The organism is Trueperaceae bacterium, from assembly GCA_036381595.1.
Taxonomy (GTDB): Bacteria; Deinococcota; Deinococci; order Deinococcales; family Trueperaceae; genus DASVCN01.
Window position 1 is genome coordinate 1 of the sequence record DASVCN010000013.1, and the last position, 48748, is coordinate 48748.

A 48748-nucleotide genomic window follows, 5' to 3' on the forward strand; every position below is an offset into this window, starting at 1 on the left:
GTTGTCGAGTCGTTCCGCCGGCTTGACCGCTCAGATCGGCTGCCGGCCCGTTCGACACCCTTGTAACCACTCCTTTGCTAACCTCTAGACTTCGGAAGTGACCGCAGCGGAGGAGCAGGTCCTCGAAGTCGTACAGTCGTGGGGCGCGGTACGGATACTCGGTCCGCTCGAAGGTGGCAACCGTAATACCGCACTCCTCGTCGAGCTGAACGGAGAGTCGGTAGTTGCCAAGACCACGCGCCGGAGCGAGGCGTCCCTGCGCTGGCTGCATCCCGTACTGGAACGGGCCGAACGTGCTGGCTTCGTCGTGCCCCGTTTGCTGCCGGATCTGTCTGGCCGGTTCGTCGTCAACGGCGTTACCGTCGAAACGTTCCTCCAGGGGGAGCGCTTCCCGCGGGCGGAACTCGGAATCGTCGGGCCCATCATCAGACGGTTCCACCTATCGACCCGCGGCCTGACGCAACGCCCGGGCTTCCGGTCGACCCTCGAGCTGGTGGCCCACGACCGTGGCGGCGACGTCGATTTGAACGAGATGCCGGAAGGCCTGGCTCAAGCGTGCCGCGAAGCCTGGCGACAGCTTCGCGGCTCGCCCGTATCCGTTGTCCACGGCGACCTGAACCCGGACAACCTCTTGCTCGTGAACGGAGACGACGTTGGCCTCGTCGACTGGGACGAGGCGCGAGTGGACGTTTCGCTGCTCGATGAGGCCGCACTCGCCTGGGCCGGTGCAAGCGGCAACGGAGCGCATTCTCCAGCGCAACGCGCCCTGCTGGCGTGGGAGCTTGCCGCCTCATGGCGCATCGAGCCGGAGTATTCTCGGAAGCTGTCGGAAGAGTTCATGAAGTCGATTGGAGACGCCCGATGAGTAGTGCGATTCCTTTGCCGGAGTTCGACCAGGAGATGGCGACGACTCGCCGCCTGCTGGAGAGGGTACCGAGCGAGAAGGGCGAGTGGAGGCCGCACCAGAAGTCTTTCCCGCTCGCCCATCTGGCTCAGCTGATCTCGATCATGCCGGGTTGGATCACGGTCTCGCTCACCACCACGGAACTCGATCTGCAGGAGGGGAGCGGCTACTCGATCGAGACCACCGAGGTGCTGCTCCGCCAGTTCGACCGGAACGTGGCCGAGGCGCGCTCGGCGCTGGAGCAGGTCACCGGGGCCGATCTCGACGTCGGCTGGTCCCTCATGATGGGCGATCGGTTGCTCGACACGACGCCCCGCGGCAAAGTCGTTCGCCAGCACCTCAATCACCTCATCCATCACCGCGGTCAGCTGAGCGTCTACCTCCGGCTGCTGGACGTGCCCATCCCGAGCATCTACGGCCCTACCGCCGACGAAGGGTGGTCGGGGTGAGTGATGACGAGCGGGCGATCCGGGCGTTGGTCGACAGGTGGATGGAGTTGACCGTCGAAGGTGACGTCGATGGTGTCCTCGACCTGATGAGCGACGACGTGGTCTTCAGCGTGAGTGGCCAGGAGCCGTTCGGCAAGGAGGAGTTCGCTGCCACGGCCAGGCAGATGCAGGGCCTCAGGATCGAGGGGAGTAACGAGATCCGCGAGCTCCAGATCCTCGGTGACTGGGCCTTCATCAGGAACTTCATCGACATACGCATGTCGCCACCCGGAGCCGAAGCGCCTGTTCACCGCAACGGCTACACCCTCACTCTGCTGCGCAAGGAGGCCGACGGGCGCTGGCGCCTGGCGCGGGACGCGAACATGGTGAGCAGAGTCGATCACGGGCCCGCGTAGGCAGCTCGAACCGGATTCCGGCGCTCACTGATTGCTCGCACACACCGGATCACGAACATTGCTCCCGGACGACCCTGCGATCGAGCGAGAAGACAACGTCTCCCCTGTCACGACGGCCGGTGCGTGCGGATGGGCCGGGCTGAACGGTTGGTCGTGCTCGACGGCGACGACAGGGTTCGTGGGCCCGCAACAGTATGAAACTTGCCATTGACGCTCGGCTCACCAGCCACGTACGCTTCGGCCCTGAGGAGGCAAGCGTGAACCGTCTCGCCCTAGTTGCCATCGGGCTCTTCTTGCTCGCACTTACTGCCTGTGCCCCTCAGGCCCAGGTAGAGGACAACGTCATACCTACGCTCGTCTCGGCCACTGTCGAAGGAGACACGGTGGTTCTGCAGGGCCGCTACTTCGGGGATGGACAGGGCGGTCAGGCCAACGGCTCCTACGTCATCCTCGGCGCGAACGCTAACGGCAACGGTGGTGTGCGTGCTCCGGTAGTCTCCTGGGCGCCCAGCCGTATCGAAGTGAGCATTCCTGAGGGCACCGGCTACGGCTACGCCTTCGTATACGTCGATCGGATCCGCTCTACCGGCCTCCCTGTCAACATCTTCTGATCCGAGTCCGCATCCTCGTGCCTGGCCGCCTAGCGCGGCCTTTTTTCATGCGCCGGATGAGCTTTCGCCACGCCTAAAGTGCGTTCTCAGCGGTTGTACGGGCATCGACGTGCCAGTGTAGACTCGGACGTTATGAGGCTTCAGGCCGTCAAGGGCACTCACGACATCCTCCCTGAACAGATACCCGCCTGGCGGAACCTGCGTCGAGCCGTCGAGAACACGCTCGAGCGCGCCGGAGTGCGAGAGATCGCCACCCCGGTCTTCGAGTACAGCGAGGTTTTCACCAAGTCGGTGGGCGAGTCGGCCGACCTCGTGGTCCAGAAGGAGATGTACACCTTCGAGGACCGTGGCGGTCGTTCCCTCACCCTTCGTCCCGAGTTCACCGCCGGCGTCCTGCGCGCCTACATCGAGCACGGCATGCACACCCGGCCTACACCGGTGAAGCTCTGGAGTTTCGGCCCCGTCTTCAGGGCCGAGAACGTCCAACGAGGCCGCTTCCGCCAGTTCCATCAGGTGAACTGCGAACTGCTGGGGCTCACCTCGCCACTCATAGACGCCGAGGCGATCGCGCTGCTCTTCCGCACCCTGGAGGCGTGTGGGCTCACTCGGATGACGGTGAAGCTCGGGACCGTCGGTGACCCCGAGCACCGCGCTGCCTACAACGCCTATCTTCGCGACCAACTTGAGCCACGGGCGAGTGAGCTCAGCGAGACGAGCCGCACCAGGCTGGCCATAAATCCCATGCGCATACTGGACGCCAAGGACGAGCGAGACCAGTCGCTGGTGCGGGAATTGAAGCGGCCCCTCGATTTCGTGGACGGCGCCGCCCGGGAGCATTTCGAAGAGCTGCAGTCGCACCTGCGCGCCTGGAGCATACCCTTCGAGATCGATCCGGCCATCGTGCGCGGCCTCGACTACTACCGGCGCACCGCTTTCGAGATCCATCATGGGAGCATCGGCGCTCAGTCGGCGATCTGCGGCGGCGGACGCTACGACGGGCTGGTCGAAAGCCTGGGAGGGCCGCCCACTCCCGGCATCGGTTGGGCGTTCGGCGTCGAGCGGGTACTAGATGCCCTGCAGCAGGAGGGCGTAAAGACCTCCGCCCCCCGGACTGCGGACCTCTTCCTGGTGCCGCTCGACGACCAGGCGGTAGCCGAGGTTGCCAGAACCGCCGAGCGGCTCAGGGACCGTTTCCAGGTGGAGCACGCGTACTCGAAGCGCAACGTTGGCAAGGGCCTTCGCGACGCCGACCGGTCGGGAGCGACGTACGCCGCGCTGCGAGGACCGGACGAGCGCTCCCGCGGCATCTACACGGTCAAGCAGCTGGCTTCGGGTGAGCAGCAGGATGTGCCCGAGGAGGAGCTCGAGAGGCTGCTGCTCGCCGAACCCGCGACTAGATGAGAGGGTACGCCCGGGATCCGCGGGCAACCTCGAGATGAACGACAAGTCACCAGGAGTCTGAAGATGGAACGAACGCATCAGTGCGGCGCATTGCGGGCCGAGCATCAGGGAAGTGCCGTCGTGCTGCAAGGTTGGGTGAACCGGCGCCGAGACCTGGGTGGTCTGATTTTCCTCGACCTGCGCGACCGCACCGGTCTGGTACAGGTGGTCGTCGAACCCGACAACTCGGACGCCTTCGAAGTCGCTGAGACGGTGCGCAGCGAGTACGTGCTCACCGTGCGCGGCACCGTTCGGCTTAGGCCCGAGGGACAACGGAGCGAGAAGCTCGAAACCGGCGATGTCGAGGTGCTGGTGCGGGAGCTGGAAGTGCTGGCCGAGTCCAGGACGCCGCCCTTCCAGGTGGACGGCAGCATCGCCGACCAGGAGGTGAACGAGGAGTTACGGCTGCGCCACCGCTACCTCGACCTGCGGCGTCGCGAGGCCGCCCGGCCGCTGCTGGTGAGGCACCGGGTTTCGAAGGCGATATGGGATTACCTGGACGAGCAGGGCTTCGTGCAGGTCGAGACGCCGCTGCTGACCCTGTCGACCCCGGAAGGAGCCCGAGACTACCTGGTCCCTTCACGTGTCGAGCCGGGCAGCGTCTACGCCCTGCCGCAGTCACCTCAGCTGTTCAAACAGATGCTCATGATCGGGGGCTTCGACCGCTACTTCCAGATCGCCCGTTGCTTCCGCGACGAGGATCTTCGGGCCGACAGGCAACCCGACTTCACCCAGCTCGACATCGAGATGAGCTTCGTCGATCAGGAAGACGTCCTCACGCTCAACGAGGGGCTGATGGCCCACGTGGTGCGGGCCGCCACCGGACGGGAGATCGTTACTCCTTTCGCCCGCCTCCCCTACCGGGAAGCGATGGACCGTTACGGCTCCGACAAGCCCGACCTGCGGTTCGGCCTCCCGATCGAGGATGCCTCCGAGATCTTCCGGGGGGGCGAGTTCAAGGCTTTCGCTGCTGCTGTCGATTCGGGGGGCAGCGTGAAGGTGTTGGCCGTGCCCGCGACCCAGGCGGGGGAGCTCAGCCGCAAGGCCCTGAGCGAGCTCGAGGAGCACGCCAAGCGCTACGGCGCCCGAGGTCTCGGCTGGCTCAGGAGGTCCGGTGACGGCTTCAGCGGGCCGATCGCTAAGTTCGTGGAACGGGAGAGGGAGCGACTCGCCGACCTCGCGCCGCACGAGGGCGACCTACTCCTCTTCGTGGGCGCGCCGTGGCGCACGGCGTGCACGTCCTTGGGCGCCGTGCGGCTGGAACTGGGCCGGCGGCTAGGCCTCCTCGACGACGAGGCTCTCAACTTCCTCTGGGTGGTGGACTTCCCGCTCCTCGAGCAGGACGAGGAAACTGGCGACTGGACTTACATGCACCATCCGTTCACGCGGCCCAGGGCGGAGGACCTGGAGCGACTGGAGAGCGATCCGGGTTCGGTGCGGGCCTGGGCCTACGACCTCGTCCTTAACGGCAACGAGGTGGGAGGAGGTTCTCTGCGCATCCACAGGTTGGACGTGCAGGAGCGGATGTTCGCCGCCCTGGGGTTCAGCCGGGAGGAGGCGCAGCGACGGTTCGGGTTCTTCCTGGAGGCGCTCTCCTACGGCGCCCCGCCGCACGGCGGCATCGCCTGGGGCCTCGACCGGCTGGTGATGCTCCTCGCCGGCGAGGAGAGCATCCGTGACGTCATCGCCTTCCCCAAGAACCAGCGAGGCGTCGACCCGCTCACGGGAGCGCCCGCTCCGGCCGACCCGCAGCAGCTCCACGAGCTGGGGCTCGAACTGATCGGGGAGAGAAAGTGATCCCGCTCGTGGTTCTCGACCTCGACGGAACCCTGATCGACTCCAGCGGTCAGGTCGACGAGTGCGTCTGGGACGCGGTGGAGGAGCTGCGCTCGGTGGGGGTGAAGATGTCGGTGTGCACCGGCCGGCCCAGCGCCGGCGTGGCGCTTCGGGTGGCGAAGCGGCTGGGCCACCGCAATCCCCACATCTTCCAGACAGGAGCGCTCATCTCGGATCCGGCCGGCGATACCCTGCACGTGGCGGCCCTGCGCGAGTCGGTCGCCCTCCAGCTCGTCGAGTACGCCCGGGAGCTCGGGTACACGCTCGAGCTCTACACCCCGACAACCCTCTACGTCGAACGGAAGACGCAGATAAGCGAGGCGCACGCGAAGATGATCGGGGTCACGGCTCTGGTGCGGGACCTGGCGGAGGTCGCCCGCATCGAGCCGGTGGTGAGGGCGCAGTGGGTGGTGACCTCGGACCAGCGGGCGCAGGTCGAAGGGTTGCCTCTTCCCGGCGCACAGCTATCCTCTGCCAACTCCCCCGCTCTGCCCAACACCGCGTTCGTGAGCGTCACCCGCGAAGGGGTTTCCAAGGGGAGCGCGGTGAAGCTGCTGGCCGAGATGCAGGGGGTACCGCTCAGAGACGTTATGGCGATCGGCGACAGCGAAGGGGACGTTCCGATGCTCGAAGCCGTCGGCCACCCGCTGGTGATGCCCAGCGCCCCACTGGCCGTACGGGAGCGCTTCCCCGTCCTGGCGAAGAGCGTCGAGGAGTGCGGGGTCGTGGAGGCCCTGGAGAAGGCGCTGACGCTCGAACGCGCCTGACCCCCGACGGTCCCGGAAAGCGTGACCGAGGGCCACAATCCGGTCCCCGCGATAGACTACCGCTCATGCAACGTGCGACCATCAGCGAACTCAGCCGCTTCGAAGGGTCCGAGGTCCAGATCTCCGGCTGGCTCACCGGACTGCGCTCCAGCGGCAAGATAGCCTTCCTGCAGCTACGCGACGGCACCGGCTTCGTGCAGGGCGTCGTCGTCAAGAATGAGGTAGGGGACGACACGTTCGAACTCGCCCGCGGACTGACGCAGGAGAGCAGCGTCCGCGTGACGGGCGAAGTGAGGGCCGACCCCCGGTCTCCAGGCGGAGTCGAGCTGGGCGTGAGCGCAGTGGAGCTGGTCTCCCCTGCCGTGGACTACCCGATAACGCCGAAGGAGCACGGCGTCGACTTCCTGATGGAGCGGCGGCACCTCTACCTGCGGCACAAGGGTCCCTGGGCGATCATGCGCGTGCGGGACGAACTGGAGCGGGCGATACACGACTTCTTCGCGGAACGTGAGTTCGTTCGCTTCGACGCCCCCTTCTTCATGCCAACCGCGGTCGAGGGCACCACCAACCTCTTCGAGATCGATCTGTTCGGTGATGACAAAGCCTACCTGTCGCAGTCGGGGCAACTGTACGGGGAGGCGGGGGCGATGGCGCTCGGCGCCATCTACACGTTCGGTCCGGCCTTCAGGGCAGAGAAGAGCAAGACCCGGCGGCACCTGCTCGAGTTCTGGATGATCGAGCCAGAGGTCGCCTATCTGGAGCACGAGGGCAACGTGAAGCTGCAGATAGACCTGATCAGCTACCTCGTGGGCCGGGTCCTCGAACGGCGCCGTAACGAGCTCGAGGTGCTGGGCCGCGACGTGAGCAAGCTTGAGCCCACGGCCAACGGCGACTTCCCGCGTATCAGCTACGACGAGGCGCTCGAACTGCTGCGTTCGAAGGGCGAGGAGATCGAGTGGGGCGATGATTTCGGTGCGCCGCACGAGACCATGCTTGGCGATCAGTTCGATCGACCGGTCGTCATCGAAGCCTGGCCCACGGAGGCGAAGGCGTTCTACATGGAGCCGCTCGACGGGGACCCGACGAGGGTGAAGAACAACGACATGATCGCACCCGAGGGGTACGGGGAGATCATCGGCGGGTCACAGAGGATCCACGACCTGGATCTGCTGAAACAGCGGATCGCCCAGCACGGACTGCCGGCCGAGGCGTTCGAGTGGTACCTAGACTTGCGCCGCTACGGCAGCGTTCCCCACTCCGGGTTCGGCATGGGCCTCGAGAGGGTGCTCGCCTGGATCACCGGAGCTCATCACCTGCGTGAGGTGATCCCGTTCCCGAGGATGCTCACCCGTCTCTACCCCTGATGACCGGAAGCCGCTAGAGCGCGGCCGGCACGGCCAGGTGCTCGAGGAAGAAGCCGGCCGCCTCGCCCCTCAGGAGGTAGCGGATGGTGTCGGCGCCGTTGGCTAGAACGGTCGCCTCGACCGAGCGGAAGAGGCGCATCTCCTGGGCCACGGTGAGCGACACCGGCTCCTCGGGCCGGAAGTCGAGAACGGCGACGCTCTGCCGGCCAACGGTTTCGACGAACACGTTGGGTACCGGGACCTCCTCAGGCCAGTAACTCCCGCGGGTCGACTCGCGCAGTGCGGCCAGTATCGCCTCGAGCCTGTCGCCCGGCGCCTCGGGCAGAGCCACGCTCGCGAAGGTGGGGTTCTCAAGGCCCGACTCGTCGTAACGGACCAGTTTGACCTCCTGTGTCTCGAGAACCCGTTCCTCCGGTTGGCTGATCTCGATCTGGGGGAGGGGCGTACCGCCCTCTCTCCCCGAGAGCAGGAAGTAGACGACCGAGACGAGGAGGATGAGCAGCGCGAAGAGGGGCTCGGGTCGCAGCAGTGCCCGCCGTAGCAGGGGACGCGGAAGCCTGAACCTCAGCACCTTCCACCCGACCCTTCGCCCTGGCTCACGACGATCAACGCCCGGCCTCGTCGCTCATAAGCAGGGTCGCAACGGCACCGGCGAGCGTATCAACGAGCTCCTGGCGGCTGGCGTCCTGGCTGGTCAGCTCGGCGGGGAGTTCGATGAGGAGTCCTCTGCCGGCTGCGCCGGCGAGGATGGCCAGCGGGGCCGGCTCGGGCTCCGCAACCAGAAACCCTCCGCTGGCGAAGAGCTCGCCGCGAAGACCCTCGGCGTAACGCCTGCCCACTTCGACGTCGGGCACCAGGTTCAGAAGCAGGCGGCGCCTGAGCTCGTCGGTGCTCCCCTGTAGCTCCTCCTCGGCGTTCTGCCGCACAGCCATGTCGAGACCGGCAGCGCCGTCGGCCTCCTCGAGGTAGTAGAGCGAGATCACCCCATCGGGAGTCGGGTGAACGTGAAGGGAGAGGAAGAGGTCGGCGCCCACCCCGCTGCCCGACCGGCTCGCAAGCGGCAGGTCGTGGTCCTCCCGGCGGGTGAGCTCCACAGCCAATCCGCGCCGGCGCAGTTCCTCTGCCAGTTCACTACTCAGGGCCAGAGTCTGTCCGCTCTCGCTCCCCCTCGCTACCGCCATGCCGCGGTCGTCGCCGCCATGCGCAGCGTTGATCACGACGCGGGGCGGAGGCTCCTGAGCGACCTCCTCCTCCTGGGCCGGGAAGAGGTCCACGACCAGTTGATAACCGCGGCCATCGGGCACGGTGTAGACGCTGTAGTCGACATCCTCCTCGAGAACGACCCGCAACTCGGCATCTCCTCGAGCGTCCAGCACGGTCGCGCGCCTGAAGTAGCGGCCGTCGTCGAGGGCGGTGATCCCGCTGCTCTCGGTTCGGTCGAAACGGAGCTCGAGGGAGCTGACCGGCTCGTTGTAGAAGAGCGCGTAGGGCACGTTGGAGGAGAGCGTGAGAACGATCCTGTCCGAGTCGCCGCGGCGGCGGGCGTCGAGCGACTCGACCCGGCCGCGCGGAAGCACTACCATCACGCTGTCGCTCTCGGGGACGTAGGTGGTGTAGCCCAGCAGGGCGTTCGCTACCGCCGCCACCGGCAGGAAGAGGACGCCGTCGTCGAATACCGCTGCCCGAGCGCGCCGCGGTTCGCCGTTCACCTGCCAGAAGCCGTAGGCGCCCTCCTCCGGTATCTCGGTGAAGGTCGGCAGGAGGACGAGCCGTCCGCCCAGCTCGAGCCCGACCAGCCCCGAACCGTAGTCCACCGTCATGCTTGCCCCCAGCGCCTCGGCGTAGGCGGTGGCCGGAGCGTAGGAGACGCCTTCGACGAGCGAGAGGTTCAGTCCCGGTACTTCGTAACCGTTGACGCTGAGCGACTGGGCCGACGCGACCGCGGCGAGGAGCAGCAGGAGCAGGGGGGCTAGTCGCTTCATCGCTCGGAGAGAGCCCTTTCAATCTGTCGCTTGGCGTCCTTCTCGGCCTGCTGTCGGCGCTTGTCGTGCAGCTTCTTGCCTCGCGCCAGGGCGACCGACACCTTCGCCCAGCCATCCTTGAAGTAGAGCTTGGTGGGCACGAGCGTGAGTCCCTTGCGCTCCAGGGCGCGGGTGATCTCCTCTATCTCGCGACGCTTGAGAAGCAGCTTGCGGCTGCGGACCGGGTCCTCGTTGTTGTAGGAGGCGTCCTTGTACGGCTGGATGTTCATCCCCTCGAGGTAGACTTCGCCGCCTCGAACCCGCGCGTACGCTTCGGCTATCGACCCTCCGCCGTTCCGGAGCGATTTCACCTCCGGACCGGTGAGGGCGATGCCGGCCTCGTACTTCTCGAGCAACTCGTAATCGAAACTCGCGCGGCGGTTCTGAAGCATCAGCCAGAAGTCTACCGCGGTCGAGCGGGGCGTTGGAGATGACATCTTCCATTGCCTCCGCGCGTCGATGAGCCCGCATCGGGCGCCCGTACCCGGTTCCATCGCTTCATGTGCCGCCGGTCACGACCTCGTGACATGTGCAACCTGTCACTAACGGGAGTCAGGTGCGGATCATCACGCTTCACCCACACTTTCCTGGATTTACTCGCCTCGACCCAGGTTGAACACGCGTGGCTCCTCCTGCACCGCTCCATCGGGCCGTGAGAGGAACGTACGGCAGCGGCCCCGTTGCCCTCGTCCCGATAGGATCACTCGAGGAACTCGGACACGTCGCGGGGGTCGACGTCGAGTCGCACCCGGACGCTCGACGAGGATCGCGAGACTCCTTGCAGGAGTTCGCCGAAGCGCTCTTCGCTGCCGCTGCGGAGGTAGATCAGGAACGAATACTGGCCCCGCACCCGGGTCACAGGAGCCGGGACCGGGCCCAGCACCTCCTCCTCGGTTGCCCCGGCGGAGCGGAGGCTGCCGGCCAGCCTCAGAGCCTCCCGCTCGGCAGCCGAGCGATCCCGGGCACTCACTTGCACCTTGGCGAGCTGTCCGAAGGGCGGGTAACTGAAACGCTTCCGCCGCTCCACCAGCCGCTCCAGATAGGCCTCCACCGCCGCTTCGGGCTCCTCGTCCGCGAGCGCATCGAGCGCCTCGTGCTCCGGTTGGAAGGTCTGCACCACCACGAGCGGCCGCCCCTCCGGGGCGAGTTCCGGCAGCTGCAGCAGCAGACGCATGCTCTCCTCCGCCGCCCGGAAGTCACTAAGGCTCAGGTGCGTATCGAAGAGGGTCACTCCGACGAGCGATACGCGTGGCAAGGGTGGGATGCGGAACACCGCCGTGGTGGCCACGAGCACCCCCGGCTCGCCGGCACGCAGTCCGCTGAGGTCATCCTGCCTGTCGCTGTCGAGGCGCAACACGGCCATGCCAGGAAGGAGCCGGGACACTGCTCCAGCCACCCACTCGGTGCCGGCGGCGCGACCCGGGGCCAGCTCGGAACCGCCGCAGTTCGGGCAGTGTGAGGGAACCTCGGCGTGATACCCGCACTGGTGGCATCGCAGCCGGCCGGATGAACGGTGGTAGCGCAACGCCAGATCGCAGTTGGGACACATGAGGGTATGGCCGCAGTCGCTGCAACTCATCGCCGCCGAGAAGCCTCGGCGCGGCGCGAGCAGTACGGCCTGGCGGCCGCGCTCCTGCACCTGGCGCAGAACCAGGGTGAGCTCGCTGCCTACCGGCCAACCGGACGCTCCGTTCAGGTCGCTCACATGCAGTCGTTGCCTGGGCGTGGGCAAGCGTACCCGTGATTCCTCACCATCCTGGGCCCACACCAGCATCTCCGGCGAAGGCAACGCGTCGGTGAGCACCAGTTGAACTTCCCGCCGGGCGGCGAGGCGCCGGGCGGCGTCGGGAATGAACAGGCGGGGACCGGCGGCGAGTTTGTAGGTTCCGCTGCCGGCCTCGATCACCACTATCCTTCCGACTCGCTGTAGTGGCGCCAGGAGCGCAGTGTAGGTGCCCACCAGCACCACCGGCGCGCCAGAAGCGGCCTCTTCCCAGATGCGGTTCCTCTGCTCGTCGCTCGCCTCGCCAGAGAGCTGCAGCACCGGCAGTCGACTCGCGAGCTGCGAGGCCGTGGCCGACAGGAAGGCGCCCTCGGGAGCGAGGACCAGAACGCTATGACCCGCCTCGATGTCGGCGAGGAGCGAGGGCAGAAGCGCCTCCAATCTCTGCCGGCGAACGCCCCCGCTGATGAGCACGACCGGGCATTCGGGAAGAGTGTCCCCGCGCTCCTCGAGCGCAGGCTGGGCGACCGGCGGCGGCGCCAGGGCGACGGGGGGAGCGGGGAGGTCGCGGTACTCGGCATACCCCTTCTTCACCAGCGCCCTCACCGCGCTCACGGGAACCTCGGCGTCGCGCGCGAGGTCGGCCGCGCTCGCGGCGCTCTCCAGGTCGAGGAGCCGCTCCAGGGCCGCGAGCTGGTTGGCTTGGGCTTTGCCGACCAGCCCCTCGTCGGGCTCTCGGGCGGCCACCAGCCGGCTCACGGTGCGCTCCCGTTGCCTGACCCGCTCACGCACCATCCCCTGGCGCCGGTAGAGGTCGAGCTCGGCGGCGTCGAGGATTCCTGCGGCTACCCACTCACCCGTCACCAGCCCCGGGCTCTGGGCCCCTTCGACCGCACTGACCTCGTGCACCAGCTCCTCTCGCAGGCCGAGGGGCAGTAGCGAGGCGAGTACGACGCCTGCCGGCGCGCCGCTCGACCGGGCGAGTTCGAGCAGGAGCCCTGGGGCGGCCTGGGCCACGAACGGTTCCCGGTCGAGCCAGGAGATGATCTCGCGGTAGTCGGTGAGTTGACCCGCCGACAACTCCTCGAGCCCGACCACCAGCCCGATCCTCACCCCGCCCTGCCACGGCGCGGCCACCCTGGCCCCAACGGGTCCAGGCTCCAGGTCGAGCGGCTGGAGGAAACGGAACGGAGGCAACGGCAGCGGGAAGAGGACGTCTACCGCTAGAGGCACGCTCAATACTATCGCCGGCCGCCGGGAGCCCGAGGAGCGTGACGGTAGAATCCGGCATGGACGAATCTTCGGCCTACCGAAGGGCGGGAGTAGACCTGGACGCCGCCTCCGAGAGCCTCTCCGCCATCGAGGAGGCCGTCACGTCGACCTACGACGAGAACGTGATGGCTGGACTGGGTGCATTCGGCGGCCTCTACGCGCTGCGCGATCTGCCGGAGGGGCCCATCCTGGTCGCCTCCACCGACGGAGTCGGCACGAAGACGAAGGTCGCCACCGCTACCGGTCGTCTCGACGGACTGGGTGAGGACCTGGTCAATCACTGCGTCAACGACATCCTCGTGCAGGGCGCCAGGCCGCTCTTCTTCCTCGACTACATTGCCTCCTCTCGCCTAGTGCCGGAACAGGTGGCGGCCGTGGTGGCGAGCGCGGCGCGCGCCTGCAGGGCAGCCGGGGTGCCGCTTCTGGGAGGCGAAACCGCCGAGATGCCGGGCGTCTACGAGGAAGGCGAGCTGGACCTGGTGGGCACGATAGTCGGGCTGGTGGCGAGGGACCGGCTGGTGGATGGCGAGAGCGTCCGCCCCGGCGACGCCATCCTCGCGCTCGCGTCGGACGGCCTCCACACCAACGGCTTCAGCCTGGCGAGGGCGGTTCTCACCGGGAGCTTCGGAGAACGTTTGGGCGACTCCACCGTAGCCGAGATCCTCCTGCGGCCGCACCGTTCCTACCTTGCTGCCGTGACGCCGCTACTCGAGCGGCCAGGGCTGGTGAAGGGCATGGTCCACGTAACCGGGGGCGGACTGCCGGGGAACCTGCCGCGCGTCCTGCCCAGCGGACAGGGCGCCCGGATCGAGACCGGAAGCTGGCCGGTACCGGAGATCTTCGAGTTGATAGCGAGCCGCGGGGAGGTGAGCCAGGCCGAGATGCACCGGGTCTTCAACATGGGCGCCGGCTATCTGCTGATCGTCGATCCTGACGAGGTACCGGCGGCCCGAGAGCTGTGCCCCGAGACCCTCTACCGGATCGGCGAGGTGACCGAAGGCTCGGGCGTCGTGCTGGCGCGCTGAAGCGCCTCCATCACTGCCTGCCGGCCTTCTGCGCGGTCCGGTTCTCGCTCCCCGACCGCGAAGCCGGCGGCGTTTCTGAGCTGTCCTTGCTGTCGAGCGCGGGCAGAGACACGGTGAACACGCTCCCTTCGCCAAGCCGCGACTCGACCTCGACCGTCCCGCCATGCTGGTGGATGATCCACCTGACGATCGCCAGGCCCAGACCGCTGCCGTTGCCTCGCGTCGAGCGCGCGCCATCCACCCGGTAGAAACGGTCGAAGAGGTGAGGCAACGCCTCTTCGGGGATCCCCGGGCCGTTGTCGAGGAACTCCATTCGCACCCTGTCCTTCTCCCGCATCAGCGAGATCGTCACCCGGGTCGCACCGGCGTTGAGCGCGTTCTGGACCAGATTGAGCACCACCTGCTTGAGGCGGGCGGCGTCGCCGTTCACCTGCAGCAGCGGCTGGGGGCTGGTGATGACGATCTCCGCGTTGCCCGCCACCGGAGCGACCTCCATGTGCACCGCCTCGACCACGTCGAGCAGGTTCATCGGCTCACGGTCGATCGAGAAGCCGGCGTCCGCACGGGCCAGTTCGAGCAAGTCGTTGACCAGCTTCGCCATCCGCTCGGCCTCGCGCCTGATCACGGTCAACGAGTCCTTCTGATCCGAGTCCGGGTTCGTTCGCCTGAGCAGGTAGTTGCTGTGACCGACGATCGCCGTAACGGGGGTGCGCAGCTCGTGAGAGGCGTCCGCGGTGAATCGCCGCTGGGTTTCGAACGACTCCTGGAGCCGGTCGAGCATCCTGTTGAGGGTGAGGGCCATCTCACGGATCTCGTCGTTGCTGCGCGGCACCGGCACCCGATGCGAGAGGTCGCGCCCGGTCACGCGGGCCGCCGCGTGGGTAACCCGCTGGAGAGGGGCGAGAACCTGTCGCGACAGCAGCCAGACACCGATGGCGAAGGCGATGAATGCGAGTACGACGGTGATGCCCAGGTCGCTGCTCAGCTTGTTGAGGGTGCTGTTCACCTCGCTGGTGGGAACCCCCACGAGCACAAGGGCGCGGTAACTGCTGTCACGCACTCCCTCGGTAACGGTGAAGATCCTGCCGGTGAGGAGGACGTTCTCGCCGTTCTCCAGGCGGGCCATGGTCGATACCGAGCCGCTCTCGACGAGGGCCTGCAGGTCGGCCTCGGAGAGGTGATCGGTGAGACGCGCATCGAGCGAGAAACGGTGGACCGGGTCCTGTGCGTAGGTGACGCCGTAGCGGATGTCGTTGACGCTGTTCACCGGCTCGTCGGGCGGAGAGACCAGCATCACGTGGTAGTAGATGTCCCCGGGCAGCTTGGCCAGACCCTCGTTGACGTAGCGCTCCCGCTGTATCTCGATCAGCGCCTGCCTGGCCCGCTCCTCGATGGTGGTCTGAAGCGAGCGCTCGGTCAGAGCGTAGACCGACAGCGCCACCGCCGAGAGGATCACGGCGATGAAAGCGCTGAAGAAGAGCGTCAGGCGTAGCCGCAAGGACATCGTCGCCTACTCTTCCCGCAGAACGTAACCGACTCCGCGAACCGTGTGGATCAGCCGCCTCTCCCCTTCACCCTCCAGCTTGCGCCGCAGGTAACCCACGTAGACGTCGACGACGTTGGAGCCGCCCGTGTACTCGGGCCACACCTTCTCCTCTATCTCGAAGCGGTTGAACACCTTGCCGGGGTTACGGGCGAACAACTCGAGGAGTTCGAACTCCTTCGCCGACAGCTCGATACGGCGTCCGTCCCGGAACACCTCGCGGCCGTCGAGGTTCATCACCAGGTCGGCAACCCTCACCTCGCCGGTCACCGCCGGATTGACCCGGCGCAGATGAGCCCTCACCCGCGCGAGCAACTCCTCTATGGAGAACGGCTTGACGAGATAGTCGTCGGCACCCGAGTCGAGCCCGGTCACCTTGTCGTCGACGCTGTCCTTGGCCGTGAGGATGATGATGGGCGTGTTCGAGGTCTTCCTTATCCGGCGGGCCACCTCGAGACCGTCGAGGACGGGCAGCATCAGGTCGAGCACCACCAGGTCCGGATTCAGTTCCCGGAACTTCGAGAGGCCGGTGACGCCGTCGAAGGTGACGACCGTCTCGTAGCTCTCTGCCTGCAGTTCGAGATCGATGAACTTGGCGATCTCTTTCTCGTCCTCGACGATGAGAATCAGTGGTTTGCGCTCCATGGGGCGATTATTGCGGACCGGAAGATGAGAGGTTTGATGAGAGGTAGCTGGCCTTTGACCTCTGTTTCTCAGGAATCGCTCATGGCGCGGTCTTCGCTCCGCCGCCTACCGTCGACCCCTGTCGATGGGAACGGTTGGCTGGATCACGATCTCCTGCTCCAGCACCCGCCGAGCCCAAGCCCTCGCGCCAGGCAGAGAGTGGTCCCGGTAGTTGCCGCATTCGAGCTCGCTGCAACCGGGTATCGCCCCCTCGTGAGCGGCAACCTTGGCCAGCGCTCCCGCGAACGCCCGCCTGGCCTCCTCCTCGCTGGTCTCGCCGAGCACGGTCAGGTAGAAGCCGGTCCGGCACCCCATCGGCGAGGCGTCCACCACCTTCTCGCCCAGTTCCTCCCTGAGGTAGCCCGCGAACAGGTGCTCGATGGTGTGGAGGGCGGCGGTGGGGATCTCCGCCTGGTTGGGTTGGACGAGTCGCAGGTCGAATTTCTCGATCCGGTCACCGCGCGGCCCCTGGTATCGCCCTGCCAGGCGCACGTAGGGCGCGCGTACCCGGGTGTGATCGAGGTCGAACGATTCCGATCGCTTTCCGGGAGCCATGGTCCGAGTATAGCGACGTCCGGCTCCAGCCCCGGTAGCGGCGCCGGCGCGAACTTTCCGACAACGAGTGGCCGCCGCCGCGACCTACACTTCGGGCATGAGAACTGTTCGCGTCCTCTCCCTCCTCGGGCTCCTCATCCTCCTGTCCGCCTGTTCGGTAACGGTCGCTCCCTCCGACTTCGATCTGCACGGCGTCGTCGGCGCCGGCGGCAGCACGATCGTCGACTCTCGACTGGGGCTGCGCGCCTACCCGGGTTCGACCGTCATCGACCAGCGGGAACGAGGGGAGCGCTCCACCACCACATTCGAAACCGGCGCCAATCTGGAAAGCGTGTTCGATCATTTCGACGGTCAACTCGCCAGGCAGGGCTGGCGGCGCAGCGACCTGGAGATGAGGCCGAACCGAGCCGAGGCGCGATACCGGAACGGCGGCGACGAACTCGAACTCGAACTCGTGCGGGAGGGAAACAGCGGCCGTTATCGGCTCAGCATCGAACTGGACGACTAACCGCATCGACGATTCCTGCCGCATGGATGGAAACAGGGGAGCATGCTCAACCGCACGCTCCCCTGTTTCCATCCATGCGGTTCGAAACGCTCCGCAGACCGGCTCGCCTTCCCGGCGGAGGGCGGCGCCGGTTACACTGTCGTCGTCTTGAAATTCTCTATCTGACTGGGGTGTATCCGACTTGCGCGAACGTCTGGCCATATTCATCGACGGCAGCAACCTGTACAACGGCATGCGGGAGAATCTCTCGAACACGAGGGTCAACCTTCCCGAACTGATGAAGCAGCTCCGCAAAGACCGGCCCCTGGTCCGCACCTACTACTACAACGCGCCGCTCACCGACGATTACGACGAGGAGTTACGCGACGGCCAGCACCGGTTCTTCGAGTCGTTGAGGCGGATACCGTACGTGACCGTGCGGCTGGGGAGGCTGCACCGGCGGAACGACGGGTCACTCGTCGAGAAGGGGATCGACGTCGCGATAGCGGTGGAGAGCCTGTCACTGGCATACCAGGATGCCTACGACTGCGCCCTCCTCGTCTCGGGCGACGGCGACTACGTCGAACTCGTCGAAGCCATCAAGCGCACCGGGAAGCACGTCGAATGCGCCATGTTCAAGAACCAGTCGGCGGGCATACTGATGGAGTACGTCGACATCTTCACGCCACTAGACGAACTCGATTGGTCCCGGATAGTGTTCTGAAAACATGGGAAATTCATACGTAAGGGGGCATCCGAAAGGCATAATGTCACCACCTTCTGAGAGAGATGGTTGGAAGAGGTGATTCCGTTGGCCCTGCCCCCAGTTCGCCCCCGTTCCGACGGCGAGCGTCGCTACCCGGTGATCCGAAAGGTCGCTGCACGCGTTCGCAGCCACCCGCGCGTCGGCAGTCCCAGCACCAGCGACTGATCGCCGGTGCTCAACCCCAAGACGCTCTTCTCCATGGGTACCACCCAGGGAGTAACGGCTCGCTTCGGTCTCCTGGCGAGCCTGCAGGAGTTCGCGATCTGGTTGCCCCTGCCGGTCGTGGTGCTCCACATGACCGACCGGGGTCTCGATCTGGCCCTCGTGGGTCTCGCCTTCGGGCTGAGGGCCCTCTTCGTGGTGCTGCTCGAGGTACCGACCGGCGGCCTCGCCGACGCGATCGGCCGGAAGCCTGTCGCGCTCCTGTCGCAGACGTTCACGCTCATCTCGTTCATCGTGCTGCTCTACGCCGGCGGACCGGCCACCGCAGTGCTCTACGCGATCTTCCAGGGTATCGGTGCCGCGCTGCATAGCGGCGCCCTCGACGCCTGGTACGTCGACGCGCTCAAGCGGATCGATCCGGAAGCCCCACTGCAGCGGTACCTGGCGATAATCGACGTCCTGCAGTCGGCCGGGATGCTGGTAGCGGCCGCGCTCGGCGGCTTGCTCCCCTCCCTCGCCAGCGGCTGGGGCCTCCCCTACCCGCTGACCGGCTACGGCGTAGCACTCTTCGCCGGCGTCGTCATGCGGGCGCTCGTCTGGCTACTGACCGCCACATTGGTGACCGAACCGCCGCGGCCGGCCACCGAAGGCGTTGCCGGGCTGCACGCCGTCCCCCAGATCCTTCGCGACGCGGCCCGCTTGTCGCGCGAGATCCCGGTCGTGCGCTACCTGCTCTTCTCGGCGGGAGCTTCGGGAGTCGCCCTGATCGCGCTGGAGACCTTCTGGCAACCGATCGCCGCACTCGAGTTCGGTGGCGTGGCCAGCGAAAGCCAGGTCTTCGGCGGCCTCGGCCTGCTGATGGGCGTCGCCGTCCTGCTCGGCAGCCTGGCGATCCTCCGCTACGGCGAGATCTTCCCCGGCGGCCCGGCCTTCCTGGCAGCCGCTACCCAGGCGGCGAAGGGCGTCTTCATGCTGCTCCTCGCCAGCCAGGCGGGGCCGCTGGGCATCGCAGCCGGGCTCGCCCTCTCCTACTTCGCCCTGTCGGCCAACAACGTGCCACACGAGGCGCTGCTCAACGAAGCCATCCCCTCCGAGAGGCGATCCGTGATGCTGAGCCTCAACTCGTTGTCACTCTTCCTGGGCATCGCAATCGGTTCGACCGTCCTTGGGCTGTTGGCCTCGCAGATGGGAGCCGGCGTCGCCCTGGCCATCGCGGCCATCTTCACGGTGGTGGCTGCTTTCGCCTACGTGTGGATGCACTTCATCTCGGCCGATGCGGCACGCCCGGCGCTGGGCACATCGCTGCTCGAGGGCGCCCCCGTCGAAGGCAGGGACGAGAAGCAGCCGCTGGCGGACACCGGCGACTGAGTAACGGCAGTGGGGCTAGCTGCGTTCCGCCAGGAGCGCCGCCAGCCCCTCCTCGTCGAGGACCTGCACGCCCAGTTCGCGGGCCCGGTCCAGCTTCGAACCGGCATCCTCGCCCGCCACCACGAAATCGGTCTTGGCGCTCACGCTGGAGGTCACCCGGCCCCCCAAGCTCTCCAGTTGACTCTGGACCTCCTTGCGTGGCCTCGAGAGACTGCCGGTGAGCACGAACGTGAGCCCCTCCAGCACCGGTTCTCCCGACCTGTCCGACAGCGGCCGCGGAGCGACGCCGCGCTCGAGCAGACCGTCTATCGCCCTGGCCATGAGCGGCTCGTGGAGAGCCTCGTGGATGGCTTGGGCAGAGAGTTCGCCGATGTCGCGCACGCTCGCCAACTCCTCGGTAGTTGCCGACCTGAATCGTTCGAAACTACCGAAGTGCCGGGCCAGGATCTCGGCCGTCCTCGGGCCCACGTGCGGCAGGCCCAGGGCCGTCAGGAAGCGATCGAGCGGCTTGTGCTTCGACGCCTCGATCTGCGCGACGAGTTTGGTGGCCGACACCTCTCCGAACCCTTCCAGGCCCGCGACCTGTTCGATCGTGACGTCGTAGAGGTCGGGCAACTCCTCGACCAGGCCCGCCTCCACCAGAGCTTCGACGGTCTTCTGCGCCAATCCCTCGATGTCGAGCGCGTTGCGCGAACCGTAGTAGCTGAGCCTCTGGAGGAGTTGCGCCGGGCAGCTCAGGTTGAAGCACTTGAGGTTGGCGCCGTCCTCCACCAGTTTGCTGCCGCATGCCGGGCACTCGTCAGGGAACTCGAAGGGCACCGTCCCGGCGGGCCGCTCGTCGATGAGTACCTTGGTGATCTCGGGGATTATCCCGCCGGACTTGTGGAGGATCACCCGGTCGCCCACGCGCAGGTCCATGTCGCGTATGAAGCCGGGGTTGTGGAGGGTGGCCCGGGAGACGGTCGTACCCTCCAGGAGTCTGGGTTCGAGTTCGGCGACAGGCGTTATCTTGCCGGTCCTCCCGACCTGGACCCCGATCGCGAGCAGCGTCGTGGCCGCTTCCTCGGCCGGGAACTTGTAGGCGATCGCCCAGCGGGGAGCCCGGCTGGTTGCGCCCAGCTCCTCCTGCAGGTCGAGTCGCTCGACCTTGAGGACGACCCCGTCGACCTGGTAGGAGAGCTCCGCTCGCATCTCGCGCCACCGCTCCATGAGCGTCTCGACCGCCTCCGCTCCGACCGCGACCTCGCGCAGCGGATTGGTGCTGAAGCCGTGAGCCTGGAGCCAGTCGAGAACTTCGCTCTGCCGCTCGACCCCCAAGTCGCGCGCGTTTCCCACCCCGTAGCAGTAGATCTGGAGCTTCCTGCTGGCGCTCACCTTGGGGTCTATCTGCCTCAACGTGCCGGATGCCGCGTTGCGCGGGTTCATGAAGAGAGGTTCGCCGTTCTCCTCCCGCTCGGCATTGATGCGGGCGAACTCGAGAACCGACAGGTAGATCTCGCCCCGCACCTCGAGCTGTTCCGGCGCCCCCTCGACCTCAGCCGGTATCCCCTCGATGTGCAGAACGTTGAGGGTGACGTCCTCGCCCTGCCGGCCGTTCCCTCTGGTAGCGGCCCATTCCAGGCGGCCGCTCCGGTAGAAGAGGTTGATCGACAACCCGTCGACCTTCGGCTCGGCCAGCAGTTCGAGATCCTCGTCGCTCGAGAGGGTGCGGCCGGCTCGAGCGAGGAACGATTCGACGTCCTCTACACTGAAGGCATTGTCGAGCGAGAGCATCTGGGTCGGATGGTCGATGGGCCGGAAACTCGCCTGCAAGGGAGCGCCGACGGTGGCCGTAGGTGAATCGGGCGAGGCGAGGTGCGGGTGCAGCTCCTCCAGTCGTTTGAGCTCGGCGAAGAGGGCATCCCATTCGGCGTCGCTGATCGACGGTTGCTGCAGGACGTAGTAGCGGTAGTTGGCATCGCGGAGCCTCGCCCGAAGTTCGTTGACCCGTTCCTGATCGTCGGCCACGCCGGAGTATATCCGGCCCGAAGGCCTTCATCGTCCCTTCAGAACGGGCCTTCGCCGCACCCAGCGGGCATGGTGGGAGCCGGCCCCCGTGATATACTCCGTGCGAAAAAGCTCACTTCATTCCCCTGGAGGCTGCATGAGAAAAGCTCTGCTACTGACCTGTGCCCTGCTGCTTGGAGGCGCTTTCGCCCAGGATTTCGTCTTCGGCCTGGTGTTCGACGCCGGCGGCAAGTTCGACGGCTCGTTCAACGAGGGCACCTGGCGGGGAATGGAACGGGCGATCGATGAACTCGAGCCCGAGTACGAGATCGAGCTCCTCGAGTTCGAAGGCACGCCCGATACCGCCGGCGAGGGCCAGCGCCGCATCGCCAGTCAGGGCGCCGAGCTGATCGTCGCCCCCGGCTTCGCTCAGGCAGATGCGCTCGCCGCGACCGCCCGGGAGTTCCCCGACACCAACTTCGTCCTCATCGACGCCGTCGCCGAGGTAGAGAACGTCCGCAGCGTGCTCTTCAAGGAGCACGAAGGCTCCTACCTGGTCGGCTACATCGCCGGCAAGCTCAGCCAGACCGGCGTCGTAGGCTTCGTCGGCGGCATGGACATCCCCCTCATCCGCGCCTTCGACCTCGGTTACCAGGAAGGCGTAGAGGCGGCCTGCCCCGATTGCGAGGTCATCAGCAACTACGTGGGCACCACGCCCGCGGCCTGGAACGACCCGACCCGCGCCAAGGAGCTGGCGACCAACCAGCATGCCCAGGGCGCCGACATCATCTATCACGCGGCCGGCGGTTCCGGCTTCGGCGTGATCGACTTCGTGAACGAGACGATGTGCTACCGCCCCCGCGGTGAATTGCGCAGCACGCCTCTCGCCGAGCAACTCGCCGACATACCTCGCAGCGAGGAGTACCAGGAGCGTTGCGGGCCCGACAGCCAGCCGCTCTTCTTCATCGGGGTGGACTCCAACCAGAACCCGTTGGGGGACACGGACGACGATCCCGAGACCCTGAATCACGGCCTCACCAGCATGCTCAAGCGGGTCGACATCGCCGCTTACAACGCGGTGATGGACGTGGTGAACGGTGAGTTCACCGGCGGCATACGAAACCTGGGTCTGGCCGAGGAGGGCGTCGGTTACGCTCTCGACGAGTACAACGAGGCGCTCATCCCCGACGCGCTGGTGGAGGAGCTCGAAGGCATCACCCAGCAGATCATCAACGGCGACATAGTCGTGACCGACTACCGCCAGCAGTAACCGTGAACACGCGGTAGGGGCCGGCGGCGTCGAAGGGCGCCGCCGAACCCTTTCCGTTCACTTCCGAGGGCCGAACCTGCCGATCCGACCGGCGGTCTTCGCGCCGAAGAACCTTGGCCCCAGCCGCCCTGGGACGTTCCGCCGGGACAGCGTCGGCCGACCTCGGCGTGCTAGAATCTCCCGTTGCGGTGTGGGCCGTCTGATCGCGGCCGCGGCCTTCGGGAAGCGGTCGAGGAAAGTCCGGGCACCGCAGGGCAGGGTGCCAGCTAACGGCTGGGCGCGTAAGGCGACGGCAAGTGCAACAGAAAGCAGACCGCCTCGGTTCGCCCTGCACGGATTCGGTCTCGCCGATTCCGACGCCAGGGCCGAGGTAAGGGTGAAACGGTGCGGTAAGAGCGCACCAGTGCCGGTGGCAACATCGGCAGCTAGGTAAACCCCACCCGGTGCAAGGTCCGATAGGGAGAAAGAGCCTGCCCGGCTCGCTACGATCTCCGGGTTGACCGCATGAGGCGCGCGGCGACGTGCGTCCCAGATAGATGATCAGACCCCGCAAGGGGACAGAACCCGGCTTACAGGCCCACCTGCGAGAGCGGACGCTTCGGCGTCCGCTCCTTCTTTCGTGGGCGGGCGCCAGCCTAGGACAGCCGCGCCCGCTCGAGTTTGACCGGCCGGAGGCTCGGATCGAAGGGTGCCAGCAGAGGGGCCGGTGGGAGAGAATCCCAGAAATGTGCCAGATCAACCACATGAGTGGGGAAATGTGGGAGATAGTGGTAAAAGTGTGATACACTCCTTTTGACGCCGATCGTCGTGAGCAACAGGCAGAACAGTTCGGACACGGACTCTTCCGGGCTCGCGGACAGGTGGCGAAAGGTGGGAGACCGCAAGCGATGCCGTTCGGTGAGTACCAGTATTCGGTCGACGACAAAGGCAGGGTGATCGTGCCCCCTGCCTTCCGTGAGTTCGTCGAGGACGGGATGGTCATTACCCGCGGCATGGAGGGCTGCCTCTACGTCTTCCCCCTCACCTCCTGGCAACGGATCGAGACCCGCCTCACCGAACTCCCTCTCACCGACCCTGACGCGCGCAACTTCGTGCGCTTCTTCTACTCGGGCGCCTCGAAGGCGAAGACCGACTCGGCCGGCAGGGTCACCCTCCCGGCCACCCTCCGGATGTTCGCTCAGGTCGACGGCAACGTGGTCGTCGCAGGAGCGCCCAACAGGCTGGAGATCTGGAACGAATCGCGCTGGCTCGAGAACCTGACGCAGGTCCAGACGCAGCCTCCGGCGCCGGAACTCCTGAGGGAGTTGGTGGGCTGATGAGCGCCGATCGCAGTACCGCACCACACCAGCCGGTGATGCTCGATCGGATCGTCGAGTACCTCCGCCCGGCCGCGGGGCGTACGCTCGTCGACGCGACCTTCGGGGCCGGTGGCCACAGCCGAGCCCTCCTCGCAGCCGGAGCGGACGTCATCGGCATAGACCAGGACGACGAGGCGCTGGGCCATGCCCGCGCCATCGACAGCGACCGGTTCCGCTTCGTGAAAGGGAACTTCCGGAACCTCCACGAACACCTCGCCTCGCTCGGGGTCGGGGCCGTCCACGGGATCCTCTGCGATCTCGGGGTCTCATCGATGCAGCTCGACCAGGGAGAGCGCGGCTTCGCGTTCCGCCAGGCGGGCCCCCTCGACATGCGGATGGGCTCCCAGCCCGAGAGCGCCGACCAGGTCGTCAACACGTATCCGCAGGAGGAGCTGGCCGCGCTCATCTTCCGTTACGGCGAGGAGCGCCACTCGCGCCGGATCGCCAGGGCGATAGTGGCGGCGCGCGAGGTGCAGCCGATCGAGACCACCGATCGACTGAGTCAGGTGATAGCTTCGGCCTACCCGCCGGGACAACGACGCGAGCACCCGGCCCGCCGCACCTTCCAGGCGCTCCGCATCTTCGTCAACGACGAGCTGGGCGCCCTCTCCGACCTCCTCGAGCAGGCCCCGGGCCTCCTCGTCGAGGGGGGCCGATTGGCGATCCTCTCCTACCACTCGCTCGAAGACCGGCTGGTGAAACACGCGTTCCGCGGCCAGGCCCGGCTCGAGCCACTGACCAGACGGCCACTCGTCGCAAGCGACGACGAGGTGGCGCGCAATCCACGGGCCCGCAGCGCCAAGCTGCGAGTTGCCGAGAAGAAGACGGTGGCAGCATGAGACTCTCCCGGCTCGTTCCCCTCTATCTGATCCTGGTCCTGGCGCTGGCCGCCGTCGGGGGGGTAAACCAGGGCCGCTACAGGTACGAAGCCCAACTGATCGAGCGGAAGAGCGAACTATACGCGCACATCACCGAGCTGCGGGCAGGAGCGGCTCAGGTGCGGGGACCACTGGCGGTGGGGGCCTGGGCGCGGGAGCAGGGCATGGTGCCCAGCCCCGAGATCGAGCTGGTCAGACACGTAGCACCCTATCCGGCGCCGCAGACCACCCCGCTGCCGACCGGCGTGGAAGTGAGGACGGTATGGCGGTGAAAGCGCAGCAGAACGAACTCATTCTCACAAGGCGTCATCTGATGCTGTTCCTCATCGTGATGCCGCTGTTGCTGGCCCTGGCCGGCTTCGCCGTGCAGGGGAGCCAGGTACCCGCCTGGCCCGGCGATCTCGTGGAACCGGAGCCGCGCGGACGCATCCTTGCCTCGGACGGCACCGTACTGGCCGAGGGGCAACCTGAGAACCGGCATTACCCCGAAGGCACCCTGGCGGCCCATCTCGTCGGATTCAGCGGCCGGATCCAACCCGACGGCCGCTACGGCCTCGAAGGGATCGAGTACATCTACGACGAGCTGCTCCAGTCGGGCCGGGACGTCCGGCTCACCATCGACCCGGCGTTGCAGGCGGCTGCTCAGACCGAACTGCGTCGCACCGTCGAGGGGGTCGAGGCGCAGAGCGGCGCGGTGGTCATGCTGGAGGCCAACACCGGACGCATCCTCGCCGCCGCCTCATACCCCACGTACGACCCCAATCGCCAGGAGGAGTACCCGCGCGACGCGCTCATCAACCGTGCTTTCCTCCACCAGTACGAGCCCGGTTCGGTGCTCAAACCGTTCACAGTGGCCGCGCTGATGGAGAGCGGGCGCCTCTCACCGCGCGAGCTGATCCCGGCCGAACCGTGCTTGCGGGTGGGCACCAACACCTTCTGTGACGTGAGCTCGCACGAGGACGAGCTCGCCGTCAGGGATGTCCTTCGCTACTCCAGCAACACCGGCATGATCCACCTCTCGGAACGGTTCACCGCCGAGGAACAGTACGGCTGGCTGCGGCGCTACGGCTTCGGCCAGAAGCCGCCGATCGACGCAGCCTTCGCGCGGAGCGGCCACCTCAACCCCTGGCAGAGCTGGGTCCCGCAGGACAAGGCCTCGGTCACCATCGGCCAGAGCATCTCGGTAACGGCCCTTCAACTCGCCGCGGCCTACAGCATCTTCGCCAACGATGGCCTCTACGTGCCGCCCTACCTCGTCGAGGGTGCGGAGGTACCGGAGCCCCATCACGTCATCTCCCCGGAGGTCGCCTACACCATCCGCTCGATGTTGCGCTACACGGTAGAAGAGAGCGGCATCAGCGCCTCGAAGATCCCGGACGTGACGATGGCCGGCAAGACCGGCACGGCCGACGTCTTCGACAACGAACTGGGGCGCTACGTGGAGGGCGACTACACCCTGTCGTTCGCGGGGATGTTCCCGGCGGAACGCCCGGAAGTGGTGATGGTCGTTTTCGTGAAGAAGCCCAAGACCTACACCAGCAGCACCTACGTGGCGGCACCGCTGTTCCAGGCGATAGGCACGAAGACGGTGGCGCACTGGGGGGTGGCGCCGCAGGCGAGGCCGGTCGCGCAGCAACGCTGAATTTTCGCAAACCTTAGCAATATTCTGAGTAAGATGTGTATGTGGCTCAAGTGCCGCCTGATTGGAGCGCCATGGTCACCTCTCAGCTGATCGCCAGCCTGGCCGGCGTCCCACCTCGTGACGACCTCCCATCTGGGACGGGTGCTGCCTTCCACAGCGGGCGGATCCGGCCGGGGGAGGTCTTCTTCGCGCTGCCGGGGGCCGTCGAGCACGGGATCGTTCATGCCGACGACGCCCTGGACAGAGGCGCGGCGTTCGTGGTCTCCGACGTCCCCCACCCGCGCGCGCTCAGCGTGCCCGATCCGGAAGCGGCCCTCATCGCCCTGGGAAGGCACGCCCGCAAGCAGCTCCAGGGCGCCGTCGTGGCGATCAGCGGGTCGGTCGGCAAGACCTCTACCCGAGCATTCGCTGCTGCCGCGCTCGACGCGATCGCCAGCGAGGGCAACTTCAACACCCCGAGAGCGCTCGCCTGCACGATGGTGCGGGCCTGGCAGACGGATCCGGGCCGCCCTCTGGTACTCGAACTGGGGATCGACCGGAGGGGCGAGATGGACGAGCTCGTCGACCTGGTGAGCCCCACCCACGGCCTGCTCACGGCGATAGCCGAGAGTCACCTGGAGGGCCTGGGCGACCTCGAGGGCGTCGCTCACGAGAAGGCCCGTCTCCTGGAGAGGTCGCCCGAGAGGTTCGCGTCCGAGTCGGCGGCCAGGCTCCTCCCCCGCCCGCTCCCCGGCCTCGTCCGCTACGGCCTCTCGGAAGGCGCCCCCGTCCGAGGCAGGCTCCGAGCCGGCGTTCTCGAGGCTTTCGGAGTGGAGGTAACGCTCCGGTATCCCGGCAATGCGATGGCCAGCAACGCGCTCGGGGCACTCGCCCTGGCTCACCGGCTGGGACTCGACCTCGAAGCAGCGGCTCGCCGCCTGGAGGCAGCGAAACTCGAAGCGGGCAGGCTACAGGTGAAGCGCCTGGGCGAACTGACCATCCTCGACGACACCTATAACTCCAATCCGACTTCGGCCCGCGAGGCGCTCGGGGTACTTTCGGGAATGGACCGGCCCCGCTGCGCGGTGCTGGGAGACATGCTCGAGTTGGGGCCCAGGGCCGAGGAGTTCCACCGGGAACTGGGGGCCGCCACGAGAGGACTGGACCTGGTGGTCGCGATCGGCCCGCTCGCCCGCTGTCTTCGCGACGGCAACCCGAACGTCATCCACCGTGAGAACATCGACGAAGCTCTCCCCCTGCTTACGCGGATTCCCAGACGCGGCACCATCCTCGTGAAGGCCTCTCGCGGCATGCGCCTCGAGCGGGTCGTCGAGCAGCTGATCGCGGGAGTGCCTGCATGACGGTCGCCTCAGCGGCAGCGTTGTCACTGCTCTTCACCGGCATCTACGTCCAGCTCGCCAAACGGTTCGGCTGGGGCAAGTCGGTGCGGCGCGACGGGCCCAGCGGCCACCTCACCAAGGAGGGCACTCCAACTATGGGAGGCCTCGCGTTCCTGCTCGCCGCTGCGCTCATCTCGCTCACCGGCGCGCGCGGCAGCGACTGGGAGGCGCTCTCCTTGCTGGTTCTGGGGAGCGCGACGCTCGGTTTCTGGGACGACGTCTCGGCGCTCGCAAGGAAGCGCCGCCGGGCGCAGGGTGAGGACGCCGCCACCGGCGCCCTGGCCCGTTGGCGGATCATGCTGCAGAGCGCGCTCGCCCTCGGTTTCGCGCTCTACGCGGTGGACAGCGGCCGGACCCTGTTCGGGAGCCCCTGGCTCGACGTGCTCGCCTTCGCTTTCGTAGTGGTCGGCTCGATAAACGCCTTCAACTTCTCCGACGGCCTCGACGGCCTCGCGGCGGGAGTAACGGGCATCATCCTGCTCCTCTTCCTGACCAATCCCCTGGCTCTGGCCCTCCTCGGTGCCCTCCTCGGATTCCTGTGGTACAACGCCAAGCCGGCCCGCGTCTTCATGGGCGGAGTCGGATCGGAAGCGCTGGGTGCAGCCGTCGCCGGACTCGCGATCACCTCCGAGGTGACCTGGTACCTGCCGCTGGTCGCCCTGGTGCCGGTCCTGGAGGTCGTCTCGGTGATAGTCCAGGTCTCCTACTTCCGGCTGACCGGCGGGAAGAGACTGTTGCGCATGAGCCCCCTCCATCACCACTTCGAACTCTCCGGCTGGAGCGAGGTGCAGGTCGTCACCCGTTTCTGGCTGGCGACCGCGGTCTGCGTCGCCCTCGCCTTCTTCCTCCTCGGAGGGTCGGTGTGAGAGTCCTCGTCTACGGACTCGGGCGCAGTGGCCTCGCCGTTGCCCGTCTAGGCCTCAGACAGGGACACGAGATCGTCTTCTTCGACAAGCGCGAGGAGGGGGAGGACATCGGAGCCGCGCTCGCTATGGGCGGCAGGCGACTCGCGGCGGCCGAGGTCGAGGAAGCCAACTCTTTCGACATCTGCATCGCCGCGCCCGGCGTGCCGATCGAGCACCCCCACCTGCGGGCCGTCCGCGACAGGGGGATCGAGACGATCGGCGAGGTCGAATGGGTGCACCGAACCGTTCCAGCTCCGATGATCGGAGTTACCGGTACCGCGGGCAAGGGCACCGTCACCCGCTGGATCGCCGACTCCCTCACCATGGCAGGACGGCGCGCCGTGGCAGGCGGCAACATCGATCCGGCCCTGAGCGAGGTGGCGGAGGCAGGAAGCACTCTCGTCGTCGAGCTCTCCTCCTTCCAGCTCGAACGTTGTCCTACCCTGAGACCGCGAATCGCCGCGGTCCTCAACCTAGGCTCCGACCACCTCGACCGTCACGGCACTGTGGAGCTCTATCACGCGGCCAAGCGCAACCTGCTCAAGAACTTGGGACCGGAGGAGCTCTTCATCTACAACCTGGACGACCCGCTCCTCTCCGGCTGGGCCAAGGAGACGGAAGCCCGGACGGCGGCGTTCTCGCTCGAGGGCAGGGCTCACGCCTGGCTCTCCCGGGACGGCACCCTCCACCTGGGCGACGAGCCGGTCATCTCCCGCGGAGAGCTTAAGGTCACCGGCCAGCATCACATCGCGAACGCCCTGGCGGTAGCACTCGCCTGCCGCGAGGAGGGTCTGTCGCTCGAGGAGATCCGCTCGGGTCTCGCCGAATTCGAAGGATTGCCCGGCCGCTACAGTGACGCCGGCCGGATCGGGACGGTGCGCTTCATAGAGGACTCGATAGCTACCAGATCACTCGCGGTCGAGGCCGCGCTTGCGGCCACGCCGGCCCCTGTCGTGTGGATAGCTGGCGGCCAGAGCAAGGGCGCCGACGTCAGCGAACTCGAGAGCCTCATCCGTGAGAAGGTACGCCTCTTCATCGGCATCGGCGAATCTGGACCGGCACTGCGCGACATGGTGGCGCAGTGGGTACCCACCCACCTCTGCCCCGAACGCGACGGCCAGGCAGCCATTCGTTGCGCCGTCCGCGCCGCCCTGCGGCACCTGAGCGCCCACGCACCGCACGGCGGCACAGTGCTGCTCGCCCCACTGGCAGCATCTTTCGATCAGTTCCGCGACTATCGTGAGAGGGCAGAGGCGTTCCGAGCCGCGATCAAGGCCGAGGAGGTGGCATGGACCCTCTCCTCCTGATCATCCAGCTGTTGTTGGGCGGCCTGGGGATCCTCGGCGTCGCCACCGCCGAGCCGTCGCTGGCTCTCGAGCATGGCCTGCGCTTCCTCGCCACTTTCCTCATCACCGTCGTCATGTCGCGGATAAAGCCGATGACGATCGTTCGCTACAGCCCGCACGCCTACCTGATGGCGTTGGGCCTGCTGGCCCTGGTACTGGTCATCGGCGTCTCGCCGGACGGCAGCGACAGCAAGCGGTGGCTGCTCATCGGCGGCTTCAGCCTTCAACCTTCGGAACTGATGAAGGTCGCCGTCATCGCCTACCTCACCGCCTTCTTCCACAACCACCTCGGGGACTGGCAGATCTGGCGGCCCATGCTCGTGATCGGCATCGCCGCGGGCCTGATCGTGGTGGAGCCGAACGTTTCGACATCGGCCTTCCTCTTCGCCCTGGCGTTCGCCATCATGATCGCCGCCGGGACGTCGCTCGGACGACTGGTCGCGATCTCCACCGCGGCGGCGGTGATCGCCCTCCTGGTGGCCGGCTCCTACCTGAGCCAGTTCGAGTACATAGGCGAAAGGATCGCCGGGTTCCAGGATCTCTGGGGCGACCAGAGCGAGATCTCGAGTACCTCGTACCAGGCCTATCAGGCGCGCCAGACACTGGTCAAGGCGGGCCTCTTCGGCATAGGTCCCGGGCGACCCGACAGGGTGCCGGCCGCCGAGACCGACATGGTCGCGGTTGCGGTCGGGCAGTCGCTCGGCCTGGCCGGGCTGGTCACCGTCATCGCCCTCTACGTCCTCCTGGCCGGCCGCGGCCTCAGGGTCGCCTCCGCTCAGACGGGACCGGGCAGCCTCCTCGCCGCAGGAGCCACGACCTACATCTGCGGCCAGGCGGCCCTCAACCTGCTGGTCGCTTCGGGGCTCTTCCCCGTGACCGGCATCCCCCTGCCATTCATGAGCTACGGCCTCAACAGCCTCGTGAGCGTCGCGATCGCCATGGGCTTCATCCAGGGCGCCTACCGGCACGCTCGCTCGACCGGAGCCCTCACATGAGCCGGCTGCTCCTGTTCGCGACCGGCGGAAGCGGCGGCCACATCTACCCCGCCCTGGCGGTGGCGCGGGCAGCGGCCATGCGCGGTCTGGACGTGCACCTGCTGGGCCAGGCGGGCGGCATGGAGGAGCGCCTGTCGGCTGAGGCGGGACTCCCCTTCACCGGAGTTGCGAGCGGCAAGCTCGATCGCCAGCGGCCCGACCCTCGCGCCCTCCTGCGCTCGATCAGGGGCGTAGCTCAGGCGGTGGCCGCGCTGCGTCGTCTCCAACCCGCGCTGGTGATGGGCTTCGGCGGTTTCGCATCGTTCCCCGGCACCGCTGCGGCGGTTCTGACCGGCACCCGACTGGTGCTCCACGAACAGAACGCCTATCCGGGCCTCGTCACCAGGGTCCTGGCGCCCTTCGCCCATACCGTCGTACTCTCGCAACCGGCGACCGCCAGGCGGGTACGCGCCCGGCGGACGGTACAGCTCCCCTACCCCGTGCGCGAAGAGCGGCTCGAGAGAAGTGAAGCACGCCGCGTCCTGGGCCTGCCTCAGGAAGGTACGCTCACGCTGGTGATGGGTGGATCGCAAGGCTCGGCGGCGCTCAACGCGGGTGTGGTTGCGGCGCTGAAGAAGCTCCGCGATCTGCGGCCGATAGTGCTCCACAGCACCGGGCCCTCCCACCTCGAAGAAGCGAGAACGGCGACCGCCGGAACGGCCAACTACATCCCGAGACCGTACGTGGACGCCAAGCTGGCATGGTCGGCTGCAGACCTGGCCATCACCCGTGCCGGCTTCGGCACCCTCTCGGAGGCCGCCTACTTCGGCGTGCCGCTCGTCATGGTCCCTCTGCCCACAGCGGCAGAGAACCACCAGCTCCACAACGCGCGGGCCTTCGCCGAGCGAGGAGCCGGTGTCGTCCTCGAGCAACACAGGCTGGAGGAACTTCCCGCCGTCTGGCGCGAGATGCTCGCCGAACCGCGCCGCAACGAGGCGGCAGTGGCCGCGGCGAAGCTCTCACCCGCTGGAGCCGCCGCGCGTTTCGCGGAACTGCTCGAAGAAACTTTGGACAGCGCCCCGGCAGGCCGGGGCGGCGATCGGAAGACGACATGAAACCACACCTGCACTTCATGGGCATCGGCGGCGTGAGCATGAGCGGTCTCGCCCGCCACTATCGGGTACGAGGCTTCCGGGTGAGCGGTTGTGACTCGGCCGAGAGCCCCGTCGTGCAGCAGCTGCGCAAAGAGGGCATCGAGGTAGCGCTGGGTCACCACCCCTCCCACCTGGAAGGTGTCGACCTGCTCGTCACCACGATGGCGGTACCGGCCGACAGCGAAGAGTCGTGCGCTGCGCCGGCCGCCGGGGTCGAGACGATCAGGCGCATCGAACTCCTGCGCCGTCTCTTCGCGGATTACCAGTCGATAGGTGTCACCGGCACCCACGGCAAGAGCACCACCACCGGCATGATCGCCCAGCTGTTCATCGAACTGCGGCAGGACCCATCCGTGCAGCTCGGGGCGACCCTGCCGATGCTGGGCGGGAACATGCGAACCGGCCGCGGCCGACATCTGATCGCGGAAGTCGACGAGTCTGACCCGGGTTTCGCTCGCCTCTCCTCCGAGATCGCGGTGCTCATCAACCTGGAGGACGACCACATCGCGGGAGAGCACGACGAGCGCCGGAACTATCACGCCAGCCTCGAGGACCTCGAGGCGGCCGCACGCAGCTTCGCCGTCAACGCCCGCAAGGTGATCGCCTGCGCCGATTGGCCCTCGCTGCGGGAGGTGGTCCGCGACCTGCCAGCGGTGGTCACCTACGGACTCAGCGAAGGAGCCGACTACCGCGTCACCGAGCTCGCGTTGACAGCACTGGGGAGCAGCTTCACCTTGCGCGCCCCGGGCGGTCGCAGCGTGAAGGTGACCCTCACGGTGCCGGGCGTGCACAACGCTCAGAACGCTGCCGCGGCGCTGGCCACGGCCGACGTCGCCGGCCTGCCCCTCGACGATGCGGCTCGTGCCCTCGCCACCTTCGGAGGCGTGGGCCGGCGGTGGCAGCGCTGGGGTGATCCCGAGGGGGCCCTCATCATCGACGACTATGCCCACCACCCCACCGAGGTCGAGGCCACCCTGAAGGCCGCGCGCAATACCGGCAGACGGGTCCGCGCCGTGCTGCAGCCCCACCGCTGGGTCAGGACCGCACGCCACTGGCCGGCACTCGCCGACGCCGCCGCACTCGCCGACGAGGTCATCGTGCTCGACGTGTACGCGGCCGGCGAGACCCGGATCCCGGGCGTTTCGGTAGAACAGATCGTCGAACGGATCGCCGCCAAGGGAAGACCCGCCGCCTATCACGACCAGCAGTCCGCGATCGACTACCTGCGGGGATCCCTTGACCCCGACGACCTGGTCATCACACTGGGTGCGGGAGACGTGTGGAAGGTGGCCGAGTCCCTCTCGCGGCTGAGCGCCCCGGTAGTGGCGCCGGAGATCCGCGAAGTACTGCGCAGTGAGGCAACGAGTGCCGACCGCTGAGCTCCAACGAACTGTCGAACTGAGCCGCCTCACCACCTTGCGAGTGGGCGGACCGGCCGAACTGTGGGAGGTCGAGTCGGAAGCCGATCTGGCCGAGGCGACCAGCCAGCCCTTCCTGGTCATCGGCGCAGGCTCGAACATCCTGGCGAGCGACGCTGGTGTCGACGAGAGGGTCGTGCGCCTCGGCCGGAGCTTCAACACGCTCGCCGAGTTCGATGGCCGTCCCGAGTTGTGGCTGGGCGCCGCCACCCCCCTCCCTGGTCTCGTGCGACGGGCTCAGCAGGCGGGGCTCTCCGGGCTGGAAGGCCTTCTGGGCGTACCCGCGGTGCTCGGCGGGGCGGTGGCCATGAACGCCGGGACCCGTTTCGGCCAGCTGGAGGACAGCCTCGTGGAGGTCGAACTCTTCGTCGGAGGCCAGCTCGAGCGGTTGCCCGCGGCCGCGATCGGCCTCTCCTACCGGCGTTCGAACCTTCCACCCGGCTCGATCGTGACCCGCGTCAGGCTGCGCTTGACCGAGTCGACCCCGCAGAGGGTGCAGTCGTACATGGACCAGGTCGACAGCGCCCGGAAGGGTCAGCCCAAGAAGAAGTCGGCCGGCTGCGCCTTCAAGAACCCGGCAGGAGACAGCGCCGGTCGCATCATCGACGAGGCCGGCCTCAAGGGTCTACGGGTAGGCGACGCGATGGTCTCCTTCGAGCACGGCAATTTCATCGTCAACCTCGGCTCGGCGACGGCTGCCGACGTGCTGGAGCTGATCGAGCAGATACGTGCACGACTGGGGCGCGAACTGGAGCTCGAGTGGAGAGTCTGGGGATTCTGAGTGCGGGGGTTCTGAGTGCGGCCGTTGCTCGTGGTGCTGGCGCTGCTGGCCGTGGCGCTGCTGATAGGCAGTCGTTTCTATCCGACCATCGAGACCGTGGCGGTCAGCGGCAACTCCCACTACGACCGGGAGGAGGTCAGGGAACTCGCCGGCGTCGAGCCGGGGGGAGCCCTCCTGTGGGTCAACCGCTGGAGCCTGGCGGAGCTGGCCAACGACCCATGGATCAGGCGGGCCAGGGTCATCCGGCACTGGCCCGACACGGTCTCGATCAACGTCTGGGAGAGGACGCCGGTCATCACCGACGGAACCTCGAGCTGGGCCGCCGACGGCACCCTGTTGCCCGGGGTGAGCGAGGAAACGAAGGCCGGACTGGTGCGCCTCGAGGGATGGGGCGAACCCCGTCTGGAGGAGGCGTTGAAGCTTCTGGAGCTATTGTCCCAGTTCGGGCCCAGGGTGATAAGCTACTCGCCGGAAGGCTTCGACATCGAGCTGCGCGAGAAGAGCCTATACACGCCTGGAGTGGCCGTGCTCGAGCGTCACTGGGCCGCCTGGACGAATCAGCGAGGGAGCCGCGTGGCGGTCTACCCCTGGGGAGTGAGCGAGAGAGATGACTGACGAACGCATCATCGTCGGCCTCGACATCGGTACAACGAAAATCTGTACCGTCATTGGCGAGATCGCCAGCGATGGCGTGCTTGACGTTATAGGCGAAGGCACCGTCCCCAGCGACGGCTTGCGCAAGGGGGTAGTGGTCAACCTCGAGCGCACCATCGAGGCGGTCCGTCAGTCGATCGCGGCGGCCGAGCGGGTTGCCGGCGTAGAGGTGCAGAGCGCCTGGGCCGGCATCGCCGGAACCCACCTGAAGGCGCAGACCAGTCACGGCATGGCGGCCATCAGGCGGGGCCAGGAGATCAGTCGCTCGGACGTCGAACGCACGATCGAGAACGCTAGGGCCGTACCGCTCGAAGCCAACATGGAGATCATCCACGTCATCCCGCAGGAGTACGTGGTGGACGGCCACGATGGGATCAAGGACCCGGTTGGGATGTCCGGGGTGAGGCTCGAGGTGGACGTGCACATCGTCGCCGGCGCCCAGGGCCCCCTGCAGAACCTCAAGAGGTGCGCGCGAGACGCCGGCGTCGAGGTAGACGGGGTCGTGGTGCAGGCGCTGGCCTCCGGCTTGGCGGTACTCAACGAGAGCGAACGCGAGCTCACGACGCTGCTCATCGATGTCGGTGGCGGCACGACCGACATAGGCGTGTTCCGCCGCGGCACGCTCACCCACTCCGCCGTCATCCCTCTCGGTGGCGACCACATCACCCAGGACATAAGCCAGCTGCTGCGCATCCCTCCCGATGAGGCCGAGAGGGTGAAGAAACGTTACGGGGTGGCGATGCCCGACCTCGCCGATCGGGAGGTCGTGCTCGAGGTGGCCAACCCGAACTACACCGCCTCCCTCTCCACCTTCGAGCTGGCGCAGGTGATAAAGCCGAGGGTCGTGGAGATCCTCGACCTCGTCAAGCAGAACATCGAGCAGCGCATGGGCGCCCTCGAACTGCTGGCCGGCAACGTCGTCATCACCGGCGGCGCCTCGCTCATGCCCGGTTTCGACCAGGTCGCCACCGAGCGCTTCCGGCTGCCGGTGCGGATCGGCAAACCGCACGGCGTCTCGGGCCTCGTGGACGTGGTCGCCAGCCCGGCGCACGCGACCGCCGTGGGCCTGGTGCGTTACGGGATGCGCTTCGGCCAACCTGAACGGGTGGCGGTCGCGCGTGGCGAACGCAATGGCGGGATCCTGACAAGCCTCCGCAATATCCTCCGAGAATTCTTTTGAACCGTAGATATCTGACCACCAGAGGAGCTCCCGAATGAACAACGACAACGCAGTCATTCGCGTCATCGGCTTGGGCGGCGGCGGGAACAATGCCGTAAACCGCATGATCGAGACCGGCCTCATGGGGGTCGAGTTCGTCGCCGCCAACACCGACGCCCAGGTCCTCGCCACCTCCCTGGCCGACACCCGCATACAGATGGGCGACCACCTGACCAAAGGGTTGGGCGCCGGAGCGAACCCCGAGATCGGGGAGAAGGCGGCGGTCGAGGATCGAGATCGGATCGCCGAGGTACTGCGCGGCTCCGATCTGGTCTTCATCACCGCCGGCATGGGCGGCGGCACCGGCACCGGTTCGGCCCCGGTGGTCGCCGAGGTCGCCCGTGAACTGGGCGCCCTCACGGTCGCCGTGGTGACCACACCCTTCCAGTTCGAAGGGCCCAAGCGCACCCGCCAGGCCGAGGAGGGCCTGCGCCGCCTCGAGGACAAGGTCGACGCGCTCATCGTCGTCGAGAACCAGCGCCTCCTCTCCTCTCTCGATCGCAAGGTCAAGCTGTCGGACGCCTTCCGGGTGGCCGACCGTGTGCTCTACCATGGGGTTCGCGGGATCAGCGACGTCATCAACATGCCCGGCCTCATCAACGTCGACTTCGCCGACGTCAAGGCGCTCCTCTCCGGCGCGGGCACCGTGCTGATGGGCATAGGCGCCGGCCGGGGCGAGAACCTCGCCGAGCAGGCCGCCGAGAGCGCTACCCACTCTCCCCTGCTCTCCCGTGGGGTCGAGGGCGCGCACCACCTGCTCATCAACGTCACCGGCTCGGAGGAGCTCACCCTTTTCGACGCCAACGAGATCGTCGAGAAGATCAGCGAGGCGACCGAGGTCGAGGACGTCAACGTGCTCTTCGGCGTCACCTACGACGAGGCCGCTGCCGACGAGGTGCGCGTGACCGTCATCGCAGCCGGTTTCGAGCACGAACCGCGGATGAAGGTGCTGCGCCCTACCCAGATGCGGCAGAACGCCACCGCTCGCGGCTACGACCCGTCCAACTACGACATCCCGGCGTTCTTGCGCTACAACCCCGACAGCGCAGAGAACTGAGGTCAGCGCCGTCGGATGGTGGGCGAGTAGATGAGCGGGAGGCCCAAGGGTAGCCCGAAAGCCAGCCGAGAGGTCATCTACGAGGGGGCGATACTCGACCTGGTTCGCCTCGACGGCAAGTGGGACGTGGTGGAGCACCTTCCCGCTGTGGCCATCCTCGTGCTCGAGGGCCGCCAGGTCCTGGGAGTACGGCAGACCAGGCACCCGCTGGCAGAGCGGACCTGGGAGATCCCGGCGGGACTGATCGACGAGGGCGAGTCACCCGAAGAAACGGCCCGCCGTGAGCTGGCCGAAGAGGTAGGCCTGGGCGGCCGGCTCGAACTGGTCACGCGGATCTACACCTCCCCCGGATTCACCGACGAGCTCATCTACCTCTTCGAAGCCAGCGACCTGGAGCCGGCGCACGCCGAAGGCGACGAGGACGAGGAGCTGGAGCTGGCCTGGATGGATGTCAAGGAGGCGTGGAACGCCATCAGCGAGGGCAGGATCGCGAGCAGCGCCCCGACCCTGGTGGCGCTTTCGTACGCCATGGCTCAGCTCGGGATCAGATGCAGGTAGTCAACGACCCGGACCTGCTCGACCTGGACGGCGCGGTCCTCTCGATCGGCAACTTCGACGGGGTGCACTGGGGTCACCGCCAACTCCTCGGCCGCATGAACGAACTCGCCCGCCCCGCGGGTACGCCCACGATAATCCTCACCTTCTTCCCGCCCTCCAAGGTGGTGTTCGGCGACCAGCCGTTCCTCTGCAGCGAGGCCGAGAAGCTCGAGCTGCTCGCCGCCTTCGAGCCCGACGCCGCAGTGGTCGTCCCCTTCAGCCTCGAGTACTCGCGCACCGACAAGCAGGTCTTCCTCGACCAGATTTCACGGTTGAAACCGCAGGCGATCATCGTTGGTGAGGACTTCCGCTTCGGCCACAAGCGCCAGGGCACCCTCAACGACCTGAGTCGCGTCACGGGCAAGCTCGAAGTGTTCGGCCTGGTAGAGCGAGCCGGGGAGGTCGTCAAGAGCTCGGCGATCCGCGAGTACCTTGCGCAGGGGCAGGTAGCCCACGCCGCCCTGCTGCTGGGCGAGCCGTACCTGGTGATCGGGCGGGTAGTGGAAGGCGATCGCCGCGGCCGGCAGATCGGCTACCCGACAGCCAACCTGGGAGTGCCGGAGCGCAAGGCGATGCCGAAGGGCGTCTTCTCCGTCCTCGTCGACACCGGCGAGGGGATCTTCGCGGGCATGGCCAACAGCGGCCCTCGTCCCTCGTTCCCAGACGCCGCACCGGCCTGCGAGGCGCACCTCTTCGACTTCGACGGCGACCTCTACGGACGCGAACTGAGGGTCCGGTTCATCGAACGGATCCGCGGGCAGCTCGAGTTCGGTTCGCTCGACGAGCTACGCGCCCGCCTCGACGAGGACGCCAGGGTGGCGAAGGAGCAGCTGGCGCGTCTCTAGGAGCGCCGTCCCAGCCGAGAACGACCCGGCGCTATACTCGCTCCATGCTCATCTACGGGAAGAACGCCGTCAGCGAGGCGCTGGAGCAGGGGCAGGCCCAGCGCGTGATGGTGGCGCTTGGGGTCCGCGAGTCGACGGTCCGCGACATCGAGAAGTTGGCGCGGCGCGCCCAGGTGCCGGTCGACAGAGTGCCCCGCATAGACCTCGATCAGGCCCTAAAGACCACCTCGCATCAGGGGGTGGTCGCCGAACTACCCGATCTCGACTACAGCGCCGAGGAGGCGCCGTTCGAACTCGCCGCCAGCCGCGGCGAGAAGCTCCTGCTGGTCCTCCTCGACCAGGTCCAGGACCCCCGCAACTACGGGGCCATCATCCGCAGCTCGGAGGTACTCGGCGCTCACGGGGTGGTCACCGAGGAGCGTCGCAGCGCGCCTCTGTCGGCGGTGGTGGCCAAGACCGCCGCGGGGGCGACCGCGCATCTCCCGCTCGTTCAGGTGAAGAACCTGGCCCGCTTCATCGACGACCTCAAGAGCCGGAACGTGTGGATCTACGGCGCCGACGCCGGTTCCCGAACTACCCCGGAGATGATCGATTGGGACCGCGACGCTGCCCTTGTCATGGGGTCCGAGGGGACGGGGCTGAGGAGGCTCGTGCGCGAGAAGTGCGATGAGATAGTGGGCATCCCGACGAGCGGCCGTGTCTCCTCGCTCAACGCCTCGGTCGCCGCCGGCATCATGCTCTACGCCGTGCAGGCGGGGCGCTCGAAGGGGGACCGCTAGGTGGCCCGGCTTGAGAGCGGCGACCTGCTGCGGCTCGAGTTCGTGTCCGATCCGCGAGTGGCGCCCGATGGACGGACGGTCGCCGCCGTCATCACCGACATCATCAGTTCCGAAGACGCCCCTCCTCGTTACCGCTCCCGCGTCGAACTGTTCGAGGTCGGCGGCGGCTCCCGGTCTCTCGCCCAGCCCCCCTTCAGTGACACCTCCCCGCGCTTCTCCTCCGACGGTCGCTCCCTCGCCTTCCTCAGGAAAACGGAAAAGGAGGAAACCGCTCAGCTCTGGCTGGCGAACCTGGACGACGGAGACCTACGGCAGCTGACCGAGGAACCGGGTGGCGTCGAAGGGTTCGACTGGCACCCCGCCTCGAACCGCATCGCCTACCTCGCCGGGGGCCAGGAGAAACCGAAAGAACCGCCCATCGCGAGAGAGATAGAGCGCCTCCGCTACCGCTTCGACGGCAAGGGGTACCTCGCGCAGGTTCCTCGGCGCCTCAGGTTGGTGGAGTCCGACGGCACCGTCGGCGAACTGGACACGGTGGGCCTCGACGTCGAGGAGCTGGTTTGGAGCCACGATGGAAGCTACCTCGTGCTCGTAGCCGCCCGCGATCAGGTCGAGTCGGACGAGGAGAAGCGGCGCCTCTGGCGTCTCGACCCGGCCGGCGGTTCGCCGCGGCCGTTGACCGAGGCGATGCGCCTCTGGGCCCCCAGCCCGGGTCCCCGCGGCGAGATCGCCTTCCTCGCACCCGCCGACCCACAGCAGACCGCCGGACCCGGCGCGGTCTGGCTCGTTTCCGAGGCGGGCGACGACCTTCGGCCGCTCACCGGCTTGGGTCACGACCTCTCCCCCTCCCCCGGAGGCGACTGCCGCTACGGCGCCCATCCCAACCGCCCACTCTGGCTCTCTGCGGACGAACTACTGGTCAACCTCAACAGCAACGGCTGGAGCAGCTTGACTTGCCTCTCGAGAGAAGGGGAGCTGGCCGATACCGCCGGCACCGGGGCGGTCGTGACGGCCTTCCATGCCGCCGGAGGGACGGTCGCTTACATCGAGGAGAGCTCGGCCCGTACCGGTCAGCTCTACGTCCGGCCGGCCGAGAGGGGGGCGCGGAGGCTCACCGACCTGAACAGCGATCTGTCGGAACGTGCCGGCTTCGTGGAGGCGAAGGGGCCGTTCACTCCGGAGGCGGCAGGCGGCGCCCAGTACTGGCGGTTGGATCCCCAGGAGCCTCGGGACGACCTGGCCATCGTGGTCCAGGTTCACGGGGGACCGCACACGAACGTGGGCCACGGCTTCTACTTCGAATACCAGTTGCTCGCCGCCAACGGGTACACGGTGATCTACGGCAACCCGCGAGGCTCCTCCAGCTACGGCCAGGAGTTCGCCACCGCCATCCTGGGCGGCTACGGCACGATAGACGCCGACGATGTCCTCGCCTTCGTCGACGACGCCCTCGCCTCGCACCCCGACCCAGGAGCTCCCGTCCACCTGACGGGCGGCTCCTACGGCGGCTTCATGACGAACTGGCTGGTTGCCCACACCGAGCGGTTCCGCTCGGCGGTCACGCAACGAAGCATCTGCAACTTCGTCTCCTTCTACGGCACCTCCGACATCGGCTGGTGGTTCACAGAGCGGGAGCTGAAGGGCGATCCGTGGGAGGGGTTCGAGCGACTCTGGCAGCAGAGCCCACTGCGCCTGGCGCGCCGGGTGGCTACTCCTCTGCTGATCATCCATTCCGAGAGCGACCTGCGCTGCCCGCTGGAACAGGCACAGCAACTCTTCGTCGCCCTCAAGCGAAGCGGCAAGGCTCATACCAAGCTCGTCATCTTCCCCGAGGAGAACCACGAGCTCTCCCGCTCGGGCAGGCCGGACCGCAGGGTGAGGAGGCTGGACACCATCGTCGGGTGGTTCGAGGCCAACGCCTGAAGCGACCGTCGCCCGATTTGGAGCGGCGCGACGCGCTGTGCTAGACTTTCACGTTGGTCGACTAGGTCGGTACCAATCTATCCGGTCCGACTCGGTCGCACCCCGCGGGCACACGCCCGGGAAGGATATCTATGCCACTGACCAAGGAACGCAAGCAGGAGATCGTCGAGAAGTACGGCAACGGCAACCCGAACAACACCGGTTCCACCGAGGTTCAGGTCGCCCTGCTCACGGCGAGGATCGAAGAGCTGAGCGAGCACCTGCAGCGCAACACCAAGGATCACCACAGCCGCCGCGGGCTGCTCACCATGGTAGGCAAGCGCAAGCGGCTCCTCGCCTACCTCGAGCGCGAAGACTACGAAGGCTACAAGAGCCTCATCCAGAGCCTCGGACTCCGTCGCTAGGACGTGAGCTGTCCGGGCTCCACAGCAAAGTGACGCTCCCGGCGCCTATGGGGTCTATCCGGCCCCGTTGGCGCCGGGTTCTACTTTCGACCGAACTATTTTTCGCCGGCGGCGGAATATGCCGTCAAGGATCCGCAAGCGCCTTCGAGCGCGACACACGAGGAACGACTAAGGAGAGAGAGTGAACGTACCGGAAGGCAAACGCTACACTTTGACGCTGGGCGGCCGCGAGCTGGTCCTGGAGACGGGCAAGTACGCCAAACAGGTCTCCGGGAGCGTGCTGGCGCGCTACGGCGACACGGTGGTGCTGGTTACCGCCCAGATGTCGGATGACGCCAGCCCCATGAGCTTCCTGCCGTTAACCGTCGAGTACGAGGAGCGTCACTACGCGATCGGCAAGATCCCGGGCTCCTTCATGCGCCGCGAGGGCCGGCCGGGCACCCAGGCGACGCTGAACGCCCGCATCGTCGACCGGCAGATCCGCCCGCTCTTCCCCAAAGGGCTGCGCAACGAGATCCAGGTGATCATCACCGTGCTAGCCGCCGACCGCAAGAACGATCCGGCTCACGTGGCTGCGATCGCCGCTTCCGCGGCCCTCTCCCTCTCGGACATCCCCTGGGACGGTCCCACCGCCTGCGCCAAGGTCGGCTACATCGACGGCCAGTACGTGCTCAACCCGACCCTCGACCAGGTCGACGACGGCACCTCGCAGCTGGAGCTGACGGTCGCAACGACCAGTGACGCTGTCCTGATGGTGGAGGCCGCCGCCGACGAGCTATCGGAGGACGTCATGGTGGGCGCCATCGAGTTCGCCCAGCGGGAGCTTGCGAGCGTCACCGATCTCATCTCGAGGATGCGCGAGGACCTGGGCCAGCCCAAGCGGAGCTTCACCCCGGCGACCGACCTCTCGGAGCAGACGGTCGAGGAGATGAGCCGACGGGCGCGCGAAGCGGGCCTGCGTGACGCGCTCCTCACGAAGGGCAAGCACGAGCGCGCGGAGGCGATCAAGGCACTCCGCAACGAGATCATCGAGCAGATCGTTCCCGATCCGGAAGCCGAGGGCGCCAAGGAGCGCATCCAGGAGCTCAAGGCGGCTTTCTCGAAAGCGGAGCAGGCAGAGCTGCGCAAGCTGGTCATCGAGGAGGACCTGCGCACGGATGGTCGCTCCCCCGCTGACATAAGGCCTATCTGGATCGAAGTCGGCGTCCTGCCGACCGCTCACGGCTCGGCCGTCTTCACCCGCGGCGAGACCCAAGTGCTTTCTGTCGCCACCCTGGGTACGGGGCGCGACAACAGACTCGTGGACGATCTGGGCCTCGACGACACCGAAGAGTTCATGCTCCACTACAACTTCCCGCCCTACTCGACAGGTGAAGTCAAGCGGTTGCGTGGGGTCTCCCGGCGCGAGTTGGGCCACGGCAACCTGGCGCGGCGCTCGCTCGAGCGGATGATCCCCAGCCAGGAGGAGTTCCCCTACGTCATCCGGGTGGTCGGAGAGGTGCTCGAGTCGAACGGTTCGAGCTCGATGGCGACCGTCTGCGCCTCTTCGCTGGCGCTCATGGACGCCGGCGTTCCCATAGAGAAACCGGTCGCGGGCATCGCGATGGGTCTGGTGAAGGAGGGGGAGCGCTACAAGATCCTCTCGGACATCCTCGGCTCCGAAGACGCGCTCGGTGACATGGATTTCAAGGTCACCGGCAGCCGCGACGGCGTAACCGCCCTGCAGATGGACATCAAGATCACCGGCATCACCGCGGAGATCATGCGGGAGGCGCTCCGCCAGGCCCGCGAGGGCCGGCTCCATATCCTCGGCCTCATGGGCGACGTCCTCCCCTCCTCGAGGCCCGAGATCTCCCAGCGCGCTCCCCGTATCGTCACCGTGAAGATCCCGGTCGACAAGATCGGCACGGTCATCGGACCGGGCGGCAAGCAGATCCGCGAACTCGAGGCCCTGGGCGTGAGCGTCGAGGTTGGCGAGGACGGCAACATAAAGCTGTACAGCGAGGACGCCGCCGCGGCCGAAGAGGTGAAGCGGCGCATCGAGGCGATGACCGCGACCGCAGAGGTCGGCAAGGTGTACCAGGGAACGGTGGCCAAGGTGGTCGACTTCGGCGCCTTCGTCAACCTCTTCCCCGGTACCGATGGACTGCTTCACATCTCGCAGATCGCCGAGGGCAGGGTCGAGAACGTCTCCGAACACCTCAAAGAGGGCGACAAGATCGAGGTCAAGGTCAACAGCATCGACGATCGCGGCAAGATCGACCTGGTGCGTCCCGAACTCGAGGGCAAGATAGCGCCTCGCCGCGGAGGCGGCGGTGGTGGAAGATCCGACAGGAGCGGCGGACGCAATGGCCCGCGGGGCGGCCGCGGTCCGCGCAGCGGAGGGGACCGTGGGGAACGCGGGGGCCGGGACAGAAGCTGACCGGAGACGTCGTCGACGGCCGCTGGAACGGCGGCCGCTGACAGGATGGCGGACCGCACCGGCCAGTGGGCTCGGGTGAGCCCGCTGTGCCGCTCCGGCCCTGAAGGCGCGCGCTGGGCGCTTGGCCCCGTGCCGAGAGAACTGAAACCTGAACGGAGATGACCATCCGCTGCCCAGGCAGGAACCGGGAGTTGCCGCGCGATAGCCGCGTCCACCCCGGGGTCTGGCGCAAAAGCGGTGGATAATCCGGAGGAGAAGAAGAGGAACATATGGCAAGACAGGACGAACGGAGCCTCCGCATCATCCCCCTCGGCGGGATGGGCGAGATAGGCAAGAACATGTTCGCGTTCGAGTACGAGGACGAGATCCTCCTCATCGACGGTGGGCTCGCCTTCCCCGATGCAGACATGCTGGGCGTGGACATCCTCGTGCCCAAGATCGACTGGGTCATCGAGAACGCCGGCAAGATCAAGGGCTGGGTACTCACTCACGGTCACGAAGACCACATCGGCGGTCTCCCCTACATGCTCAAGCTGCTGCCCAAGGTGCCCATGTACGGCGCCAAGCTCACGCTGGGTCTGCTGCGCGGCAAGTTCGAGGAGTTCAAGCTGAGCGAGAACGACGTCGACCTGCGCGAGGTCTCCACCGACGCGCGGGTGAAGATCAGCAAGAACTTCACGGTCGACTACTTCCGGATGACCCACTCGATCCCCGACAACAGCGGACTGGTCATCCACACACCGATCGGGCGCATCGTGCACTCGGGCGACTTCAAGCTCGACTACAACCCGGCCGACGGCAAGACCAGCCACCTGCACAAGCTCGCACAGGCTGGCGAGGATGGCGTGCTGCTCCTCATCTCCGACTCGACGAACGCCGAGAGGCCGGGCTACACCCCGTCCGAGAGGGACGTCAAGAACGCGGTCGAGGACATCGTGGCCAGGGCGAAGGGCAGGGTCATCGTCACGACCTTCTCGTCGCACGTCCACCGGCTCCAGAACTTCATAAGGGTGGCCGAGGCGCACGACCGCCGGGTGGTCATGGAGGGCCGCTCGATGGTCAAGAACGTCTCCATCGCTCAGGAACTCGGCTACCTCGAACTCAAGAACCCGCTCGTCTCGACAGACGATATCGGCGACCTGCAGGACGACAAGCTCCTCTTCCTCTGCACCGGCTCCCAGGGCCAGCCTATGGCCGCGCTTTCACGCCTGGCCTCAGGCACGCACCGGAAGATCCAGCTGACCGCCGGCGACACGGTCATCATGTCGTCCAACCCCATCCCGGGGAACGAGGAAGCGGTGGGACGCGTCATCAATCAGCTATACGAGCGAGGGGTCAACGTCTTCTACCCGCCCACCTACCGGGTACACGCGTCGGGGCACGGCAGCCAGGAGGAGCTCAAGCTGATCCTCGATCTGACCCGGCCCAAGTTCTTCCTGCCCTGGCACGGTGAGGTGCGCCACCAGGTCAATCACCAGCGACTGGCGGCCGGCATGTCGAGCGCGCCCAAGAAGAGCCTCGTGGTGCAGAACGGCGACGTCATCGAACTCACCAAGAACGACATCCAGGTCGTGAGCCAGATCGAGTCCGGAGTCGTCTTCATCGACAGCGTTGGCAAGAGCACTGACCAGATCACCGAGCCGATAATCCGCGACCGGCAAATGCTCTCGAACGAGGGTGTGGTCGTGGTCATGGCGCTAGCCGGCAAGCAGCCGAGCGTGGAGGTCATCACCCGCGGCGTCGCCCAGCAGAACGGTGAGCTGAGTCAGGAGATCCAGCGCATCGCCCTGGAGAACCTCAAGCGCGGCATCCGCGAGAAGCGCAGGCTCAACGACATCAGGGACGACATCTTCTACCCGGTGAGGCGTTACCTCAGGAAGGCGACCGGCAGGAATCCGCTGATCGTGCCTACCGTGATCGAGGGCTGAGTCCGGCGCCCTTCCGTCGCGTCGAACCGCCGATCGAGCGCTACGGAGCCGTCACCCCGGCCAGCCAGTGAGACAGCGCTAACAGCTGCTCGGTGACCGTACCGCGCGCCTGTTCGATCAGGTCGCTCGTCACTAGGAGCGCATCGTTCTTGCGCAGCTGACAGTCGAAACCGGCTACCGGCACCGGGGTGCCGTCCCGGTAGAGTTCTATCGCACGACTTAGCGGCAGTTCGTAGAGCAGGTATACCTCCGCGCAGCTGAGGCTGTACTGCTCCAGTGGCCAGTCGTTGACGAGTGCGAACACCTCCTGGAACTCTCGGTCGACCGCGTGCTCGTAGCTGCGCTGGCTGCGCCAGGTCCCCAGGAACGCCAGCCGTTCCGGCGTCACTTCGAGCCCCAGCTCCTCTTCCGCTTCTCTCGTAGCGTCGAAGGCGCTCTCCCCCGCCGCCAGGTGGCCACCCACGGTGACGTCCACCTTGTTCGGCTCCAGGTCCTTTTGACCCGAGCGACGCTGAAGGACGAGGTAGCCGTCCTCCCGGACGATCCAGAGGTGGAACACGCGGTGCCAGTCGCCGTCGCTGTGCACCTCGCTCCTCGGCTTGGTGACGCCCGTCTTCTCACCCGACTCGTCCAGCACGTCGAGCAGCTCATCTCGAGGGCTCATCGCTGCATTCTATCCGCGGGTCCGGCGACGCCCTTCATCGCGATGTCGACGATGTTGCCTGGCGCGAAGAGACTCCTCAATGCTTGGAGAGCGCTCGCTCGTGAGGCCGCGACGTTCGCTGACAGCGCCTCCTCGGCGTAAGCCGCGATGTCCTGCACGGCCCAAGCGCAACGGTAGTAACTGAGCAACTCCTCGTCGACCAACGGGTCCCCGTAGCCGGCCAGGAACGCCTCCGTCTCCTTCGGCTTCACCAGCCCGCGCCCGATCCCCTTCATCACGAACATCAGATCGCGCTCTTTTGGCGCCAGCACCACCTCATCCCAGTCGATGATCCACCACTTGCCCTTGCCGTCGACAAGCAGGTTCCAGCCGTGCAGGTCGGCGTGGCAGAGTACGTGCGGCGCTCTCCGCTCACGCAACTCCTCACCCACGGCGTCGACGTAGTCGAGCAACGCTCTTATGACATCGCGCTTCGCGACGAAGAGCTCTTCGAGTTCGACCGGCTTCTGACCGTTCGCGAGGAGCAATGGTTGCTCGCCTGAGTCGCCGAGAAACTCGCGGCGTGACGGCACGAACGACTCGGTTCCAAGGCTCTCGCGAACCTCACTCGCCAGCGTCGCCTCGTGGATCGACCGCACGGTCCGTCCCAGTTCGTTCCAGCTCTGGAGGTCGAGGCCCGCCTCGGCAACGGTCCGGGCGTCGAGCCACGGGTAGAGGACCAGCACGGAACCCGGTAGGTCGACGAAGAGCTCTCCACCTGCAGTCCTGACCGGTCCCAACGCCTCTTCGATCCCCAGTTCACGCAAGTACGCTGGTACCAGGAGGCTGGCGGTCCGGAAACTACGCTTCGTCCGCAGTTTCAGAACGTGAGCACGGCGATCCGCCGTATCGACCCGGTAGACGAGTGAGTCAGCGTCCGCGCCTCCGGCAAGCCCCGTTACAGATTTCGCCTCGAGCTCGTACCTCTCGATCAGTATCCTCTCGATTTCGACAGGCGAATCCACTGAAATGAGAGTAACCTCCCATCCGGTGACTCTGAGGCGGGTCTAACCTGCGGCATGAAACGTACGACAGCTGTAGCGATAATCGTCTTGATTCTCGGCTCGCTGGCGCCAGTCACGGCGCAAACTCCATTCCCCGACATCGCCCCGTGCCACTGGGCAGCCGACGCCGTCAACGAGATCGCCGGTATGCCCGAGGTGGAGATCGAGCGCGCCAGAACCAGCGTCTACCTTGCTCAGAACGCCGTACAGCAGGTTTTCGAGGGGCTTCGCTGCGGAACGCCTGAATGGAGCCAGGCCTTCCTCACTGGAGAGCCGGCGACGTGGCCAGAAGAGCTTGGGACGGTCGACTTCTCGCTGCAAGTGAGCAACGTTCAGCTCGCCCAGGACACCGGCACTGCTCAAGTGAACCTCTCGCTGATATCCGATGGCCAGAGCGTGGACCGTTCCGGCCAGGTAGACCTAGTGTTCGACGAGGGGCTTTGGCGAGTCGCCTACGGCAGCCTAGCCCAGCTCGACCTGCCGATTTTCCCCTGACCACCGGGTGTCGCTCCGCAGGCAGAAAGTCAACTCCGTGGCGCTCGAACGGCATCGCTCTGCGTTGACGCCCCCTCGCCCAGCCGGTATCATCCTCTTTGCGGTCGACACCGTAGTTCGTCGATCGGCTTCGGCCGATAGCCGTATTCGGGACCGCCCGACGGGGTGTAGCGCAGCCTGGTAGCGCACTTGACTGGGGGTCAAGTGGTCGTCGGTTCAAATCCGGCCACCCCGACCAATGCCGTCCTAGACGGG

At 66.7% G+C, this 48748-nt stretch carries 44 protein-coding genes, 1 tRNA gene, 1 other RNA gene and 1 pseudogene; 37 read left to right on the forward strand and 10 right to left on the reverse strand.

Features of this window, described 5'->3' with window-relative positions; translation table 11 throughout:
* Positions 1-97 precede the first annotated feature (97 nt).
* The 8 genes from VF168_03415 (at position 98) to asnS (ending at position 7766) form a co-directional block, all read left to right on the forward strand.
* Entirely contained in the window at positions 98-865 is a 768-nt protein-coding gene (locus VF168_03415; protein HEX7003216.1) for a phosphotransferase, read from the forward strand.
* Positions 862-1353 carry a DinB family protein gene (locus VF168_03420; GenBank protein HEX7003217.1) on the forward strand — a complete coding sequence of 164 codons (492 nt, stop codon included), beginning with the start codon at positions 862-864 and terminating at the stop codon, positions 1351-1353. The genes VF168_03415 and VF168_03420 overlap by 4 nt, the downstream gene beginning before the upstream one ends.
* On the forward strand, positions 1350-1748 hold the full coding sequence (locus VF168_03425; protein HEX7003218.1) for an SgcJ/EcaC family oxidoreductase: 399 nt from the start codon (positions 1350-1352) through the stop codon (positions 1746-1748). Before VF168_03420 ends, VF168_03425 begins: the two co-directional genes overlap by 4 nt.
* A gap of 257 nt (positions 1749-2005) precedes the next feature.
* Positions 2006-2359, forward strand: a complete 354-nt coding sequence (locus tag VF168_03430; GenBank protein ID HEX7003219.1) for a hypothetical protein — start codon at positions 2006-2008, stop codon at positions 2357-2359.
* Between the two features lie 132 nt (positions 2360-2491).
* Positions 2492-3760, forward strand: coding sequence for a histidine--tRNA ligase (gene hisS / locus VF168_03435; protein HEX7003220.1), 1269 nt, complete (start codon positions 2492-2494; stop codon positions 3758-3760).
* A gap of 63 nt (positions 3761-3823) precedes the next feature.
* Positions 3824-5596 (forward strand): aspartate--tRNA ligase, encoded by a 1773-nt coding sequence (gene aspS / locus VF168_03440; protein HEX7003221.1) that lies wholly within the window; start codon positions 3824-3826, stop codon positions 5594-5596.
* The gene (locus tag VF168_03445; protein HEX7003222.1) at positions 5593-6402 is read left to right on the forward strand and encodes a Cof-type HAD-IIB family hydrolase; all 810 of its coding nucleotides are present in this window, start codon (positions 5593-5595) and stop codon (positions 6400-6402) included. Before aspS ends, VF168_03445 begins: the two co-directional genes overlap by 4 nt.
* Positions 6403-6467: 65 nt before the next feature.
* Positions 6468-7766 carry an asparagine--tRNA ligase gene (gene asnS / locus VF168_03450; protein HEX7003223.1) on the forward strand — a complete coding sequence of 433 codons (1299 nt, stop codon included), beginning with the start codon at positions 6468-6470 and terminating at the stop codon, positions 7764-7766.
* 13 nt (positions 7767-7779) lie between these two features.
* On the opposite strand, the gene VF168_03455 is transcribed toward asnS, so the two are convergent.
* From VF168_03455 to priA, 4 genes are all read right to left on the reverse strand, one after another.
* On the reverse strand, positions 7780-8337 hold the full coding sequence (locus VF168_03455) for a hypothetical protein (protein ID HEX7003224.1): 558 nt from the start codon (positions 8335-8337) through the stop codon (positions 7780-7782).
* Positions 8338-8371: 34 nt separating this feature from the next.
* Entirely contained in the window at positions 8372-9748 is a 1377-nt protein-coding gene (locus VF168_03460; GenBank protein HEX7003225.1) for an N-acetylmuramoyl-L-alanine amidase, read from the reverse strand.
* Complete coding sequence (gene smpB, locus VF168_03465) at positions 9745-10179, reverse strand: SsrA-binding protein SmpB (protein HEX7003226.1); 435 nt, start codon at positions 10177-10179, stop codon at positions 9745-9747. The genes VF168_03460 and smpB overlap by 4 nt, the downstream gene beginning before the upstream one ends.
* 308 nt (positions 10180-10487) lie before the next feature.
* Positions 10488-12743, reverse strand: coding sequence for a primosomal protein N' (priA, locus tag VF168_03470; GenBank protein ID HEX7003227.1), 2256 nt, complete (start codon positions 12741-12743; stop codon positions 10488-10490).
* Positions 12744-12799: 56 nt separating this feature from the next.
* On the opposite strand from priA, the gene purM reads away from it, so the two are divergent.
* A complete protein-coding gene (gene purM, locus VF168_03475; protein ID HEX7003228.1) occupies positions 12800-13807 on the forward strand; it encodes a phosphoribosylformylglycinamidine cyclo-ligase in 1008 nt (335 codons plus the stop codon).
* Positions 13808-13817: 10 nt separating this feature from the next.
* On the opposite strand, the gene VF168_03480 is transcribed toward purM, so the two are convergent.
* From VF168_03480 to VF168_03490, 3 genes are all read right to left on the reverse strand, one after another.
* Positions 13818-15311 carry a HAMP domain-containing sensor histidine kinase gene (locus tag VF168_03480; GenBank protein ID HEX7003229.1) on the reverse strand — a complete coding sequence of 498 codons (1494 nt, stop codon included), beginning with the start codon at positions 15309-15311 and terminating at the stop codon, positions 13818-13820.
* Between the two features lie 6 nt (positions 15312-15317).
* Positions 15318-15995: a response regulator transcription factor gene (locus tag VF168_03485; protein HEX7003230.1), complete on the reverse strand. Its 678-nt coding sequence runs from the start codon at positions 15993-15995 to the stop codon at positions 15318-15320.
* Between the two features lie 105 nt (positions 15996-16100).
* A complete protein-coding gene (locus tag VF168_03490; GenBank protein ID HEX7003231.1) occupies positions 16101-16589 on the reverse strand; it encodes an S-ribosylhomocysteine lyase in 489 nt (162 codons plus the stop codon).
* Positions 16590-16686: 97 nt separating this feature from the next.
* Here VF168_03490 and VF168_03495 point away from each other — a divergent pair, with 97 nt between their 5' ends.
* The 3 genes from VF168_03495 (at position 16687) to VF168_03505 (ending at position 19372) form a co-directional block, all read left to right on the forward strand.
* Positions 16687-17097, forward strand: coding sequence for a hypothetical protein (locus VF168_03495; protein HEX7003232.1), 411 nt, complete (start codon positions 16687-16689; stop codon positions 17095-17097).
* Positions 17098-17278: 181 nt separating this feature from the next.
* A complete protein-coding gene (locus tag VF168_03500; GenBank protein ID HEX7003233.1) occupies positions 17279-17800 on the forward strand; it encodes an NYN domain-containing protein in 522 nt (173 codons plus the stop codon).
* 213 nt (positions 17801-18013) lie between these two features.
* Positions 18014-19372, forward strand: coding sequence for an MFS transporter (locus tag VF168_03505; GenBank protein ID HEX7003234.1), 1359 nt, complete (start codon positions 18014-18016; stop codon positions 19370-19372).
* A 15-nt stretch (positions 19373-19387) separates the two neighbouring features.
* Here the strand turns inward: VF168_03505 and ligA are convergent, their stop codons facing one another.
* On the reverse strand, positions 19388-21379 hold the full coding sequence (gene ligA / locus VF168_03510) for an NAD-dependent DNA ligase LigA (GenBank protein HEX7003235.1): 1992 nt from the start codon (positions 21377-21379) through the stop codon (positions 19388-19390).
* Positions 21380-21515: 136 nt separating this feature from the next.
* On the opposite strand from ligA, the gene VF168_03515 reads away from it, so the two are divergent.
* From VF168_03515 to VF168_03625, 23 genes and pseudogenes are all read left to right on the forward strand, one after another.
* Positions 21516-22628, forward strand: coding sequence for a BMP family ABC transporter substrate-binding protein (locus tag VF168_03515; GenBank protein HEX7003236.1), 1113 nt, complete (start codon positions 21516-21518; stop codon positions 22626-22628).
* Positions 22629-22815: 187 nt separating this feature from the next.
* Positions 22816-23215: RNase P RNA component class A (rnpB, locus tag VF168_03520), an RNA gene on the forward strand.
* A 300-nt stretch (positions 23216-23515) separates the two neighbouring features.
* Positions 23516-23944 (forward strand): division/cell wall cluster transcriptional repressor MraZ, encoded by a 429-nt coding sequence (gene mraZ / locus VF168_03525; protein HEX7003237.1) that lies wholly within the window; start codon positions 23516-23518, stop codon positions 23942-23944.
* Positions 23944-24825 carry a 16S rRNA (cytosine(1402)-N(4))-methyltransferase RsmH gene (gene rsmH, locus VF168_03530; GenBank protein ID HEX7003238.1) on the forward strand — a complete coding sequence of 294 codons (882 nt, stop codon included), beginning with the start codon at positions 23944-23946 and terminating at the stop codon, positions 24823-24825. The genes mraZ and rsmH overlap by 1 nt, the downstream gene beginning before the upstream one ends.
* Complete coding sequence (locus VF168_03535; protein HEX7003239.1) at positions 24822-25136, forward strand: hypothetical protein; 315 nt, start codon at positions 24822-24824, stop codon at positions 25134-25136. Before rsmH ends, VF168_03535 begins: the two co-directional genes overlap by 4 nt.
* A complete protein-coding gene (locus VF168_03540; GenBank protein ID HEX7003240.1) occupies positions 25127-26506 on the forward strand; it encodes a penicillin-binding protein 2 in 1380 nt (459 codons plus the stop codon). The genes VF168_03535 and VF168_03540 overlap by 10 nt, the downstream gene beginning before the upstream one ends.
* 41 nt (positions 26507-26547) lie before the next feature.
* On the forward strand, positions 26548-27846 hold the full coding sequence (locus tag VF168_03545) for a Mur ligase family protein (protein HEX7003241.1): 1299 nt from the start codon (positions 26548-26550) through the stop codon (positions 27844-27846).
* On the forward strand, positions 27843-28751 hold the full coding sequence (locus VF168_03550; protein HEX7003242.1) for a hypothetical protein: 909 nt from the start codon (positions 27843-27845) through the stop codon (positions 28749-28751). Before VF168_03545 ends, VF168_03550 begins: the two co-directional genes overlap by 4 nt.
* Positions 28748-30097, forward strand: a complete 1350-nt coding sequence (murD, locus tag VF168_03555; protein HEX7003243.1) for a UDP-N-acetylmuramoyl-L-alanine--D-glutamate ligase — start codon at positions 28748-28750, stop codon at positions 30095-30097. Before VF168_03550 ends, murD begins: the two co-directional genes overlap by 4 nt.
* A complete protein-coding gene (locus tag VF168_03560; protein ID HEX7003244.1) occupies positions 30079-31131 on the forward strand; it encodes an FtsW/RodA/SpoVE family cell cycle protein in 1053 nt (350 codons plus the stop codon). The genes murD and VF168_03560 overlap by 19 nt, the downstream gene beginning before the upstream one ends.
* A complete protein-coding gene (gene murG, locus VF168_03565) occupies positions 31128-32225 on the forward strand; it encodes an undecaprenyldiphospho-muramoylpentapeptide beta-N-acetylglucosaminyltransferase (GenBank protein ID HEX7003245.1) in 1098 nt (365 codons plus the stop codon). The genes VF168_03560 and murG overlap by 4 nt, the downstream gene beginning before the upstream one ends.
* Entirely contained in the window at positions 32222-33643 is a 1422-nt protein-coding gene (gene murC, locus VF168_03570; GenBank protein ID HEX7003246.1) for a UDP-N-acetylmuramate--L-alanine ligase, read from the forward strand. Before murG ends, murC begins: the two co-directional genes overlap by 4 nt.
* On the forward strand, positions 33630-34463 hold the full coding sequence (locus tag VF168_03575; protein ID HEX7003247.1) for a UDP-N-acetylmuramate dehydrogenase: 834 nt from the start codon (positions 33630-33632) through the stop codon (positions 34461-34463). The genes murC and VF168_03575 overlap by 14 nt, the downstream gene beginning before the upstream one ends.
* 15 nt (positions 34464-34478) lie before the next feature.
* A complete protein-coding gene (locus VF168_03580; protein HEX7003248.1) occupies positions 34479-35078 on the forward strand; it encodes an FtsQ-type POTRA domain-containing protein in 600 nt (199 codons plus the stop codon).
* Positions 35071-36297 carry a cell division protein FtsA gene (gene ftsA, locus VF168_03585; protein ID HEX7003249.1) on the forward strand — a complete coding sequence of 409 codons (1227 nt, stop codon included), beginning with the start codon at positions 35071-35073 and terminating at the stop codon, positions 36295-36297. Before VF168_03580 ends, ftsA begins: the two co-directional genes overlap by 8 nt.
* Positions 36298-36331: 34 nt before the next feature.
* Positions 36332-37393: a cell division protein FtsZ gene (gene ftsZ, locus VF168_03590; GenBank protein ID HEX7003250.1), complete on the forward strand. Its 1062-nt coding sequence runs from the start codon at positions 36332-36334 to the stop codon at positions 37391-37393.
* Positions 37394-37423: 30 nt separating this feature from the next.
* A complete protein-coding gene (locus tag VF168_03595) occupies positions 37424-37951 on the forward strand; it encodes an NUDIX hydrolase (GenBank protein HEX7003251.1) in 528 nt (175 codons plus the stop codon).
* Positions 37942-38835 (forward strand): riboflavin biosynthesis protein RibF, encoded by an 894-nt coding sequence (gene ribF, locus VF168_03600; protein ID HEX7003252.1) that lies wholly within the window; start codon positions 37942-37944, stop codon positions 38833-38835. The genes VF168_03595 and ribF overlap by 10 nt, the downstream gene beginning before the upstream one ends.
* A 44-nt stretch (positions 38836-38879) precedes the next feature.
* On the forward strand, positions 38880-39614 hold the full coding sequence (gene rlmB / locus VF168_03605; protein ID HEX7003253.1) for a 23S rRNA (guanosine(2251)-2'-O)-methyltransferase RlmB: 735 nt from the start codon (positions 38880-38882) through the stop codon (positions 39612-39614).
* Complete coding sequence (locus tag VF168_03610) at positions 39615-41537, forward strand: S9 family peptidase (GenBank protein ID HEX7003254.1); 1923 nt, start codon at positions 39615-39617, stop codon at positions 41535-41537. It abuts the gene before it with no gap.
* A gap of 131 nt (positions 41538-41668) precedes the next feature.
* Positions 41669-41941, forward strand: a complete 273-nt coding sequence (gene rpsO, locus VF168_03615) for a 30S ribosomal protein S15 (GenBank protein HEX7003255.1) — start codon at positions 41669-41671, stop codon at positions 41939-41941.
* Between the two features lie 181 nt (positions 41942-42122).
* Positions 42123-44207: pseudogene (gene pnp, locus VF168_03620) on the forward strand (polyribonucleotide nucleotidyltransferase).
* A gap of 425 nt (positions 44208-44632) precedes the next feature.
* Positions 44633-46291, forward strand: coding sequence for a ribonuclease J (locus tag VF168_03625; GenBank protein HEX7003256.1), 1659 nt, complete (start codon positions 44633-44635; stop codon positions 46289-46291).
* A gap of 40 nt (positions 46292-46331) precedes the next feature.
* Here the strand turns inward: VF168_03625 and VF168_03630 are convergent, their stop codons facing one another.
* Complete coding sequence (locus tag VF168_03630) at positions 46332-46955, reverse strand: NUDIX domain-containing protein (protein ID HEX7003257.1); 624 nt, start codon at positions 46953-46955, stop codon at positions 46332-46334.
* The gene (locus VF168_03635; protein HEX7003258.1) at positions 46952-47959 is read right to left on the reverse strand and encodes a phosphotransferase; all 1008 of its coding nucleotides are present in this window, start codon (positions 47957-47959) and stop codon (positions 46952-46954) included. The genes VF168_03630 and VF168_03635 overlap by 4 nt, the downstream gene beginning before the upstream one ends.
* A gap of 54 nt (positions 47960-48013) precedes the next feature.
* On the opposite strand from VF168_03635, the gene VF168_03640 reads away from it, so the two are divergent.
* Together VF168_03640 and VF168_03645 are read left to right on the forward strand one after the other, a co-directional pair.
* Positions 48014-48493, forward strand: a complete 480-nt coding sequence (locus VF168_03640; GenBank protein ID HEX7003259.1) for a hypothetical protein — start codon at positions 48014-48016, stop codon at positions 48491-48493.
* Between the two features lie 161 nt (positions 48494-48654).
* Positions 48655-48731: transfer RNA gene (locus VF168_03645), tRNA-Pro, on the forward strand.
* Positions 48732-48748: the final 17 nt, after the last annotated feature.

Coding starts and splice junctions, on each gene's coding strand:
- VF168_03420 (HEX7003217.1), top strand. CDS start 862: ATGAGTAGTGCGATTCCTTTGCCGGAGTTCGACCAGGAGATGGCGACG.
- hisS (HEX7003220.1), top strand. CDS start 2,492: ATGAGGCTTCAGGCCGTCAAGGGCACTCACGACATCCTCCCTGAACAG.
- aspS (HEX7003221.1), top strand. CDS start 3,824: ATGGAACGAACGCATCAGTGCGGCGCATTGCGGGCCGAGCATCAGGGA.
- asnS (HEX7003223.1), top strand. CDS start 6,468: ATGCAACGTGCGACCATCAGCGAACTCAGCCGCTTCGAAGGGTCCGAG.
- VF168_03460 (HEX7003225.1), bottom strand. CDS start 9,748: ATGAAGCGACTAGCCCCCCTGCTCCTGCTGCTCCTCGCCGCGGTCGCG.
- smpB (HEX7003226.1), bottom strand. CDS start 10,179: ATGCTTCAGAACCGCCGCGCGAGTTTCGATTACGAGTTGCTCGAGAAG.
- purM (HEX7003228.1), top strand. CDS start 12,800: ATGGACGAATCTTCGGCCTACCGAAGGGCGGGAGTAGACCTGGACGCC.
- VF168_03480 (HEX7003229.1), bottom strand. CDS start 15,311: ATGTCCTTGCGGCTACGCCTGACGCTCTTCTTCAGCGCTTTCATCGCC.
- VF168_03485 (HEX7003230.1), bottom strand. CDS start 15,995: ATGGAGCGCAAACCACTGATTCTCATCGTCGAGGACGAGAAAGAGATC.
- VF168_03490 (HEX7003231.1), bottom strand. CDS start 16,589: ATGGCTCCCGGAAAGCGATCGGAATCGTTCGACCTCGATCACACCCGG.
- VF168_03495 (HEX7003232.1), top strand. CDS start 16,687: ATGAGAACTGTTCGCGTCCTCTCCCTCCTCGGGCTCCTCATCCTCCTG.
- VF168_03515 (HEX7003236.1), top strand. CDS start 21,516: ATGAGAAAAGCTCTGCTACTGACCTGTGCCCTGCTGCTTGGAGGCGCT.
- mraZ (HEX7003237.1), top strand. CDS start 23,516: ATGCCGTTCGGTGAGTACCAGTATTCGGTCGACGACAAAGGCAGGGTG.
- rsmH (HEX7003238.1), top strand. CDS start 23,944: ATGAGCGCCGATCGCAGTACCGCACCACACCAGCCGGTGATGCTCGAT.
- VF168_03535 (HEX7003239.1), top strand. CDS start 24,822: ATGAGACTCTCCCGGCTCGTTCCCCTCTATCTGATCCTGGTCCTGGCG.
- VF168_03540 (HEX7003240.1), top strand. CDS start 25,127: ATGGCGGTGAAAGCGCAGCAGAACGAACTCATTCTCACAAGGCGTCAT.
- VF168_03550 (HEX7003242.1), top strand. CDS start 27,843: ATGACGGTCGCCTCAGCGGCAGCGTTGTCACTGCTCTTCACCGGCATC.
- VF168_03560 (HEX7003244.1), top strand. CDS start 30,079: ATGGACCCTCTCCTCCTGATCATCCAGCTGTTGTTGGGCGGCCTGGGG.
- murG (HEX7003245.1), top strand. CDS start 31,128: ATGAGCCGGCTGCTCCTGTTCGCGACCGGCGGAAGCGGCGGCCACATC.
- murC (HEX7003246.1), top strand. CDS start 32,222: ATGAAACCACACCTGCACTTCATGGGCATCGGCGGCGTGAGCATGAGC.
- ftsA (HEX7003249.1), top strand. CDS start 35,071: ATGACTGACGAACGCATCATCGTCGGCCTCGACATCGGTACAACGAAA.
- ftsZ (HEX7003250.1), top strand. CDS start 36,332: ATGAACAACGACAACGCAGTCATTCGCGTCATCGGCTTGGGCGGCGGC.
- VF168_03595 (HEX7003251.1), top strand. CDS start 37,424: ATGAGCGGGAGGCCCAAGGGTAGCCCGAAAGCCAGCCGAGAGGTCATC.
- ribF (HEX7003252.1), top strand. CDS start 37,942: ATGCAGGTAGTCAACGACCCGGACCTGCTCGACCTGGACGGCGCGGTC.
- rlmB (HEX7003253.1), top strand. CDS start 38,880: ATGCTCATCTACGGGAAGAACGCCGTCAGCGAGGCGCTGGAGCAGGGG.
- rpsO (HEX7003255.1), top strand. CDS start 41,669: ATGCCACTGACCAAGGAACGCAAGCAGGAGATCGTCGAGAAGTACGGC.
- VF168_03625 (HEX7003256.1), top strand. CDS start 44,633: ATGGCAAGACAGGACGAACGGAGCCTCCGCATCATCCCCCTCGGCGGG.
- VF168_03630 (HEX7003257.1), bottom strand. CDS start 46,955: ATGAGCCCTCGAGATGAGCTGCTCGACGTGCTGGACGAGTCGGGTGAG.
- VF168_03640 (HEX7003259.1), top strand. CDS start 48,014: ATGAAACGTACGACAGCTGTAGCGATAATCGTCTTGATTCTCGGCTCG.